General features: G+C 75.5%; 44 protein-coding genes and 1 pseudogene (1 of these 45 running past the window's edge). 21 read left to right on the forward strand and 24 right to left on the reverse strand.

Annotated features, from left to right (window positions below):
* From PP1_RS19500 to PP1_RS19515, 4 genes and pseudogenes are all read left to right on the forward strand, one after another.
* A protein-coding gene (locus PP1_RS19500) for a hypothetical protein (protein WP_029239276.1) crosses the window boundary here: on the forward strand, nucleotides 1-771 show its 3' portion. The gene continues 669 nt to the left of window position 1, outside the view; 771 of the gene's 1,440 nt are visible here — the last part of the coding sequence; the start codon falls outside the window, past its left edge; it ends in the stop codon at nucleotides 769-771.
* A pseudogene (locus PP1_RS19505) lies at nucleotides 768-1,511 on the forward strand (hypothetical protein); the annotation flags it as partial. The gene PP1_RS19500 and the pseudogene PP1_RS19505, both read left to right, overlap by 4 nt.
* Before the next feature lie 337 nt (nucleotides 1,512-1,848).
* A complete protein-coding gene (locus PP1_RS19510; RefSeq protein WP_075314762.1) occupies nucleotides 1,849-6,453 on the forward strand; it encodes a hypothetical protein in 4,605 nt (1,534 codons plus the stop codon).
* Nucleotides 6,450-7,460, forward strand: coding sequence for a DUF2399 domain-containing protein (locus PP1_RS19515; RefSeq protein WP_083697256.1), 1,011 nt, complete (start codon nucleotides 6,450-6,452; stop codon nucleotides 7,458-7,460). Before PP1_RS19510 ends, PP1_RS19515 begins: the two co-directional genes overlap by 4 nt.
* A 127-nt stretch (nucleotides 7,461-7,587) precedes the next feature.
* Here PP1_RS19515 and PP1_RS19520 read toward each other — a convergent pair whose 3' ends face one another.
* The 3 genes from PP1_RS19520 to PP1_RS19530 all read right to left on the reverse strand — a co-directional run bounded on the left by PP1_RS19520 (nucleotide 7,588) and on the right by PP1_RS19530 (nucleotide 10,117).
* Nucleotides 7,588-8,019, reverse strand: a complete 432-nt coding sequence (locus tag PP1_RS19520) for a PepSY domain-containing protein (protein ID WP_075314760.1) — start codon at nucleotides 8,017-8,019, stop codon at nucleotides 7,588-7,590.
* A 131-nt stretch (nucleotides 8,020-8,150) separates the two neighbouring features.
* The gene (locus PP1_RS19525) at nucleotides 8,151-9,428 is read right to left on the reverse strand and encodes a sensor histidine kinase (protein WP_075314758.1); all 1,278 of its coding nucleotides are present in this window, start codon (nucleotides 9,426-9,428) and stop codon (nucleotides 8,151-8,153) included.
* Nucleotides 9,428-10,117, reverse strand: a complete 690-nt coding sequence (locus tag PP1_RS19530; RefSeq protein WP_010229499.1) for a response regulator transcription factor — start codon at nucleotides 10,115-10,117, stop codon at nucleotides 9,428-9,430. The genes PP1_RS19525 and PP1_RS19530 overlap by 1 nt, the downstream gene beginning before the upstream one ends.
* 104 nt (nucleotides 10,118-10,221) lie before the next feature.
* On the opposite strand from PP1_RS19530, the gene PP1_RS19535 reads away from it, so the two are divergent.
* On the forward strand, nucleotides 10,222-10,743 hold the full coding sequence (locus PP1_RS19535; RefSeq protein WP_010229496.1) for a hypothetical protein: 522 nt from the start codon (nucleotides 10,222-10,224) through the stop codon (nucleotides 10,741-10,743).
* A gap of 13 nt (nucleotides 10,744-10,756) precedes the next feature.
* Here the strand turns inward: PP1_RS19535 and sbnB are convergent, their stop codons facing one another.
* Genes sbnB through PP1_RS19555 form a run of 4 tightly spaced genes read right to left on the reverse strand, consistent with a single transcriptional unit; the run spans nucleotide 10,757 to nucleotide 20,292 of the window.
* Nucleotides 10,757-11,824, reverse strand: a complete 1,068-nt coding sequence (sbnB, locus tag PP1_RS19540) for a 2,3-diaminopropionate biosynthesis protein SbnB (RefSeq protein WP_010229493.1) — start codon at nucleotides 11,822-11,824, stop codon at nucleotides 10,757-10,759.
* Nucleotides 11,821-12,798, reverse strand: coding sequence for a TauD/TfdA family dioxygenase (locus PP1_RS19545; RefSeq protein WP_010229490.1), 978 nt, complete (start codon nucleotides 12,796-12,798; stop codon nucleotides 11,821-11,823). Before PP1_RS19545 ends, sbnB begins: the two co-directional genes overlap by 4 nt.
* A 23-nt stretch (nucleotides 12,799-12,821) precedes the next feature.
* Complete coding sequence (locus PP1_RS19550) at nucleotides 12,822-16,106, reverse strand: non-ribosomal peptide synthetase (protein ID WP_083697255.1); 3,285 nt, start codon at nucleotides 16,104-16,106, stop codon at nucleotides 12,822-12,824.
* A 43-nt stretch (nucleotides 16,107-16,149) separates the two neighbouring features.
* A complete protein-coding gene (locus PP1_RS19555) occupies nucleotides 16,150-20,292 on the reverse strand; it encodes a Pls/PosA family non-ribosomal peptide synthetase (RefSeq protein WP_010231513.1) in 4,143 nt (1,380 codons plus the stop codon).
* A gap of 409 nt (nucleotides 20,293-20,701) precedes the next feature.
* On the opposite strand from PP1_RS19555, the gene sbnA reads away from it, so the two are divergent.
* Complete coding sequence (gene sbnA, locus PP1_RS19560) at nucleotides 20,702-21,679, forward strand: 2,3-diaminopropionate biosynthesis protein SbnA (RefSeq protein WP_010231511.1); 978 nt, start codon at nucleotides 20,702-20,704, stop codon at nucleotides 21,677-21,679.
* Between the two features lie 14 nt (nucleotides 21,680-21,693).
* On the opposite strand, the gene PP1_RS19565 is transcribed toward sbnA, so the two are convergent.
* The 4 genes from PP1_RS19565 to PP1_RS19580 all read right to left on the reverse strand — a co-directional run bounded on the left by PP1_RS19565 (nucleotide 21,694) and on the right by PP1_RS19580 (nucleotide 26,278).
* On the reverse strand, nucleotides 21,694-23,604 hold the full coding sequence (locus PP1_RS19565) for a sensor histidine kinase (RefSeq protein ID WP_075314756.1): 1,911 nt from the start codon (nucleotides 23,602-23,604) through the stop codon (nucleotides 21,694-21,696).
* Complete coding sequence (locus tag PP1_RS19570; protein ID WP_139323978.1) at nucleotides 23,601-24,932, reverse strand: HAMP domain-containing histidine kinase; 1,332 nt, start codon at nucleotides 24,930-24,932, stop codon at nucleotides 23,601-23,603. Before PP1_RS19570 ends, PP1_RS19565 begins: the two co-directional genes overlap by 4 nt.
* 75 nt (nucleotides 24,933-25,007) lie before the next feature.
* A complete protein-coding gene (locus PP1_RS19575; protein WP_075297857.1) occupies nucleotides 25,008-25,670 on the reverse strand; it encodes a response regulator transcription factor in 663 nt (220 codons plus the stop codon).
* Nucleotides 25,661-26,278: a histidine kinase gene (locus PP1_RS19580; protein ID WP_010224141.1), complete on the reverse strand. Its 618-nt coding sequence runs from the start codon at nucleotides 26,276-26,278 to the stop codon at nucleotides 25,661-25,663. The genes PP1_RS19575 and PP1_RS19580 overlap by 10 nt, the downstream gene beginning before the upstream one ends.
* Before the next feature lie 138 nt (nucleotides 26,279-26,416).
* On the opposite strand from PP1_RS19580, the gene PP1_RS19585 reads away from it, so the two are divergent.
* Nucleotides 26,417-29,365 carry an Hsp70 family protein gene (locus tag PP1_RS19585; protein ID WP_075314752.1) on the forward strand — a complete coding sequence of 983 codons (2,949 nt, stop codon included), beginning with the start codon at nucleotides 26,417-26,419 and terminating at the stop codon, nucleotides 29,363-29,365.
* Nucleotides 29,366-29,375: 10 nt separating this feature from the next.
* Here the strand turns inward: PP1_RS19585 and PP1_RS19590 are convergent, their stop codons facing one another.
* The 3 genes from PP1_RS19590 to PP1_RS19600 all read right to left on the reverse strand — a co-directional run bounded on the left by PP1_RS19590 (nucleotide 29,376) and on the right by PP1_RS19600 (nucleotide 32,091).
* Entirely contained in the window at nucleotides 29,376-29,660 is a 285-nt protein-coding gene (locus PP1_RS19590) for a MoaD/ThiS family protein (RefSeq protein ID WP_010234420.1), read from the reverse strand.
* A gap of 2 nt (nucleotides 29,661-29,662) precedes the next feature.
* Entirely contained in the window at nucleotides 29,663-30,721 is a 1,059-nt protein-coding gene (gene moaA / locus PP1_RS19595; RefSeq protein WP_010234417.1) for a GTP 3',8-cyclase MoaA, read from the reverse strand.
* A 155-nt stretch (nucleotides 30,722-30,876) separates the two neighbouring features.
* A complete protein-coding gene (locus PP1_RS19600) occupies nucleotides 30,877-32,091 on the reverse strand; it encodes an acyl-CoA dehydrogenase family protein (RefSeq protein ID WP_010234414.1) in 1,215 nt (404 codons plus the stop codon).
* Between the two features lie 108 nt (nucleotides 32,092-32,199).
* Here PP1_RS19600 and PP1_RS19605 point away from each other — a divergent pair, with 108 nt between their 5' ends.
* The 8 genes from PP1_RS19605 to PP1_RS19640 all read left to right on the forward strand — a co-directional run bounded on the left by PP1_RS19605 (nucleotide 32,200) and on the right by PP1_RS19640 (nucleotide 41,412).
* Nucleotides 32,200-32,604, forward strand: coding sequence for a TOBE domain-containing protein (locus tag PP1_RS19605; RefSeq protein WP_010234411.1), 405 nt, complete (start codon nucleotides 32,200-32,202; stop codon nucleotides 32,602-32,604).
* The gene (locus PP1_RS19610) at nucleotides 32,601-33,458 is read left to right on the forward strand and encodes an ABC transporter permease (protein ID WP_010234408.1); all 858 of its coding nucleotides are present in this window, start codon (nucleotides 32,601-32,603) and stop codon (nucleotides 33,456-33,458) included. Before PP1_RS19605 ends, PP1_RS19610 begins: the two co-directional genes overlap by 4 nt.
* Nucleotides 33,455-34,546 (forward strand): sulfate/molybdate ABC transporter ATP-binding protein, encoded by a 1,092-nt coding sequence (locus tag PP1_RS19615; RefSeq protein WP_075314750.1) that lies wholly within the window; start codon nucleotides 33,455-33,457, stop codon nucleotides 34,544-34,546. Before PP1_RS19610 ends, PP1_RS19615 begins: the two co-directional genes overlap by 4 nt.
* A gap of 136 nt (nucleotides 34,547-34,682) precedes the next feature.
* The gene (locus PP1_RS19620) at nucleotides 34,683-35,870 is read left to right on the forward strand and encodes a S8 family peptidase (RefSeq protein WP_010224445.1); all 1,188 of its coding nucleotides are present in this window, start codon (nucleotides 34,683-34,685) and stop codon (nucleotides 35,868-35,870) included.
* Nucleotides 35,871-35,902: 32 nt separating this feature from the next.
* The gene (locus PP1_RS19625; protein WP_010224444.1) at nucleotides 35,903-37,531 is read left to right on the forward strand and encodes a phospholipase D-like domain-containing protein; all 1,629 of its coding nucleotides are present in this window, start codon (nucleotides 35,903-35,905) and stop codon (nucleotides 37,529-37,531) included.
* Between the two features lie 92 nt (nucleotides 37,532-37,623).
* The gene (locus PP1_RS19630) at nucleotides 37,624-39,294 is read left to right on the forward strand and encodes an AMP-binding protein (protein ID WP_050802190.1); all 1,671 of its coding nucleotides are present in this window, start codon (nucleotides 37,624-37,626) and stop codon (nucleotides 39,292-39,294) included.
* Between the two features lie 106 nt (nucleotides 39,295-39,400).
* Nucleotides 39,401-39,787 carry a cold-shock protein gene (locus PP1_RS19635; RefSeq protein ID WP_010224442.1) on the forward strand — a complete coding sequence of 129 codons (387 nt, stop codon included), beginning with the start codon at nucleotides 39,401-39,403 and terminating at the stop codon, nucleotides 39,785-39,787.
* A gap of 647 nt (nucleotides 39,788-40,434) precedes the next feature.
* Nucleotides 40,435-41,412 carry an MsnO8 family LLM class oxidoreductase gene (locus PP1_RS19640; RefSeq protein ID WP_249266054.1) on the forward strand — a complete coding sequence of 326 codons (978 nt, stop codon included), beginning with the start codon at nucleotides 40,435-40,437 and terminating at the stop codon, nucleotides 41,410-41,412.
* A 9-nt stretch (nucleotides 41,413-41,421) separates the two neighbouring features.
* Here PP1_RS19640 and PP1_RS19645 read toward each other — a convergent pair whose 3' ends face one another.
* From PP1_RS19645 to PP1_RS19655, 3 genes are all read right to left on the reverse strand, one after another.
* Complete coding sequence (locus PP1_RS19645) at nucleotides 41,422-41,928, reverse strand: DUF2771 family protein (RefSeq protein WP_157178911.1); 507 nt, start codon at nucleotides 41,926-41,928, stop codon at nucleotides 41,422-41,424.
* Nucleotides 41,929-41,945: 17 nt separating this feature from the next.
* On the reverse strand, nucleotides 41,946-43,511 hold the full coding sequence (locus PP1_RS19650) for a hypothetical protein (protein ID WP_060574755.1): 1,566 nt from the start codon (nucleotides 43,509-43,511) through the stop codon (nucleotides 41,946-41,948).
* Between the two features lie 88 nt (nucleotides 43,512-43,599).
* Nucleotides 43,600-44,496 (reverse strand): glutaminyl-peptide cyclotransferase, encoded by an 897-nt coding sequence (locus tag PP1_RS19655; protein WP_010224995.1) that lies wholly within the window; start codon nucleotides 44,494-44,496, stop codon nucleotides 43,600-43,602.
* 39 nt (nucleotides 44,497-44,535) lie between these two features.
* Between PP1_RS19655 and PP1_RS19660 the strand changes: the two genes are divergently transcribed.
* The 5 genes from PP1_RS19660 (at nucleotide 44,536) to PP1_RS19680 (ending at nucleotide 51,654) form a co-directional block, all read left to right on the forward strand.
* A complete protein-coding gene (locus PP1_RS19660) occupies nucleotides 44,536-45,381 on the forward strand; it encodes a DUF3027 domain-containing protein (RefSeq protein WP_227012764.1) in 846 nt (281 codons plus the stop codon).
* Nucleotides 45,382-45,419: 38 nt separating this feature from the next.
* A complete protein-coding gene (locus PP1_RS19665; protein WP_249266053.1) occupies nucleotides 45,420-48,170 on the forward strand; it encodes a sacsin N-terminal ATP-binding-like domain-containing protein in 2,751 nt (916 codons plus the stop codon).
* Nucleotides 48,167-49,453, forward strand: a complete 1,287-nt coding sequence (gene mshA, locus PP1_RS19670; protein ID WP_010240795.1) for a D-inositol-3-phosphate glycosyltransferase — start codon at nucleotides 48,167-48,169, stop codon at nucleotides 49,451-49,453. The genes PP1_RS19665 and mshA overlap by 4 nt, the downstream gene beginning before the upstream one ends.
* Nucleotides 49,450-49,935: a YbjN domain-containing protein gene (locus PP1_RS19675; protein ID WP_010240797.1), complete on the forward strand. Its 486-nt coding sequence runs from the start codon at nucleotides 49,450-49,452 to the stop codon at nucleotides 49,933-49,935. Before mshA ends, PP1_RS19675 begins: the two co-directional genes overlap by 4 nt.
* Nucleotides 49,936-50,082: 147 nt before the next feature.
* A complete protein-coding gene (locus PP1_RS19680) occupies nucleotides 50,083-51,654 on the forward strand; it encodes an AMP-binding protein (protein WP_010240798.1) in 1,572 nt (523 codons plus the stop codon).
* 72 nt (nucleotides 51,655-51,726) lie between these two features.
* On the opposite strand, the gene PP1_RS19685 is transcribed toward PP1_RS19680, so the two are convergent.
* Nucleotides 51,727-52,362 carry a LysE family translocator gene (locus PP1_RS19685; RefSeq protein ID WP_010240799.1) on the reverse strand — a complete coding sequence of 212 codons (636 nt, stop codon included), beginning with the start codon at nucleotides 52,360-52,362 and terminating at the stop codon, nucleotides 51,727-51,729.
* A 187-nt stretch (nucleotides 52,363-52,549) separates the two neighbouring features.
* Between PP1_RS19685 and PP1_RS19690 the strand changes: the two genes are divergently transcribed.
* Nucleotides 52,550-53,116 (forward strand): hypothetical protein, encoded by a 567-nt coding sequence (locus tag PP1_RS19690; protein ID WP_075314749.1) that lies wholly within the window; start codon nucleotides 52,550-52,552, stop codon nucleotides 53,114-53,116.
* Between the two features lie 28 nt (nucleotides 53,117-53,144).
* Here the strand turns inward: PP1_RS19690 and PP1_RS19695 are convergent, their stop codons facing one another.
* The 6 genes from PP1_RS19695 to PP1_RS19720 all read right to left on the reverse strand — a co-directional run bounded on the left by PP1_RS19695 (nucleotide 53,145) and on the right by PP1_RS19720 (nucleotide 57,590).
* Entirely contained in the window at nucleotides 53,145-54,158 is a 1,014-nt protein-coding gene (locus PP1_RS19695) for an AraC family transcriptional regulator (protein WP_050802402.1), read from the reverse strand.
* Nucleotides 54,159-54,286: 128 nt separating this feature from the next.
* The gene (locus PP1_RS19700) at nucleotides 54,287-54,604 is read right to left on the reverse strand and encodes a transcriptional regulator (RefSeq protein ID WP_010232282.1); all 318 of its coding nucleotides are present in this window, start codon (nucleotides 54,602-54,604) and stop codon (nucleotides 54,287-54,289) included.
* On the reverse strand, nucleotides 54,597-55,064 hold the full coding sequence (locus PP1_RS19705; protein ID WP_060574758.1) for a hypothetical protein: 468 nt from the start codon (nucleotides 55,062-55,064) through the stop codon (nucleotides 54,597-54,599). The genes PP1_RS19700 and PP1_RS19705 overlap by 8 nt, the downstream gene beginning before the upstream one ends.
* 62 nt (nucleotides 55,065-55,126) lie before the next feature.
* Nucleotides 55,127-56,122 (reverse strand): helix-turn-helix domain-containing protein, encoded by a 996-nt coding sequence (locus PP1_RS19710; protein WP_010232279.1) that lies wholly within the window; start codon nucleotides 56,120-56,122, stop codon nucleotides 55,127-55,129.
* A 74-nt stretch (nucleotides 56,123-56,196) separates the two neighbouring features.
* Nucleotides 56,197-56,514, reverse strand: coding sequence for a divalent-cation tolerance protein CutA (gene cutA / locus PP1_RS19715; RefSeq protein ID WP_010232276.1), 318 nt, complete (start codon nucleotides 56,512-56,514; stop codon nucleotides 56,197-56,199).
* Between the two features lie 116 nt (nucleotides 56,515-56,630).
* The gene (locus PP1_RS19720; protein WP_139323976.1) at nucleotides 56,631-57,590 is read right to left on the reverse strand and encodes an FAD-dependent oxidoreductase; all 960 of its coding nucleotides are present in this window, start codon (nucleotides 57,588-57,590) and stop codon (nucleotides 56,631-56,633) included.
* Nucleotides 57,591-57,671: the final 81 nt, after the last annotated feature.

Here is a 57,671-nt window from a genome sequence, read left to right on the forward strand (position 1 = left end):
CCGCAGCTGCTGAACGAGGCACTGACCCACATCGAGGCCCGGTACCGCGCCGAGACGGTGATCAAGGCGAACATCGCCGACGCCCGCGACGAGGCGGCCGAGCCGGAGCGGCGGCGCCAGGCCGCGGAGCTCGTCGCCGTCGTGGACGACTGCATCCAGCGCCACACCCAGCTGCAGGCGAGGCTGCAGGAGGCGGGCGCCGCCTTCCGGGCCGAGCAGGACCGCCAGCAGTTCTCCGGGAAACCGAAGCGGGCCTCGGTCGACGTGTTCGGGCAGCTGCTGCGCCCGTCGCTGGGGCTCACCGTCGGCGCCGCGCACGATCCGGCGACCGCGTGGTTCACCGCGGGCACCGGGGTGCGGAACCCGTCGGTGCCGAGCCTCGGCGGGCTGGTCGAGACGTTGCTGACGCCGCCGACCGACCGCGACCCGTTCGGTTCCGAGGTCCCCGCGCCGGAGCTCGCGCCGCAGCCGCGGGAACGGTTCGGCGTGGACACCTGGGCCGGCACCGACGCCGTCCTGCCGCAGGAGGCCGAGCACCCGGTGCGGCTGTCCGAGGCGCTGGCCAGGGCCCGCGCCGCGGGGCCCGACCTGCCGCAGCTCGTCGCGCTGCGCGCGGTGCACGCGCTGGGCACGGCGATCGGCACCGCCCGCACCCAGGGCGACCCGTCCGTGCTGATCGCGGTCGACGACGGGACCGTGCTGGACGACCCGGAGTTCGGCGGCGCGGACCTGCTGCTGGCCGTGGCCGGCGTCGAGGGGGAGAAGCGATGAGCGACGTCGAGACGGCCGCCCGGCTCGTCGCGTTCGGGATGCGGCCCAAGGCGCTGCCCGGCCGCGACCCCGACTATGCCGACCTGGTCCGCCGCTACCGCGAGGACGACGACTTCCGCACCACCGTGCAGCGGGTCGCGTCCGGGCTGGGGCTGGTCGTGCTGACCGTCGACGCCGCGCCGGGCATCGTCCTCGCCGCGACCGAGGGCTCGGTCTTCGAGATCCGGATGGACGAGTACGCGCGCCGCACCGCGCTGGCGAACCGGCAGGCGGACAAGGTGCTGCACGGCATCGCGCACCTCGCCGTCGCCGCGCTGGCCTTCCCCCGGCCCGACGACCTCGGCGACGACTCCTACGTCGGCCGCGTCTCGGTGGAGCTGGTCGACGGCGCCGTCCGCGAGGCGTGCCGGGCGCTGAACGAGCGGGCCGCGGGCCCGGCCGACCCCGAGTCGGACGCGCCGCAGCTCGAGGAGGTCTGGCGGGTGTGGCTGCGCCGTCCCGAGGCGACGGCGACGAAGGACGGCCGGGCCGGCGAGTCCACCACCCGCGGGATCGTCGGGAAGGCGCTCCGGTTCCTCGCCGACCAGGGCTTCCTGGTGCCGGTCGGTGCCGAGGGCGCCTTCCGGACGACGCCGCGCTACCAGGTGCAGGTCCGTGAGCTGGCCGCGCAGCGCGCGTTCGACGAGCTGCTGTCGCTCGGGGTGCTCCCGGCCGGTGCCGCGGCGGGGACGCTGGTGGCGGAGCCGGCCGGGAACGGTGTGGTCGACGGGCCGGGCGCCGGGGGCACCTCCTCGGAGACCGCTGCCTGGGGAAGCGATTCCGCGGAAGGTGAGGCGGGTAGCGCTGCGGTGTCGGGCCCGTCGGGTGCCGGTTCCGGTGAGATCGCTGCCTGGGGAAGCGTTTCCGCAGAGGGTGAGGCGGGTGGCGCTGCGGTGTCGGGCCCGTCGGGTGCCGGCTCCGGTGAGATCGCTGCCTGGGGAAGCGTTTCCGCAGAAGGTGATGCGGGCGGTGCCCCGGCGTCCGGCCCGCCGGACACGGGTTCCGGGGACGAGCCGGCGGACCGGCCGGAGGAGCGCCATGTATGAGCTGACCCGCGTCCGTCTCTTCTCGGTCGGCCCCACCGCCGCCCGCTACCAGGACGTCTCGCTCGACCTGCGCGGCGTCGGGCGCCCGGTGAAGGTGGCGGTGCAGGAGGACCTGTTCGCGCCGGACGCGCTCGACCGCACGACCCCGCGGCGGCCGTCGCCGGCGTCGGTGCTGTTCCTGGAGAACGGCGGCGGCAAGTCCGTCCTGCTCAAGCTGATCTTCTCGGTGCTGCTGCCGGGGCGCCGCCAGGTCGTGGGCACGACGAGCACGACGGTCCTGGAGAACTTCGTGCTCGCCGAGGACGTCGCGCACGTCGTCTGCGAGTGGATGCACGTCGGGACCGGCGCGCTGCTGGTCACCGGCAAGGCGTCGGAGTGGCGCGGGCACGTGGCGTCGTCGGACCCGGAGAAGCTGGCCGACGCCTGGTACGCGTTCCGTCCCGCGCCCGGGTTCGGTCTCGACGACCTGCCCTTCACCCACGACCGGAAGCGGATCACCCTCGCGTCGTTCCGGGAGCGGCTGCACGCCGCCCACCGCGACCATCCCGGCATCGAGCTGGCGTGGGAGACCGGGCACCGGGACTGGACCCGGCACCTCGTCGAGATCGGGCTGGACCCCGAGCTGTTCCGCTACCAGCGGGCGATGAACGCCGGCGAGGGCGAGGCCGCGGAGGCGTTCTCGTTCTCCAGCGACGAGGCGTTCGTCGACTTCCTGCTCCGTGCGGTGCTGGACCCGGAGGAACCGCAGAACGTCGCCGAGCTCGTCGCCGGCTACGCCGACCGGCTGGCGCAGCGGGAGGAGCTGGAGGCGGAGCGCGAGTTCGTCGACGGCACGCTGTCCCGGCTGGAGCCGATGGTGGAGGCCGAGGACACGGCGGCGGCCGCGCGGTCGGCGGAGGACACGGCCCGCGCTGCGCTGCGCACGACGGCCGAGGGCATCGCCGCCCGGCGGGTCGCGGAGTCGACCCGCGCGGAGACGACCCGGACCACCGTCACGGAGGCCGTCGCGGCCGAGCAGGAGGCCGCGGCCTCGTCGGAACGGTTGCAGGACACCGTCGGCGAGCTGCGCCGGTTGACCGCGGAGCTCGCGGTGCGGGCCGCGGAGGAGACCGCCGCGACGGCGACGCGGGAGCGCGACGAGGCCGCGTCCGTGTCGTCGGCCCGCGACGCGGTCGAGCCGGTGCTCGCCCACCGCGTCGCCGCGGCCGAGGCCGCGCGGCTGCGCAGCCGCGTCGACGAGGAGGAGCAGAAGGCACGCCCGGCCCTGCAGGCCCGCCAGGACGCCGCCCGCGAGCTGTCCGCCGCGCTGCTGCGGACCGCCGGTGAGGCCGACGCCGCAGCGGAGGCCGCGGAGGAGACCCGGTCGGCCGCCGACGACCGGGCCACCGAGGCCCGCTCCGAGCAGGTCGCCCGCGCGGCCGACGCCGCACGCGCCGAGAGCGCGGTCTCGCAGGCCGAGGAGTCCCTCGCCGACCTGGACCGGCGGGTCGCCGCCGCCGTGAAGGCCGGTCACCTGAAGGCCGGGTCCGGGCCCGACGACGTCGAGCAGGAGGCCCCCGCCGCGGAGCGGGACGCCGCGGCGACCGCGACGGCGCTGGCCGACGCCGACACCGCCGCCTCCGGGATCCGCGACGAGCGCCGGGCCGCCGAGGCGCGCCGCACCGCCGCCCAGGACGCCGCGGCCACCGCCCGGGCCGCCGCGGCGTCGGCGGAGACCGCGCGGGCCGGTGCCGCCGCCGAGAGCGACGACCTGGCGGGCGAGCCCCGCCCGGCCGAGCTGCTCGGCGTCGAGACGGTCCGGGCCGCCGCCGACGCCGGCCTCGTCGTCGAGACGATCACCGCCGCCGTCCGGGGCGCGGAGCGCGAGCGGACCTCGCTGCTCGGCGACCAGCGCCGGGACGAGCGCGCACTGCACGCCCTCGGCGACGGTGGGCTGCTGCCGGACCCGCAGGAGATCGAGTCCGTGCTGGAGGTGCTGGAGAAGGCCGGCATCACCGCCTGGTCCGGTCGCCGGTACATCGCGACGCTCCCGGCCGCGGACCGCGCGACCGTGCTGGAGCGGCTGCCGCACCTGGCAGGCGGGATCCTCCTCAACGACGCCGCCGACGCCGCGCGCGCCCGCACCGAGCTCGACGAGGCCCGGCTGCTCCCGGCGTCGCTCGTCGCGGTGGGCTCCACCGCCGCGGTGGACGCCGCGACGGACGCGGCACCGGGGATCGAGCTCGTCGTCCCGCCGAACCCGGCGCTGCACGACGAGGACGCCGCCGAGGAGGTCCGGCTCCGGCTGGTCGCCGAGACCACCGACCGGTCCGCGCGGATCGCCGCGCTCGAGGAGACGCTCGACTCGGACCGCCGGCTGCGGGACCGGTTCGCGGCGCTGCGGGACCGCCGTCCCACCCTCGACGAGCTGACCGACGCGGCGGCAGGCGCCGAGCGGGAGCGCGACGAGGCCGTCCGCGCCTACCAGGAGACCGTCGCCGAGGTGGCCGCGCTGGACGAGCGCGCCGACCGGCTCACCACCGACCGGCCCGGCCTGGAGCGCACCGCCGCCGACGCCCGTCGCCGTGCCGAGGCGCTCGCCGCGCTCCGTGACGAGCTCGCCCGGCGGCCCGGTGTGGAGGAACGCCGCCGGACCGGGACCGCGGACGCGGCCCGGCTGCGCGACGAGGCGGAGACCGCGGGCGAGAGCGCGACCCGGGCCGGACGCGAGGCGGCGGCCGCGCAGCAGACCCGGGACCGGCAGAAGAGCATCGCCGCGAACGCGCGGGACGAGGCCGCCGGCCTGCCGCTGGAGGAGGCCCCCGACCCGGCCGGTGCGCCGGACACCTCGCTGGCCGAGCTGCGGGACGTCTTCCAGCGCGCCCGCGACGCCTACGCCTCGGCCGCCGTCGACACCGACCTGCGTGGGTCGCTGGAGCGGGCCGAGGCCGACGCCGCGTCGAAGCGGGTCACCGTCGACGGGCTGCCGCGCTCGGTGGTGGAGGCCGCGACGGCGTTCCTGCACACCCCCGACGGCGCCGACGCGGCGAGCCGCCGGGCCGCCGCCGAGCAGGCCCGGGAGGCCTACGAGCAGGCCGAGGAGCGCAGGCAGAAGGCCAACACCGAGGTCGAGGTGCTCCGCCGTGAGCTGGCCTCGCAGCCCGCAGGCGAGCGCCCGATCGACCCGTACGAGCCGCCCCGCGACGTCGAGCACGGCCGCGAGCTGGTGGCCCGGGCGTCGGCGGAGCTCGACGCGGCCGGCACCGAGCTGGAGCGGACCCGGCGGGCCCGGCAGGCCGCCGAGGAGACCCACCGCGACGCCGAGGACGCGTCCCGCGGGTTCGCCCGGATCGTCGAGGGCCTGGAGGAGACGCCGGAGGCGGGCGGGCTCCCGTTCGAGGGCGACGTCGACGAGGCCGTCGCCACCCTGAAACGGCACCAGGCCCGGGTGCGCGACGCGGTCGCCGAGCGCGGCCGCGCCGACCGCCGGGTGCGCGAGGGCGTCGACGCCGTCGCCCGCTTCGCCCAGGACCCGCGGTTCGCGACGCTGTCGTCGCCGGTGCACCGCCACATCGGCGGGGTGGACCGCGCCGAGATGCCCGGTCTGGCCCGGGAGTGGATCGACGCGCTGCGCCCGCGGCTGCGCTCGCTCGACGACGATCTCGGCAACATCGAGCGGCACCGCTCCGGCATCGTGACGCGGCTGTCCGGGATGGTCGGCGAGGCGCTGCGGATGGTGCGGCTCGCGCAGAAGGTCTCGCAGCTCCCGGACGGCCTCGGTGACTGGTCCGGCCAGCAGTTCCTGCGGATCCGGTTCGAGGAGCTCCCCGACACCGCGCTGCGGCACGAGCTGGGGATCGTCGTCGACCGGACGGCGGAGGCGGCCGCGGCCAAGTCGGGCCGCCCGGCCCGCGACCGGCGCGACGGCATGTCGATGCTGCTGCGCGGGGTGCGGGCGGCGATGCCGAAGGGCGTCCGGGTGGAGATGCTCAAGCCGGACGCCGTGCTCCGCACCGAGCGGCTGCGGGTCTCCGCGATCAAGGACGTCTTCTCCGGCGGGCAGCAGCTGACGGCCGCGATCGTCCTGTACTGCACGATGGCCGCGCTCCGGGCGCACCAGCGCGGGCACGGGCGTCGTGCGCACGCCGGGGTGCTGTTCCTGGACAACCCGATCGGACGGGCGTCGGCGGGATACCTGCTGGAGCTGCAGTTCGGTGTCGCGCAGGCGCTGGGGGTGCAGCTCGTCTACACCACCGGCCTGTTCGACGCCGGCGCGCTGTCCGGGTTCCCGCTGCTCATCCGGCTCCGCAACGACGCCGACCTGCGCGCGGGCCGGAAGTACCTCTCGGTCGACGAGCGGGTGACGCGGTCGGTGCCGGACGGCGACGAGGGCGGCGGCCGGATCAGCGCGGCCCGCGTCTACCGGCGCGCCGACGCGCCCACCGATCCGGGTACGGAGACGGTCCCGGCCACGGGCCCCGAGCCGGGTGAGGACGCCGGGCCGCGGACCGGCAGCGGAGCCGGCCCGGACGGCGTCGACGCGGCGGGTCCCGCCGGGTCCCCGGGAGCGGGCGACCGGCCCGGCACGGGCGACGTCACCGGCCCGGTTCAGGAGTGACCGGTCCCGAGGCCGGTCCCGTCGCGGTGCGGCTGGTGGAGCTGCTGCGGGCCACCGGACGGACCCGGCTCGCACGGGCCGCGGTCCAGCGCGCCCACCTCGAGGCCGACCCGTCGTCGGTGGGGACCGCGGGGGCGCGTCGTGGCCTGGCGGCGGCACTCGACGAGCTGGCGGCCGCCGGTGTGCTGGTCCCGACCCGGGAGACCGACGACGGCGTCCCGCCGCTGCCGAAGTCGGTGAAACTGCTCCGGCCCGGCGCAGTGGGCCCGGTGGCCGCGGGACCGGGCGGGCGCGGCGTCCCGTGGCACGCCGAGCTCGCCTGGGCCGCGGACCTCCCGCACCCGCCGCCGGTGCTGCGCCGGGTCAGCGACTGGCTCTTCGCCGGCGGGACCCGGGCGGTGGAGGTCCCGTTGCGCGAACGCGCGCTGGAGATCACCGGCGACGAGACGGCGTTCGACGATGGGCTGCCCGGCCGGCTCGACCTGGCGACGCTCCGCGCCCGACGGGTGGTCCCGCCGCTGCACGTCGAGTCGCTGCCCGCCGGGGGCACGGTGCTGCTGGTGGTCGAGAACGCCGACACCGCGGACTCGCTGGTCCGGGCCCTACGTGACGATCCCGGCCCGGTCGCCGGTGTCGCGTGGGGGGCGGGGAACGCGTTCACGGCGTCGGTGCTGCGTCTGCGCGACGACCCGCCGGCGGCGATCCGGTACTTCGGCGACCTCGACGCCGCCGGCCTGCGGATCCCGCGCCGGGCCTCCGAGCTCGCCGTGGCGGAGGGGCTGCCGGAGGTGCGTCCGGCGACCGGGCTGTACCGGGCGCTGCTGGAACACGGGGTGCCCGCACCGTCCGCGCGGATCGACCACTCCGACGTGGACTGGCTCGATCCCGGTCTGCGCGGCCCGGTCCGGGAGCTGTTCGCGTCCGGGATGCGGCTGGCCCAGGAGGCGGTCGGGCACCGTGTCCTGTCCGCAGGCCGGGACTGGCGCACCGGCCTCCCCCCGACCTGACCACCCCGCCCCGCCCCGCCCCGCCCGGACCCGAGTTCGCACGGGTTCGCTCTCTTCACACGGGATCGGACCCCGTGCGAGGAGAGGGATCCCGTGCGAACCGGGGACGGGGAAGGGGACGGACCGATCAGTCGTCGTCGCGGTCGTCGTGGTCGTCGCGGTCGTCGGTGGAGTCGTCGCCGTCGACGTCGTGGTCGAGGATCTCCCCGGTGGCGGCGTCGACGTCGATGTCGTGCTCCGTGCCGCCGTTGCGGACCTCGATCTCCCAGTGGTCGCGATCGTCGCGGTCGTCCCGGTCGTCGGCGTCGTCGCGGTCGTCGTCGGCCCGGTCGAACTCGACCTCGGTCACCTGCCCGCCACCGGCCCGCTCCAGGGCGATGCGCTCGGCGGCGGCGCGGTCGACGGCCGGTGCCGCGGCGCCCGCGGGCGGGGCCCCGGTGACCGAGGACAGGGCGACGGGGGCGATCGCGGCGTCCCCCGGGGCGAGGGCCAGCGCGGTCCCTCCGCCGACGAGGAACAGGCCGGCGGCGAGGGCTGCAACGGTGGTCCTGGTACGCATCTCTGATCGTCCTCCGTGTCGTGTCCGCTGGTCGACCGGTGTGTCCCGGTGACAGGGAGAACGATGCCGCCCCGGAGGACAAGGCCGCGCTGTGCGAGTCCTAAGGCGACCTCAAGACCGTCGGGAAGGGATCACTCCGCCGGTGCCGCGAGCTCCAGCTCGACCTGCAGGCCCCCGCCGGGCGGGGAGTGCAGGGCGAGCCGGCCGCCCCCGGAGTCGGCCGTGCGGCGGGCGATGTCGAGGCCGAGCCCGGTCGAGCCCCCGCCGCTGACCCCCCGCGACGTCGGGTCGGAGCCCGGGGGCAGCCCGGGCCCGTGGTCGGTGACGACGAGCCGGGCCCCGCCGCGGGACCGGCCGGTGAGCTCGATCCCGAACGCCGTCCCGTCCGGGGTGTGGGCGAACACGTTGCCCAGCAGCGCGTCCACGCAGGCCTCGAGGTCGCCGCGGGCGCAGCCGACCGGCAGCGGGCCGTCGGCGAGGTCCAGGGTGACGGCGCGGTCGGTGTCCTCGGCGAGCACCTGCCAGAACTCCACCCGTTCCCGGACGACGGCGGCGGCGTCGGCGGACCGGCTCTCCCCGCCCCGGCGCCGGGCCTGCTCGATCGCCCCGGTGACCGCCCGCTGTACACCGTCCACACCGGACGAGATGCGGGCCGACTCGTCGGGGTCCCGCAGCGCCTCGGCGTCGAGCCGCAGCGCGGTGAGCGGGGTGCGGACCCGGTGGGCGAGGTCGGCGACGTTCTCCCGCTCCTCCTTGAGCAGCTCCGAGATCCGTCCTGCCAGCCCGTTCAGCGCCCCGGCGACGACGCCCAGCTCGGCGGGGGCCTCCGGATCGGCGCGGGCCGACAGGTCGCCGCGGGCGAGCCGCTCCGAGACCTCGGACAGGTCGGTGGTCGCGTCGACGAGGGTGCGGGCCAGCCGGTCGGCGACGAGCAGGCCACCGGCGAGGAGGACGACCGACAGCCCGGCGAGCAGCAGCCAGGACCGGACGACGCCGCGGTACAGCTCGTCGTCGGGCACGAAGACCCGGATCGCGGCGTTCCCGGCGGGCGTGCCCTGCACGGCGAAGACCATCTCCCGGCCGCCGGGCGCGTCGGTCGACGCGCTCTGCCCGAGCAGGCCGAGCTCCACCAGCCGGCTGCGCGGTGCGGGCGCGCCGACGATGTCGCCGCCGGGCAGGAACACCGAGACGTCGGTGACGTCCGCGGCGTCGGCGCCCTGCACGACGGGCTGCATCGCGGCGCGGTCCCCGGTCGCGACGGTCGGGGTCAGCGACCGGGCCTGCGAGATGGCCCCCGACAGCGCGGAGTCCTCCGCGACGGAACGGATGAGCGTGGCCAGCGGGATCGCGAACGCGACCAGCACCAGCAGCACCGTCGCACCGACCAGGACGAGGATCCGGCGGCGCATCAGGCGTCACCGGTGGGTGCGGAGAGCCGGACCCCGACCCCGCGCACCGAGTGGAGGTAGCGCGCGGCCTGCGCGGTCTCCCCGAGCTTGCGCCGCAACCACGACAGGTGGACGTCGACGGTCTTGTCCGCGCCGCCGTAGGGCTGCTGCCACACCTCGGTGACCAGCTCCCGCTTGCTGACGACCTGGTCCGCCCGGGCGGCGAGGTAGTGCAGCAGGTCGAACTCGCGCGGGGTGAGCTCCAGCTCGCCGCCGTCGAGGTGCGCGCGGCGCGACCGCGGGTCCACCGACAACCCCCCGACGACGACCGTCGGGTCCGGCGTCCCGTCGCCGAGCCGCCGCAGGACGGCCCGGATGCGGGCGTCGAGCTGCGCGGCGGCGAACGGCTTGACCAGGTAGTCGTCCGCGCCGGCGTCGAGGACGGCGACGATCTCGGACTCGTCGTCCCTGGCGGTCGCGACGATCACCGGGACCGAGCTGGCGCCGCGCAGCATCCGCAGCATCGTGGTGCCGTCCATGTCGGGCAGCCCGAGGTCGAGCACCACCAGGTCGGGCCGGGTGCCGACGGCGGACTCGAGGCCGGCCATCGCGGTGGGGGCGGAGTCGACGGCGTGCCCGCGCTCGGAGAGGCCCCGGATCAGGGCTCCGCGGATGCCGGGGTCGTCCTCGACGATCAGGATCTGGGCCACGGGGACCGAACCTATCCGCCGCGACGGGCGGGACGGGACGTCCTGGGTGTCGTTTGTGTCCCTATTAGGGATGCGTTAACCCGGGGCCGGGGCATGCTGTCGGCATGGACCGATCGACGAAGCGCACCGCGCGGCCCGGGCTCCAGGTCGGGCTCTGGATCGCGGCGGCCGTCGGCGCGCTGGTGCTCGGGATGACGGCGGTCGGGACGATCGGTTCCGGCCTCGGTGGCGACAGCGGGACGCAGCCGCTCGCGGCCGAGGAGATCGAGGCACGGCTCGCGCGGCAGGTGGCCGCGGAGCCCGGGGCGGGGGCGGCACCGCCCGCACCGCAGCAGCCCGCCGCCCAGCAGCCCGCGGCGCCACAGCCCGCGGCGCAGCAGCCCGCGGGGAAGCCCCCGCCCGCCGTCGTGCCCGCCGGACCGGGCGGGACGATCCTCGCCCGCTGTGCCGGCACCACCCCGGAGGTGGTGTCGGTGAACCCGGCCCAGGGCTTCGAGCGCGACGACGACGATGACGCCGGCCCGGGCCGGGTGGGCCTCGACGGCGACGACGTCGACGTCGTCGTGGCCCTGAGCTGCGCGGACGGTGTCCCCTCCGGTCAGGTGACGGTCCTCGCCGAGGACTGATCCCGCCGCGGCGTCACCCGTGCCTGCTCCGTTCGTGGAAGAAGTCCTCGACCACGGCGAGCTCGCCGGTCCGGGCGATCTCGTCGTGCACGAACCGGCCGACCGCGAGGTCGAGCACGCCCAGCCCGAACGGGGAGAACACCACCGTCCGGTCGGCGGGCACCCGGACCCGGCCGGACATGACGTCGTCGAGCGTCCCGTCGAGGAAGTCCCGGTTCCCGGTCGCCTGCTCCACCAGGTGCGGTGAGGTGTCCGCCTTCAGGCAGTGCTCGACGTCGTCGACGACGTTCGCGGACGCGAGCAGGACCTCCGGCGCGAGATCGCGCAGCGACACGTTGAGCACCAGCGGGGCGTGCGAGAACCAGCCGGGATCGTCGACGTACGGGCGGGCCGCGACGGTGGCGAACACGACCAGGTCGCTGCCGCGGACGAGCGACCCGGCGTCGTCGTGCACCGTGATCCGGCCGCCCGCCCCGGACCGCTCCAGGTAGCCGCGGAACCCGGCCGCGCTGTCGGCGGACAGGTCGTGCACGCCGATCTCGTCGAACTCCCAGCCGGTCCCGGCCAGGAAGGTGTGGATGTAGCGGGCGATCAGCCCGGTCCCGACGAACCCGACCCTCAGCGGCCGGTCCCGGTCACGGGACAGCCGGTCGGCGGCCAGCGCCGCGGACGCCGCGGTGCGGGTGGCGCTGATGATCGAGCTCTCCAGTACCGCGAACGGGTAGCCGGTCGCCGGGTCGTTGAGGATCAGCACGGCGGAGGCCCGCGGGAGTCCGGACGCGACGTTGCCCGGGAAGCTGGAGATCCACTTCAGGCCGTCCACCCGGGACGGGCCCCCGATCGACGCGGGCAGCGCGATGATCCGCGAGGCCGGCCGGTCCGGGAACCGCAGGAAGTACGACGGCGGGTTGACCGAGTCCCCGGCCCCGTGCAGCCGGTAGGTGTCCGCCACGAGGTCGACGATCTCGCGCTCGCGGCCCTGCAGTACCCGGCGGACCTGGCCGCCGGAGATCACCGAGAACGGCGGCGGGTCGAGCGTCTCCCCGGCCCCGGCGGCGGCGTTCTCCTGCACGTCGGTCATCGCAGGTCACCCGCCCGCACCGGGTCGCCGAGGCCGACGAGGATCTCGCGGGGGCCGTCGAACGGGTCGCGGCCGTGCGCGGTCCGGATGTTGTCGACGAGCAGCATGTCGCCCGCCTGCCAGGGTTCGCGCAGGGTGTGCTGCTCGTAGGTGCCGGTGAGCAGCTCGACGACGTCCCGGTCGATCGGGTCGCCGTTGCCGAACCGGGTGGTGAACGGCAGCCCGTCCGGCCCGTAGACGTCGACCAGGTAGTCGCGCACCTCGGGCTCCATCGTCCACTCGTTGAGGAACGCGATCTGGTTGAACCAGCACCGCCGCCCGGTGACCGGGTGCGTCAGTACGGCGCGGCGGTGCTGCCGGGTGCGCAGGCCACCGCCGGGCTGCCAGGCGAACTCGATCCCGGCGGCCCGGCAGTACGCCTCGACGGCGGCCGGGTCGCCGGTGCCGAACGAGTCGGCCACCGAGGCCCCGATCTCGTCGTTGTAGGTGCGGACCAGCTGCCAGCCCTCCCGCTCGAAGCGGCCGACGAGGTCCGGTGGCAACGCCTCCAGCACCGCCGACGAGTCCGCGACCCCGGTCGTGCCGCCGGAGGCCGGGGCGACCAGGCAGGCGAACAGCATCATCGAGGGGAACTCGGCGGCGTAGCTCAGCTCGTGGTGCATGCACATCTGCTGGCCGGCGGGCCACGGCGTGGCCGAGTAGACGCCATCGGCGTACACGGTGCGGGCGGCGAACGCCTCCCGCTCGGGCATGAGGGCGTCGGACAGCCCGCGGAAGACGCCCTCGACGTCGGCGGTGCCGGCCAGCCCGAAACCGCGGACCAGGACCGCGCCGTGCTCGGTCACCAGCCCGCGCAGGGCGGCCCGGAAGTCCTCCCAGGCCATGCCGCGGACGGCGTCGGCAGGCAGCAGCGGTGGCCGGCCCGGGCGCAGTTCGACCTCGAGCCGGGCTGAGGGGACGGAGGAGGTGGACATCGGTTCTCCCTTCGGTCGGTGGGTCAGGACGCCGGGTGGGCGGTGACGGCCCGGGCCGCGTCGGCCGGACGGGTGCGCAGGAAGTGGTGGCCCCCGCCGGGGAGCTCGACCAGCTCGACCGGGCCGGCGAGCGCCGCCCAGCCGTCGTAGAGGTCCGGGTAGCCGGTCGTGCTCGGGTCGTCCGCGGCGACGACGACCGTCACCGGCGCGGCCACCGGCCCGGCGGGCGGGGCCTCCAGCAGCTCGGCGAGCAGCAGGTTGGCCGAGCGGTGGTCGTGCCGGTAGGCGGCGCCGACCCGGGCCGCCCGCGGCGCGTCCAGCCCGCCGAGGCCGGGGTGCCCGCCCTCGGCGACCGGGCCCGCGGCGACCTCGGCGTCGTCCAGCGAGGTCAGCGCCGCGACCGCGGCCCGCCGGGCCGCGGGGGACCCGGGCAGCTGCGCGCCGGCGAACACCCGGTCGACGGCCGTCCCGCGCGTCTCCAGCGCCCGGGCGGTCTCCAGTGCGAACGCGGCACCCGCCGAGTGCCCCCAGAGCAGGACCCGGCCCGGCGCGAGCGCGACGATCTCGTCGGCGACCCGGGCCGCGACGTCGCCGAGCTCGGCGAACGGCCGGGGCTCGGCCGCGTCGAGGTCGTGCCCGGGCAGCTCCACGGCGTGCACTGCGAGACCGCTGCCGCGCAGCTCCGCCGCCATCGGCCGGTAGCTCACCGCGTTGCCGCCGGCGTAGGGGAAGCACACCAGCAGCCCGGTCGCGGACGGGTCGTCCAGCAGCGGGAGCAGCAGCCCGGTGGGTGCCTCCACCCGGCCGTCGACGACCGCGGCCAGGTCGGCGAGCACGGGGTGGCGGGTGATGTCGGCCAGCGACACCACGCGGTCCAGTCCGATCACGACCTTCACCGCGGACAGCGACGTCCCGCCGAGGTCGAAGAAGTGGTCCCGGCGGTCGATCCCGTCGGGCGGCAGGTCCAGCACCCGGGCGACGACGCCGGCGATCCGCTGCTCGGTGGGGCCCTGCGGGGGCTCGTGGCCGTCGCCGGGCCCCGCGGTGTCCCCGGCGTCCGTCTCCGCGGCGATCGCGGCGAGCGCCTTCGTGTCGACCTTGCTGTTGGCGGTCAGCGGCAGCGCGTCGCGGTGGTGGAACACCGACGGGACCATGTAGCCGGGCAGCGACGCCGCCAGCCGTTCGCGGAGCAGGACGTCCTCGATCGGGGCGCCGGACGCGTAGAACGCCACCAGGTGCTTGTTCCCGCCGGCCCGCTCGGCGACGACGACCGCCGCGTCCCGCACGCCGGGGACGCGGGCGAGGGTGTTCTCGATCTCGCCGATCTCGATGCGGAACCCGCGGATCTTCACCTGGGTGTCGCGGCGGCCGAGGAACTCCAGGGTGCCGTCCGGGAGCCACCGGCCGTGGTCGCCGCTGCGGTAGAGCCGCTGCCCGGGCCGGTACGGGTCGGTGGTGAAGACCTGCCGGGTCCGCTCGGGGTCGCCGACGTAGCCCCGGCCGACGCAGACGCCGGAGCAGACGATCTCGCCGGGCGCGCCGAGCGGGACCGGCACCAGGTCGTCGTCGACGACCCGGACGGCGGTGTTGCGCACCGGCAGGCCCAGCGGGACGCGGCCGTGCGCCGGCAGCCGGTCGAGGACGGCGTGGGTGATGTCGTCCGAGGTCTCGGTCAGGCCGTAGGCGTTGGCGATCCGCACGCCCGGCCGGGCCGCGAACCAGCGCGCCGCGAGCTCGGGCTTGAGCGCCTCCCCGGTCGTCGACACGGTGTGCAGGTCCGGCAGGTCGCGCGGGTTCGCGTCCAGGTAGGACAGCACGACCTCCAGGTAGGAGGGCACGACCTGGACGACGTCGACCCGGGCGTCCGCGAGCCGGTCGGTGTACCGGGCGACGTCGAGGATCAGCTCCTGCTCGACGATCACGGTCCGCCCGCCGACGAGCAGCGCCGCCATCAGCTGCCACAGCGAGATGTCGAAGCACTGCGGCGCGGTCTGGGCGACCGCCTGCCCCTCCCCGACCCCCAGGTCCTCGATCTTCGCGAACAGGTGGTTGAGCATCCCGGCGTGCTCGCACATGGCGCCCTTCGGGACGCCGGTCGAGCCGGAGGTGAAGTACAGGTACGCGAGCCGGTCCGGACCGATCTCCAGGCCGGGGTCGGTGCCGGGGAGCGCGTCGAGGGCGGGGTCGTCGATGTCGACGGTGCCGACGGTGCCGCTGCCGGGCAGTGTCGCCAGCGCCCCGTCGAGGTTCGTCGTGCTCCCCCGCTCGGTGAGCACCAGCCGGCAGCCGGCGCGGGACAGCGTCGTCGCGATCCGCTCGGACGGGAAGTGCGGCTCGATCGGGAGGTAGGCGCCACCGGCCTTGAACACCGCGAGGACCGACGCCATCCAGCCGAGGTTCCGTTCGGTCACCACCGCGACCGGGTCCTCCGGCGCGAGCCCGCGGTCCAGCAGGGCCCTGGCCAGCCGGTTCGCCCGGGTGTTGAGTTCGCGGTAGGTCCACCGCACGTCTCCGAGCTCCGCGGCGACGGCGTCCGGGTGGGCCGCGACCCGCCGCTCGACGAGCTCGTGGAACCGGGCGTCCGGCAGCTCGCGGTCGGGACCGTCCCGCTCGGTGAGCTGGTGGTGCAGCTCGTCGTCGGCGAGCAGGGAGCGCCGGGCGGGGGCGGCGTCCGGCTCCGCGGTGAGCGCGGCCAGCGCCGTGAGGTGGTAGCCGGCGATCCGCGCGGCGAACCCGGCGTCGGCGACGTCGGTGCGGAAGCGCAGCCGCAGCAGCGGCCCGTCGGAGCCGGTCACCACGCCGACGGTCAGCACGACGTCGCCGGTGGGGTCGCCCGGGTCGCCGTACGGGTCGAGGACGGTCTCGAACCCGGCGTCCTCCGGGACCGCGGGGTTCTCCCCGGCCGCCTCCACCAGGTCCCGCCAGGACCCTGCGGTGGTGTCGAGCCGCCGGGCCACGGGGGCCGCGCCCGCCGCGCCGCGGACACCGGTCACGATCCCCGTCTCGCCGGACAGCGCCGCGAGGACCCGGGCGTGCGCGGCGAGCAGGGCGGCCGGCCCGACCGGCCCGTCGGTGGGCAGCGCGACGTCGGCGACGCCCGTGCCGGGGACCGGATCGGTCGTCCAGCGGGGGATCCGGGTGGCGGGTGCCCGCGTCCCGGACGGAGGTGACGGGGGCGCGGCCGGGCCGGGCCCGTCCGGCGTGGCGGCCGGCGGGACCGGGAGCGCGGACGCCGGCGGTGCGGTGCCCGGTGTGACGGGAGGCGCGGGCCGGCCCGGCGGGGTCGGCAGAGCGGGCCGGGTGGTCATCGGATCGTCCTCTCGGGAGGTGGGATCGGGTGGGGCCGGCGCATCAGGCGGCCTGCCGGACCGGTGGCGCGGGCGGTACCGCACCGGCGGGGGCGGGGCGCCCGGAACGGATCTCGCCCGCCGGGTTGCCGCCCCAGTACGCCCTGGCGGGCACCTCCTCGCCCTTCATCAGGAAGGAGTCGGCGGCGATCTCCGCGTCCGCGCCGATCCGCACGCCGTAGTGGACGAACGCCGCGACCCCGAGGGTCACACCGGAGTCGAGGACGGTCCGGTCGGACTTGAACGCGCCGTCCTCCTGCGAGTGGCACTGGACGATGCTCCCGGCGTTCAGCGTGCAGCCGTCGCCGATCGCGGTGAAGGAGCGCTCGGTGAGGAAGCAGCCGTCGTCGAACACGCGACGGCCGATCCGGACGCCCAGGAGCCGCCAGAGCACGGCCTTGAACGGGGTGCCGTCGAAGGTCGGGAAGTACGACTCGGACGGGATCTTCCAGGCGCGCTCGTGCCGCCAGAACGTGAGGTCGTAGATCGAGCAGCCGTCCGGGGCGAGGGTCTGCATGTGCTCGGTCGCCCGCTCGACCAGGACGAAGAACGCGACGGTGAACAGCAGCGTCGCCGCCGGCAGCGGCAGGAACGCCCACACCCCGACGGTGCGGGACAGCTCCCACGCCGCGGTGGCCAGCAGGAGCACACCGGTCAGGTGCAGCCAGCGGGTCAGCAGGCGCAACAGGATGCTCACCTCGTTGTGCGCGTCCTTCTCGGCCAGCTGCCGGTGCAGCTCGTCCTCCGGCAGCTCCAGGCCGGTGTCCCGCTCCACCGAGCGGGGGATCTCGAAGCACGGCGAGCCGAGCAGGCCGACACCCTCCCGGACCGGCCCGTCGATCGGGACCATCACCTTCGTCGCGAGCAGGCAGTTGTCGCCGGTGCGGCCCTGCGGCGGGTAGGCGATGTTGTTGCCGAGGAAGTTGTCGGCGCCGATCGACACCCGCGACACCCGGAACGACGACGCCGAGTAGTCGGTGGTGATCATCGACAGCCCGTCCGCGACGACCGTGCCCCGCCCGACCGAGCAGTGGTACGGGGACCCGTGCCGGACCGCCATCCCGAAGTTCGAGCCGGTCTGGACGACCGGGGTGAGCCGGTACCCCAGCCAGCGCAGGTAGCCCACGACGAACGACGAGTCGCCGAACAGCTCGGTGAAGAACTTCCGGTTGGTGCTCCCGGACACCAGCCCGTGCAGCCAGTGGTGGACGCCGTGCAGCCGGTACACCCGGTCCGGGCGCACCAGGAGCGCCGGCAGCCGCGGGACGGTGCCCACCGCCAGCAGCGCGAGGAGGGTGCCCCCGGCGAACATCAGCGTCGAGGCCAGCAGCACCTCGGCGTACCACCCGGGTGCGGTGAACGCCGGGGTGCCGGTGTCGGCGAGCGCGCCGACCGGGGTGAGGGTGAGCAGCAGGGCCGCCCCGCCGAGGACCAGCGGCATGCCCACGAGGAGCGGGACCAGCAGCTGCATCCCGGCGAACAGCGCCCGGCGCAGCGCGGAGCAGGGCAGCGCCGGGACGACGCGGTAGTCGGTGTCCGTCCGGCGGGCCGGCGACCCGTGCCAGCGTTCCCCGGCCGGGACCACCTGCCCGGTGTGCAGCGACGAGGTGTGCCCGAGCTGGCCGCCGTCGCCGATCGCCGTGCCGATGTCGAGCACCGTCTTCTCCCCGACGACCACGTCCCGGCCGAGCGTGACGGGCCCGATCTGGACGACCCCGTCGCGCGCCCGGTAGCCGGACAGGAACGAGTCCTTGCGGACGACGGTGTCCCGCCCGATCGAGAGGAGGTCGGTGCACACCGGCACCTGCCGGGTCAGCACCGTGACGCCGCCGCCGATCCGCGCCCCCAGCGCGCGGAGGTGGAACACGTAGACCGGCGAGCCCACGAAGAGCGCGAGCGGGCTGGACCGGATCAGCGACCGGACGAACCAGAACCGCAGGTAGGCCATGCTCCAGACGCGGATCTGCTGGGGCCGCCACCGGCCCACCAGCAGCCACTTGGCCGCGATCGGCACGGCGCACAGCAGCACGAACGTCGCTCCGGCGAAGGCCACCACCCGCAGGTAGACCTCGACCGGCCCGGTGCCCGCCAGCGCCCACTCGAGGCCCCGGTAGGTCATCAGCATCGGCAGCGCCGGGTAGAGCAGGAACACCAGCGCCTGCAGGGTGCCGCAGAGCGCGTGCCGCGGCGTGCCGACCGGGTCGGGCAGCGCGATCTCGCCGTCCGGGGCCTGCTGCGCCGGCTCACCGCCACCGGACCCGGGACCGGCCAGGCCCAGCCCGGCCGCGAGCTCGCGCACGGTGCCGTACCGGTACACGTCCTTGATCGAGACCGGGGGCAGGTCCACCCGCTTGCGCAGGACCGCGCAGAACCGGGCCATCGTCATGGAGTCGGCGCCGAGGTCGTCGAAGAAGTGCTGGTCGGGCCCCACCGGGGCGCCCAGCACCCCGGCCAGCGCCTCCAGCAGGCTCCGCTGGGCCGGGCTGGACCCGTCGTCGGCGACGGCCGCGGCCAGCGCCCGGGCCGTCGGGTACCGGTAGACGTCCTTCATCGAGACCGGCGGCAGGTCGTCGCGGCCGCGCAGCGTCGCGCAGAACCGGGCCATCGTCATGGAGTCGGCGCCGAGGTCGTCGAAGAAGTGCTGGTCGGGACCCACCGGCGCGCCCAGGACACCGGACAGCACCTCGGTCAGCGTCGTCGTCGGACCGGCGGCCGGCGCGCTCTCCGGGACCGGGGCGGGTGCGGCGGCGGCCACGGTGGCCGGAGCCGGGTCGAGCGCGGTCCGCGGCCCGTAGCGGTCCCGGTCCCGGTCCCGCCCGCCGACCCGGCCGAGGTACTCCAGCTCACCGGCGGCGTTGACCCGGCCCAGGTCCCCGGTCCGGTAGATGCGCCCCGACGGGTTGCCGGGGATCTCCAGGAAGTCCCGGACGAAGACCTGCTCGGTCAGGTCGTCGTGGTTGAGGTAGCCGCAGGCCAGCCCGATCCCGGCGATCCCGATCTCGCCCGCCTGCCCGTGCGGCAGCGCCCGGTGCGGGTCCGCGACGTCGAGGACGACGGTGCTGTAGGTCGGCAGCGGGAGCCCGATCGTCACCGGGCCGACCGGACGCACCTCGGCCCAGGTCGCCGTCACGGTCGCCTCGGTCGGGCCGTAGACGTTCAGCAGCCGCCGGCCCGGCCGGCACCAGCGGCGCAGCTGGTCGGGGCCGGCGTCCTTGCCGCAGACCAGCAGGAAGCGCAGGTCCGGCAGGTCCGCGTCGAGGGTGGCGAGGACCTCCGGGACGGTGCACAGCGCGCTGACCCGGTGCTCGGTGAGGAATGCGGTGAGCGCGGGGCCGAGCAGCGGGGGACCGGGCGGGCGCGGCACCAGTGTCGCCCCGCACGTCCACGGGACCCAGATCTCCTCGACGGCGAAGTCGAACGCGAGGGGCATCCCCTGGTAGACGCGGTCCTCGGTGCGGATGCCGTAGGTCTCCGCGGCGACCTTCACGAAGTTGCCGATGCTCGCGTGGTCGATCGCCACGCCCTCGGGCCTGCCCGACACCGACGCGTAGCTGATGTAGGCGAGCGGGTTGTCGAGGACGCCGCGTTCGGCGTCGATCAGGCGGCGACCGTCGAGCTCGTCGACCAGCGGTGCGACCGCGTCGAGGTGCACGAGCTCCGCACCGCTCGCGGTCAGCAGCTCGATCCGGTCCACCCGCTGCGCCAGGTGCGACAGCGACAGCACGACGGAGGCCCGTGCGTCCTCGACGATGTAGACCAGCCGCCCCGTCGACGCGGTGACGTCCAGGGCGACGTAGGTGGCGCCGATCTTGAGGACGGCGAGCATCGCGACGTGCGCGTGCACCGGCACGTCGATGAGGAGCGCGACCCTGTCCCCGCAGCGCACGCCCCGCATTCGCAGGTAGCGGGCCAGGCGGTTCGCCCGGGCGTCGAGCTCGTCGTAGGTCAGCGACAGCTCGGGGGAGTCCACGGCGAGCCGGTCCGGACGGCCGTAGCTCCGGTTCCAGTCGCACCGCTGCTCGAACAGGTGGTCCAGCCGCTCGTCCCGGCGCACGCGGCGTCCCTGGGGCCGTTCGGTGTCGACCAGCACCAGCTCGGAGATCCGCGGTCCGGGTCCCGGAACCGGTGATCCGGCGTGCTGCGGCACCTGGCCTCCCCCGGGCGACGGGAGGGCACCGGCCGGTTGCCCCCGGTCACTGACGCAGCTCGGAAGGCTGGCACCGGCGTCCGGGCGGGTCAACGGCTGTACGGCGTGCGCGGGGCCCGTATAGCCACTTCTGACGACGGGCGGGCCCGGGACGGTCGGTGCGGACATGGCGCTCCTCGCCGGTGGGGATCGCGGTGACCGGCTGGGGCCGGACATGCCGAGCATCCGCCGCGCGCGGCTCCGGCGGAGCCGGGCGGACCCCCCGTGGGGCGGTGCCCGCACGCGGGTGCTGACCCCACCACGGAACGGGGGGCGCCTCCGGCGGAGCGGGTGTGCACACGATCGAGCGGGAGGCCCCGTGCCGCGACCGTTGACGGCAGTCGCAACGAGCGGAAACGAGGCGAATCCCATGACCGTCATCACCGGCCCCCAGCAGTTCAACCAGGACGACCTGTACGTCGACCTCCGGTCGGTCGTCGGGCACGCCCTGTACCTCAAGTGCGAGGGCTTCAACTTCGCCGGCTCGGTGAAGCTGAAGGCCGCGACCGCGATGATCGAGGCCGCCGAGCGGGACGGGATCCTGCGGCCGGGCTCGTTCCTGGTCGAGTCCTCGTCCGGCAACCTCGGGGTGGCGCTCAGCATGATCGCCGCCAACCGCGGCTACCGGTTCGTGTGCGTGACCGACTCCCGCTGCAACCTGGCGACCCGACGGCTGATGGAGTCGCTGGGCACCGAGGTGCACGTGATCACCGAGCCGGACCCCGAGGGCGGTCTGCTCGGCGCCCGCAAGAACCACGTCCGGGAGCTGTGCGAGTCCGACGAGCGTTTCGTCTGGCTGAACCAGTACGAGAACCCGAACGCCTGGATGGCGCACCACGCCACCACCGGCCCGGCGATCGCCCGCGAGTTCCCGGACGTCGACGTCGTCTTCGTCGGTGCGGGCACCTGCGGCACGCTGATGGGTGTCGCCCGGTTCTTCCGCGAGTGGAACCCGGACGTCCGCATCGTCGCCGTCGACAGCGTCGGCTCGGTGACCTTCGGCGGTCCGGCGTCGCGCCGGATGATCCCGGGCCTGGGCAGCGGTGAGCGTCCGCCACAGCTCGACGAGTCCTACGTCGACGACGTCGTGCTGGTCGAGGAGGCCGACACGGTCCGCACCTGCCACCGCCTGGCCCGTACCGGCTACCTGTTCGGCGGCTCCACCGGCACCGTCGTCAGTGGCGCCGAGGCGTGGCTGGCCGAGCACGGCACGCCGGACACGACCTGCGTCGCGCTGGCGCCGGACCTGGGCGAGCGCTACCTGGACACGATCTACCAGCCGCACTGGGTCGAGGACCTCTACGGCGCCGACGCCCTGGCCGACGAGCCGGCCCTCGCCGCCGCGTGAGACACCGCGCCGGGTCAGCCGGGACGGTCGGCGAGCAGCCGCTCGCAGGTCCGGACCAGCACCGGCGCGGCGTCCCGCACGGTTCCGGTGGCACTCGGGTGCGCCGCCAGCCGCTGCCAGCGGGCCAGTTCGAGTTCGGCCGCGCGGCGGACCTCGTCGGCGCCGGCGTCGGCCGGGAGCCCCAGCCGGGTCCGCGGCGCCACCCCCAGCATCCCCAGCAGCCGCTCGGCGGACGCGCGCAGCTCACCCGGCAGCACCGGGCCGGGCCCGCGCAGGGCCTCGGCCAGCTCCGCCTCCACCAGCTCGTGGGCCTCGGACCGCAGCCGGTCGACGAGGTAGCGCAGCCGGTCGGCACCCCGCGGCACCGGCCGGACGGTGCCCAGCACCTCCTCCAGCGCGGCCAGCGCGGCGCGCGCGCCCCGCATCCGGGCCACGCGGTCGCCCGCCGGGACCCGGCCGAGCGCGTCCGCCGTCGCCCCGAGCGCCGCCGCGTGCGGGGTGCCGGCGTAGACCCCGGCTCCGGTCCGGAGCAGCTCCCCGACCTCGGTCGGGAACCCGTCGGGCGCGCGCCCGGCCCGCCCGTCGGCCCCGTGCTCCGGGAGCTCCGGCTCCTCCGGGTCCACGACGCCCTCGCGGTCCGGGGGCAGCGGCAACGACCACAGGACGGTCGTCCCGGCGCCGGGCGCGGACCGCACCGCGACCGTCCCGCCGACCGCCACCAGCCGCACCGTGAGGTTCCGCAGGCCGCGGCCCTGTCCGCGGGGGGAGCCCGGCCCCGGGTCCGGGACGAAGCCCGGGCCCTCGTCGCGCACCGCCATCCGCAGCGTCGAGTCCCGCTCCGCGATGGTCACGGTCACCGGAGCCCCCGGCGCGTGCTTGCGCGCGTTGTTCACCGCCTCCAGGCAGCAGAAGTACGCGGTGTCGCCGATCCCGTCCGGGTAGCGCCGCCCCGCGGGCACGCCGTCGTGCTCGACGGTCACCGGCGGCTCGGACCCGGCCAGGGTGTCCCGCAGCACGGCGACCAGTCCCTGCCCGGCCAGCACGGCGGAGGAGACCCCGCCGACGGTCTCGGCCAGCACCGCGTCCGCCGCGTCGACCCGCTCCAGCAGCTCGTCCAGACCGGCGCGGGCCTGCTCCGGCCGCCCGGCCGACACCAGGTGCTCGACCAGGCCGAGGCTCAGGCCGAGGCTGACGAGGTGGTGCTGGGCGCCGTCGTGCAGGTCGCGCTCGATCCGGCGCCGCTCGGCGTCCATCGCGGCGACGGCGTCCCGGCGGGCCGCGGCGATCCGCTCGCCGTGCGCCAGCGCCGCCCGCAGCTGGCGCTCCAGCTCGACCGCCGAGCGGTTCGCGTGCACCGCCACCGCGAGTCCGTCGGCGATGTCGGCCAGCAGGGTCGCCCACTCGCCGCGCAGCGCCCGCGCCGCGGCACGGTCCACGGCCAGCTCCCCGAGCTCCTCCTCGCCCAGCCGCACCGGCACCCGGACGAGGGCGTCACCGGTCGCCGCGACGGTGCCCGCCGCCGTCCAGGTGTAGGCGCGGTCCCGCAGCCCGCTCCGGTGGACGGTCAGCCGGCAGGTGGTGGCCCCGACACCGCGGGCGACGGCCTCGGCCGCCCCGGCGAGGTCGGGGGTGTCCGCGGGCGCGGACCGGGACAGCGCGGTCACCCCGGCCAGCACGCCGTAGGGCGTCGGCCGGTCGCCGCGGACCGCACGGTCGACCAGGCGCCGGGCGGCCGTGTACAGCGGCAGGAAACCGGCGGCGACCGGGACGGCGGCGACCACGGCCGCCACCGGGAGCGTCAGGCCGGCGCCGACCAGCACGGCGTGCACCCCCGCGAGGACACCGCCCGCGACGGCCGTCACCAGCACGACCGTCAGCCCGCCGACGAGGACGCGCTCGCCCGGCCGGCCGCGGGGGCCGGTCACGGGAACACCCCGCGGGCCGGTTCGACCAGCGGTTCGAGCCGCTCCGGCAGCCAGGCCCGCACGACGACCGCGCCCGTCCCCGCACCGGTGACGTCGACGGTCCCGCCGAGCGCGTCGAGCCGCTCGGCGTCGATCGCGAGCGCCTCGCCGAGCCCCGCGGTGCCGCCGGTGCCGGGGTCGTCGACCTGGACCGTCAGCCGTCCACCGGCCCGGTCGAACTCCACCGACAGCTCCGGGCCGGGGCGGGCCGCCAGGTGCTGCACCGCCGCCGCGGCCAGGTAGTAGATCCCCGACTCGATCTCCCAGTCTAGCCGCCGGTCGGGCGCCGGTCCCACCCGCACGACCCGCGGGAGGTCGGCGGCCAGCTCCTCCAGCGCCGCCGCCGGGCCCTGGTCGCGCAGCACCGACGGGTAGACGCCGCGGGCGATCGCACGGAAGCGTTCGAGCAGCTCCTCGAGGCCCTCCCGGGTGCGGGCCAGTCCGGCCCGGACGTCGTCGGGCGGGGCACCGGCGGCCAGCTCGCCGCGGGCGCCCTTCAACCCGTCGCGCAGCGCGACGAACCGGCCGGCGGTGGCGTGCGAGAGCTCGCCGACCAGCCGGCGCCGCTCGACGTCGCGGGCCCGGCCGAGACGCTCCCGGGACCGCTGCAGCTCGTCGGCCAGCTCGTCCGCCCGGCGGACCCGCGCCTCCAGCTCGACGCCGTGCTGCACCTCGCGCAGCAGCGCACCGGCGCCGTTCGCGAGGTCGCGCAGCAGCCGCCGGTCGTCCGCGGTGACCGGGGCGTCGGCCTTGCCGATCGCCAGTGCCGCCCGGAGGTGCCCGCCGTCCAGCACCGGCACGACGTGGTCGGTGCCCGGCCGCGCGAGGAGCACGGCGAGCCCCGGCACGGAGACCTCGCCGGTGCCGTCCTCACCGGAGCCGGCCCCGTCCGCGCCGCCCGGCGGGTGCACCGCGGCGGCGACCAGCCGGTCCTCGACGGTCAGCCACACCACGGCCCGCTCGGCGCCGGTGCCCTCGGCGACGGCCCCGGCCAGGCCGGGCAGCGCGGCCGGGAGGCTCCCGGACCGGATCCCGGCGGTGGCGCGGGCGAGGGCCGAGTACGGGGTGGCGGCGCGGCGCGGGTCCAGCCGGCGGGCCCACCGGTCGAGCAGCGGCAGCACCGCGGTGGTGCCGACGGCGGCGAGGGCGGCGGCCACGAACGCGGTGACGACGCCCCGCGGGCCCGGCCCCGCCCACGGCCCCGTGCCGACGACCGGCACGACCACCGCGAGGACACCGGCCCCGACGACGAACGGGGGCACCAGACGTGCTGCCGCGGCCCGTCCCATCCCCACCACCCGCTCCCGGATACGAGCAGCGCAACGCTAGGCCCGGCCGATGCCGCCGGCCAAGGACCGGGCGGCTCAGCCGCCGTCCTGCGAACGGAGGTAGGTGAGCACCGCGAGCACCCGCCGGTGCTGCTCGGCGGTCTCCGCGGTCAGGCCGAGCTTGCCGAAGATGTTCGCGATGTGCTTCTCCACGGCCTTCGGGGTCACGTAGAGCTGCCCGGCGATGCCGGCGTTCGAGCGGCCCTCGGCCATCAGCCGCAGCACGTCGAGCTCCCGCTCGGTCAGCCCGGACAGGGCATCGCGGCGGTCCCCCCGGGGTCGTTCGACCAGGCGTTTCGCCAGCACCGGCTCGATCACGATCTCTCCGTCCCGGATCCGGTCCAGGGTGTCGGTGAGGACCTCGACGCTGCCCACCTTCTCCTTGAGCCGGTAGCCGATCGCGTCGGTGCCGATGTCGAGGATCCGCATCAGGTAGTGCGACTCGGCGTAGTGCGACAGGAACAGCAGGCCCATGTCCGGGTAGAGGGCACGGAGCCGCTCGGCGGTGACCAGCCCGCCGTCGGGCTCCGGGGGCATGCGGATGTCGAGCAGCGCGACGTCGGCCCGTTCCCGGGTGAGGATCGCGACCAGCTCGTCGCCGCCCGCAGCACACCCGACGACCTCGTGCCCGGCCGCCCGCAGCAGCATCAGCAGGCCCTCCCGGAACAACGCCCCGTCCTCGGCCAGCGCTACCCGCACGGGAACCTCGCAGTGATCGTCACGGTGCCGGGGCCGGCTCCCACGGCCGGCCCGGCCGACCCGCCGAGGATCCCGGCGGTGTCCCGGACCCGGGCGGCACCGGCCGGCCGGAGGCCGTCCAGCCGCAGCAGCAGGTCGTGGTGGTCCCGGCGGACGGTCACGACGAGCCGTTCCGCGTGGCACGGGTCCAGCGCCGCGACGACGGCGAAGTAGGCGGCACCCTCGGCGGACGGTCCGAACCGGTCGTCGGGCACCTCGACGGTCACCGGCAGGCCGCGCCGCGCCGACTCCTCGCGCAGCGCCGGGCCGAGCCCGGCCTCGTCGAGCAGCGGCGGGTACAGCTCGGCGGCGATCCCGCGCAGCTCCTGGAGGACCGCGTGCAGCTCGCCCTGGAGGTCGTCGACGGCCCCGTGCAGCTCGACGTCGTCGTCGGGCAGCCGGTGGCGGACCAGCCCGAGCTGCAGCGCGAGCGCCGAGAGCCGCAGCGCGGCGCCGTCGTGGAGCCGGCGTTCCAGCCCACGCCGCTGCGACCACTGGGTCCACCCGGCCGCGGTCCCGCCGTCCGGTGGACCCGCGCCCGTGTCCCGGCACGCGGGATCGACGGTCATGCGCCGAGCGTGCCCCGCCCGGGGTGGTGGCGGAAGCGTGCGGACCCCACCCGGAGGTAGGGACAGCCCCCTTGCGCGTCCCCCGTAACGCCGCGCGCTCTGTGGCGAGTGTCACGGGTCGGAACGGGAGGTGCGACGGTGTCCTACTGCCTGGGGGTCGACCTCGGCACGACGTTCGTCGCCGCGGCTGTCGCGCACGCGTCCCAGGTGGAGATGTTCACCCTCGGGGACCGCAGTGTCGTGTCACCGGCCGCGGTGTACGCGCGCGAGGACGGCGTGCTGGTCAGCGGCGAGGCCGCGGTCCGGCGCGCCGTGAGCAGGCCGGACCGGGTCTCGCGGGAGTTCAAGCGGCGCCTCGGCGACCCGACCCCGGTGTTCCTGGGCGGGTCCGAGTTCCCGGTGTCGATGCTGCTCGGCGCGGTGCTGCGCGACGTCGTCGATCGGGTGGGCGGCACCGAGGGCGTTCCGCCCGAGCGCCTGGTGCTCACCCACCCGGCGAACTGGGGGCCGTACCGGCGGGAGCTCTTCGACGAGGTCCCGGAGTCGGCCGGGCTGCACGGCGGCCCGACGACGGTGCTGCGGGCGGTCACCGAGCCGGAGGCCGCCGCCGCGCACTACGCGGCCGCGCGCCGCCTGGCCGAGGACGACACCGTGGCCGTCTACGACCTGGGCGGCGGGACGTTCGACGCGACGGTGCTGCGCAAGAAGGGCGACGGCATCGAGATCCTCGGCACCCCGGAGGGGATCGAGCGGCTCGGCGGCGTCGACTTCGACGAGGCGATCCTGTCCTACGTCAACTACCAGTCCGGCAACGCGCTGACCGAGCTCGACCTGGGCGACCTGCAGACGTCGGTGGCGATGGCCCGGCTCCGCCAGGACTGCGTGCTGGCGAAGGAGGCGCTGTCGGTCGACACCGAGACGACGATCCCGGTGTTCCTGCCGCAGCGGCACTTCGACGTGCGGCTCACCCTGGGCGACTTCGAGGGCATGATCCGGGCCCAGGTGGAGTCGACGATCGGGGCGCTGACCCGCACCCTCCACTCGGCCGGGGTCGCGCCCGCCGAGCTCGGCTCGGTGCTCCTGGTCGGTGGTTCCTCCCGGATCCCGCTGGTCGCGCGGATGCTGTCCGAGGAGCTCGGACGGCCGATCGTGGTCGACGCACACCCCAAGTACGCCGTCGCCCTAGGCGCGGCGGAGCTCGCGCGCGGGGACCTCTCGGCGTCCGGTGCCGGTGGTGCCGCAGCCCGGGTGGAGACGGTCCCGCCGCCGGAGCGGCGGTCGGCGGCGCCGGGCGCCGTGGGTGCGGCGGGAGCCGCCGGGGCGGTGGCCGCCGCGGGAGCCGCCGGTGCCACCGTCGGCAGGAGTGCCTCGGGTGACGCGCAGGAACCCGGGGCGCAGCGTGCCGACCGCGCCGCTGCCGGGACGCAGACCTCCGCCGGGCCGGCCGGGATGCCCCGGCCCGCCGAGGGCGGTGTGCCCCGGCCCGCCGAGCACGCGGCGGGGATCCCGCGTCCCGCGGAACCCTCCGGGACGCCGGGCCTCGCGGAGTCCGCCGGATTGCCGCGTCCGGGGGAGGCGGCGGGGACACCGCGCCCGGGGGAGACCGCCGGGATGCCGCGCCCCGGGGGGACCGCGGGGATGCCGCGCCCGGGGGAGTCCGCGGGGATGCCGCGCGCGGGGGAGTCCGCGGGGATGCCGCGCCCCGCGGAGTCCGCGGGGATGCCGCGCGCCGCGGAGTCCGCGGCGGGTATGCCGCGGCCCGGCACCTGGCCGCCGCCGGCATCGGCCGCCGCGGCCCCGGCGTCGTCCACCCCGGCCGGATCCGGGCTGCCGTCCGCCGCCCCACCACCCGCGAACGGCTACGCGTACGGGACGTCCACCAACGGCTCCGGCGGACCACCCGGTACCGGTGGTCCCGTCACCGCTCCGCAGCCGGACCCGCGGGCCCCGGGTGGCGGGACGGCACCCCCACCGGGCCCGCCGACGACCGTCGGCGACCCGGCCCCGCTCCCGGAGGAGCGTCCCCGCCGCCGGAGCAGGCTCCTCGCCGTCGCGGTCGTGGCGGTGCTCGTCCTCGCCGCCGGGGCGGTCTACCTCGGCACCGGCGGGTTCGGGCTCCTGCTCGGTGACAGCACCGCGACCGAACCGGCGGCACCCGACGGCGTCGCCGTCGCGGTCCCCATCCCGACCCTCGGCGGAACCGTCCCGGCCGGGCCGACGTCGGGCTTCGTCGTGGTGTCCCCGAACGGACGGCTGGCCTACGTCGCCAACCGGGCGGCGGGCGTCGTCACGGTGATCGACACGTCGGTGAACCGGGAGATCGCCACCATCGAGGTGCCCGAGGGCCCGCCGCAGTACCTCGCGTTCGCACCGGACGGGCGGCACGTCTACGTGAGCGTGTTCGACGAGGCACGCACGATCGCCACGGTCGCCGTGCTCGACACGACCACGAACTCGGTCGTCGCGACGGTCCCGGTGCAGACCCGGCCGTTCGCGCTCGCCGTCACCCCCGACGGCAGCAAGGTCTACGTGCCCAACCACGACTCCGGGACGGTCTCGGTGATCGACACCGCGACGAACCGGGTCGCGAGCGAGATCAAGGTCGCCCCGAACCCGCACTGGGTCGCGATCACCCCGGACGGCACGCGCTTCTGGACCGCCAACCACGAGTCGAACCTGATCAGCGCGCTCGACACGTCGGACGACGCCGTCGTCGCCGAGGTGCCGGTGGAACGGAGCCCGCACAGCGTCGCCGTCAACCCGGCCCGGCCGATGGTCGCCAACGTCAACTACGACTCGGCGTCGGTGTCCTTCACCGACACCGGGAGCAACACCGTGCTCGCCACCGTGCCGGTGCGGACGAACCCGCAGGCCATCGCCTGGTCGCGGGACGGCCGGTTCGCCTACACCGCGAACGTCACCGACAACACGGTGTCGGTGATCAGCGCCGACACCTTCACGGTCACCGCGACGCTGCCCGTCGGCAACGGCCCGACCAGCATCGCGGTGCTGCCGAACGGGAAGAAGGCCTACGTCAGCAACCTCAAGGACGGGACGCTGACGATCCTGGACCTGGCGGCGGGCTGAGCCCGGCGGGTCAGCCCCCGGCGAACGGCGGCAGCACGTCGAGTGCGGCCGCCCCGCCGAGCGCCACCGACCGGTCCCGGACGGCGACCTCGTCGAGCAGGAAGCTGCACCGCTGCAGGACGTGGGCCAGTTCCGGGCCGTGCGCGGCCCGCAGCGTGGCGACGGCGTCGGCGACGGTCGCGCCGGCGGGCAGCTCGACGGTCTCCTCGGGCGTGCCGGCGGCGGCCTTGGCGGCCGCGAAGTAGCGGACCGTGAGGGTCCGGGTCGCGAGGTCCGGGGTGACGCTCGTGGTCATGCTCATCCTCCGATAGCGCTCATCGGGCGCGCGGGCTGCAGGAACCCGGGGTCGTCGATGCCGTGGCCGGCCTTCTTGCCCCACATGGCGTCGCGCCAGGTGGCGGCGATGTCGGCGTCGGACGCGCCGCCGCGCAGCATCGCCCGCAGGTCGGTCTCGCCGGTGGCGAACAGGCAGGTGCGGACCTGGCCGTCGGCGGTGAGCCGGGTCCGGTCGCAGGCGCCGCAGAACGGCCGCGTCACCGAGGCGATCACCCCGACGGTGGCGGGGCCCCCGTTGACGACGAACTTCTCGGCCGGCGCGCCCCCACGGTCCTCGTCCGACTCCGTCAGGACGAACCGCTGCTCCAGGCGCTCCAGGATCTCCTCGGCCGTGATCATCTCCGAGCGGCGCCACCCGTGCTGGGCGTCGAGCGGCATCTGCTCGATGAACCGCAGCTGGTAGCCGTGGGCCAGCGCGAACTCCAGGAGATCGGCCGCCTCGTCGTCGTTCACGCCGCGGAGCAGCACCGTGTTGATCTTGACGGGCGACAGCCCTGCGGCCTGCGCGGCGGCCATGCCGTCGAGGACGTCCTGCAGCCGGTCCCGCCGGGTGATCTCGGCGAACCGCTCCGGGCGCAGGGTGTCCAGCGAGACGTTGAGCCGGTTCACCCCGGCCGCCGCGAGCGACTCCGCGCGCCGGGCCAGCCCGATCCCGTTCGTGGTCAGCGACATGTCGGGCCGCGGCCGCAGCGACGACGCCGCGGACAACACGTTCTCCAGGCCCTTGCGCAGGAGCGGCTCGCCGCCGGTGAAGCGGAGCTCCTCGACGCCGAGCTCGTGCACGGCGACGGCGATGAGCCGGTTGAGCTCGTCGTCGGTCAGCTGCTCGTCGCGCGGCATCCAGTCGAGGCCCTCGGCGGGCATGCAGTAGGTGCAGCGCAGGTTGCAGCGGTCCGTGAGCGAGATCCGGAGATCGGTCGCCACCCGTCCGAACCCGTCGATCAGCCGCGGATCGTCGGGCCGGGCGGGGTCCCGCGACGGGCCGCCCCGCAGCGCCGGAAGTCCGAGCTCGGTGGTCATGTCCCCGAGGCTAACCGTGTCCCCCGGCGGTCGCCCAGGGCGGGTTTCCGCAGCTCAACCACATGATCCGCAGCCGCGGGAGTGGCTCTGGCCACACGCACGCAGATGCGGAACTAGTCACCGTGTACCTAGTCGAACGGGCAGGGCCGGTGCGACTACTCGGGCCGCGGGTGGGCCTTGAGTTCCTGGCGGGCCACCGAGCGGATGTGCACCTCGTCCGGGCCGTCGGCGAAGCGCAGCGCGCGGGCCCAGGCGTAGAAGTAGGCCAGCGGGGTGTCGTCGCTCATCGCCGCACCGCCGTGCACCTGCATCGCCCGGTCGATCACGGCGCAGGCCGTCCGCGGCACCACGACCTTGATCGCGGCGATCTCGGTGGCCGCGCCCTTGGCGCCGTGCTCGTCGATCAGCCACGCCGTCTTCAGCGTCAGGAGCCGGGCCTGCTCGATCTCCATCCGGGACAGCGCGATCTGCTCCCGGACGACGCCCTGGTCGGCCAGCGGCCGCCCGAACGCGACCCGGGACTGCGCCCGCTCGGTCATCAGCGACAGCGCCCGCTCGGCCATCCCGATCAGCCGCATGCAGTGGTGGATGCGCCCCGGGCCGAGCCGGGCCTGGGCGATCGCGAAGCCGCCACCCTCCTCGCCGAGCAGGTTCGACGCCGGCACCCGAACGCCGTCGAACCGCAGCTCGGAGTGGCCGTGCTGGTCCTGGTAGCCGAAGGTCGGCAGGTGCCGGACGATCTCCAGCCCGGGGGCGTCGCGCGGGACCAGGATCATCGACTGCTGGCGGTGGGTCGAGGCCTCGGGATCGGTCTTGCCCATCACGATGAAGACCCGGCAGCGCTCGTCGGCGGCGCCGGAGATCCACCACTTCCGCCCGTCGATGACGTAGTCGTCGCCGTCGCGGCGGATGCGGGTCTCGATGTTGGTGGCGTCGGAGGACGCCACGTCCGGCTCGGTCATCGCGAACGCGGACCGGATCTCGCCCGCGAGCAGCGGCTCCAGCCACTGCTCCTTCTGCTCGTCGGTGCCGAACAGGTGCAGCGTCTCCATGTTCCCGGTGTCCGGGGCCTGGCAGTTGATCGCCTCCGGGGCGATCACCGGCGACCAGCCGGAGACCTCGGCGACCGGCGCGTACTCCAGGTTCGACAGGCCGGACAGGGCGGGCAGGAACAGGTTCCACAGACCGCGCCCGCGGGCGTCGGCCTTCAGGTCCTCCACGACCGGCGGGAGGTCCCACTCCGCCGCCGTGCCGCGCCGCTCGGCGCGGAAGGCGTCGTACTCCGCCTCGGCGGGCAGGACCTTCTCGTCGAGGAAGGCGCGCATGCGCGCGGTGTAGTCGGTCGCCACGGCACTGGGTGCGAAGTCCACGCCGCGATCACATCACACGCCCCCGCGGACCGGCACGCGACGAGGGTCGGGAGTTGCGTACTCTCCCGCCGTGGCACCGCCGCAGCGGCGGACCCTAGTATCCGGTCCGTGCCGCACTTCAGGATCTCCGAGGCCGCCCGCCTGCTCGGCGTCAGCGACGACACCGTCCGCCGGTGGGTGGAAGCGGGGACGCTGCCGGTGCAGAACGACGCGTCGAACCGCAAGGTGATCGACGGCGCCGCGCTGGCCGAGTTCGCGCGTGACCACGCGTCGGCGCCGCCGGACCCGTCGGTGGTCCAGCGCTCGGCCCGCAACCGCATGGTCGGGCTCGTCACCTCGGTCATCGCCGACACCGTGATGGCCCAGGTGGAGATGCAGTGCGGGCCGCACCGCGTCGTGTCGCTGATGAGCAGCGAGGCCGTCCGTGACCTCGGGCTCGAGCCGGGCGCGCTGGCGGTGGCGGTGATCAAGTCGACGAACGTCGTGGTGGAGACACCCGGCGGGCACCTGTGACGGTGGCGGCCCCGGAGCGTCCACGCCGCCGGGAGGGCGCGGCCGACCGGCACGGCACCGGCGTCGGGCTGCCGGCGTGGATGTGGGTCCCGGCCGGCATCGGCTTCCTGCTCATCGCGCTGCCCGTCGCCGGGCTGCTGTGGGAGGCCGACTGGGCGGAGATGCCCAGCCTGCTGACCAGCACCGCCGCCCTGTCGGCGCTGCGGCTGTCGCTGGTCACGGCCGCGGTGTCGACGACGCTGTGCCTGCTGCTGGGCGGGCCGCTCGCCGTCGTCCTCGCCCGGGGCCGCATCAACCGGCTGCCCCGGCTGATGCGGGGGATCCGCTCGGTCGTGCTGCTGCCCCTGGTGCTGCCGCCGGTCGTCGGCGGTCTCTCGCTGCTGTTCCTGCTCGGGGCGAACGGCCTGGTCGGCGACGGCCTGGACGCCGCCTTCGGGATCTTCATCCCCTTCACCACGGTCGCGGTGGTGCTGGCCCAGACGTTCGTCGCGATGCCGTTCCTGATCGTCTCCCTGGAGGGAGCGCTGCGGACCGCGGGCGAGCGGTACGAGGCGACCGCCGCGACCCTCGGCGCGTCCCCGGGGCTGGCGTTCCGCCGGGTGACGGTGCCGCTGGTGCTGCCCGGGCTGGCCTCCGGGCTGGTGCTCGCCTTCGCACGGTGCATGGGCGAGTTCGGCGCGACGATCGCGTTCGCCGGCAGCCTGGAGGGCACCACCCGGACCCTGCCGCTGCTGGTCTACCTGCAGGGCGAGACCGACGTCGCCGGCGCGGTCGCGCTGTCGCTGCTGCTCGTGGTGGTGTCGCTCGTCGTGATCGTGGTCGGCCGGCCGCGCGGGATGGACGGCCGCGGATGAGCGGCGTCGAGCTCGCCGCCCGTCTGGAGCGGGACGGCTTCGCCCTCGACCTGGAGCTGAGCGTCGCCGAGGGGGAGGTCCTCGCCGTCCTCGGGCCGAACGGGGCCGGGAAGTCGACGATGCTCGGTGTCCTGTCCGGGCTCCTCCGGCCGGACAGCGGGCACCTGCGGGTCGGCGGGCGCACCCTGCTCGACACCGCGACCGGCGCGTTCGTCCCGGCGCACCGGCGGGGCGTGGGGCTGCTCGCCCAGGAGGCGCTGCTGTTCCCGCACCTGTCCGCGCTGGCCAACGTGGCCTTCGGGCCGCGGGCGCAGGGCACCCCGCGGGCCGAGGCCGACGAGCGTGCCCGTGGCCTGCTGGGCGACGTCGGCGTCGGCGAGCTCGCCGCCCGTCGCCCGGCCCAGCTCTCCGGCGGGCAGCAGCAGCGCGTCGCGCTCGCCCGCGCGCTCGCCCCGCGGCCCGGGCTGCTCCTGCTCGACGAGCCGCTCGCCGCGCTCGACGTCGACGCCACGCCCGCCATGCGGACCCTCCTCCGGCGGGTGATCGCCGACGCCAAGCAGACCGCGCTGCTGGTCACCCACGACGCGCTGGACGCCCTCGTGCTCGCCGACCAGGTGGTCGTCCTGGACCGCGGGCGGATCGTCGAGCAGGGACCGGCACGCGACGTGCTGGCCCGCCCGCGCAGCCCGTTCTCGGCCCGGATCGCCGGCCTCGACCTGGTCCCCGGCACCGCGGACGGCGACGGGATCCGCACCGCCGACGGCGTCGAGCTGTACGGCCGGGCGGTCGAGGTCGCCCACGGCGAGCCCGCCGTGGCGGTGTTCCCGCCGTCGGCGGTGTCGGTGCACGTCGACCGGCCCGACGGGAGCCCGCGCAACGTGTTCCGGGTGCGGGTGGCGGCGCTCGAACCGCGGGGCGACGCCGTGCGGCTCCGGGCCGCGGCGCCGGCCGGCGGCCCCGCCTGGACGGACGGCCTCGCCGCGGACGTCACGCCGGCCGCCGTCGCCGATCTGGGTGTCGAACCCGGTCACGACGTGTGGTTCGCCGTGAAGGCGACCGAGGTGGCGGTGCACGGCCGCCTCTCGTGACCGGTCGCAGGCCGGAGCGGGGTACCTGCGCCCCGTCCGCACCCGAAACCTCGTTCACCCCACCGGTACCGCCGTTCACCCGAGACACCATCGTGTCTCTCGCACCATCCGTCACAGGCGAATAGCGTCGCTGTCCGTGAGCCTCCTGCGTTCCAGTGCCGCCCGCTCGGTCACTGCCGGTGTCCTGGCGGTGGCTCTCGGTGTTCCCCTCGCGACCCAGGCGTCCGCCGCCGAGACCGCGCCGGGGGCGCCGACCGGCTACCTGGTGCAGACCGCCTCGGCCGGCCAGACCCGGGCCGCCGCCGAGTCGGTCGGCGCCCGGCCGAGCGTCACCTTCGACACCGTCGTGCACGGCTTCGCCGCGCAGCTCGACGCGACGCAGGCCGCCGAGCTGCGCGGACGGCCGGGCGTGGTCGGCGTCGAGGAGGACCGGACGATCAGTGCGGTCGACCCGCAGGGCACCCACCAGGACGCACCGGCCGACCCGGCGCAGGACGAGCAGGCCCCCGGCAACTGGGGTCTCGACCGGATCGACCAGCCGGACCTCCCGCTCGACGGGCGGTACCGGCACACCGCGGACGGCTCCGGTGTGGACGTGTTCGTGCTCGACACCGGTGTGGACGCGAGCCACCCGCAGTTCGGCGGCCGGGCGAAGCTGGAGACCAACACGATCGACCAGCGCAACGAGGACTGCGACGGGCACGGCACCGTCGTCGGCGGGATCGCCGCCGCGAAGGACTACGGCGTCGCGCCCGGCGCGAACGTCCGCGCCGTGAAGGTCCTGGACTGCAACGGCACCGGCACGCTGTCGTCGCTCCTGGCCGGGATCGACTGGGTCGTGCAGAACAAGCGCGGCCCGTCGGTGGCGGTCATGTCCTGGAGCTACGGCAACTCGCCGATGCTGGAGCAGGCCGTGAAGCGGATGATCGGTGCCGGGGTGTTCTCGGCGTCGTCGGCGGGCAACACCGGCGGCGACGACTGCACCGCGCTGCCCCGGGCCGTCGACGGCGTGCTCGTCGTCGCGAACTCCACCATCGAGGACCGCCGGGCCTCCAACTCCTCCACCGGGCGCTGCGTGTCGCTCTACGCGCCGGGCTCCCGGATCGTCGCCCCGGTGCCGGGCGGGGGCACCGCCTCCTACACCGGGACGTCGATGGCGGCCCCGTTCGCCGCCGGTGTCGCGGCCCTCTACAAGCAGGCCCGCGGCGACCAGCCCGCGGCGACGGTGCGGTCGTGGATGCTCGACAACGCCGTCGGAGGGAAGATCAGCGGCGGCGAGACCGGGGGCACGCCGAACCGGCTGCTGCAGACCGGCGGGCTGTGACCCACGGAGAGACCGGCGGATAGCGTCGGCCCATGCCCGGCCCGTCGCTCGACGATCTCGTCTCCCGCTACCTCGTTCCCGGGACCCCGGAGTCCCCGACGTTCCGCGAGGACACCGAGTGGCACCCGATCGTCGACGGTGTCACCTACTTCTCCGACCTGCGTGGGCTCCTGGACCGGGCAGGCGCCGGGGACTCCGTGCTGATCACCGGGCTCAACCTGGAACCGGAGATGGACCTGACCGGGCGGGAACCCGGCGACGACGGCTACGAGCCCCTCGCCGACCGGCTGGCCCGGCTCGTCGCCGCCGGTGTGGACGTCCGCGTGCTGCTGACCGGGGCCCTGTTCTCCGGCTCGGTGCCGGGGGTGGCGATCGGGCCGTTCCGGGCGAACGCGTTCGCCGCGCTGGAGCTGCGGCGCCGCCCGGAGCTGCGCGGCCGTGTGCTGCTGGACTGGTCCGGTTCCGGGATCGGCTGCCACCACCAGAAGATCGTGCTGGCACACGTGGGCGGGGAGCTGACCGCCTTCGTCGGCGGGCTCGACCTGTCGGCGAACCGGTTCGACGCCGAGCCGCACGACCGGCTCTCGATCGGTGCGGAGCGGTGGGGCTGGCACGACGGCGCCGTCCGGCTCCGCGGTCCGGCCGCGGCCCGGGTCTGGGAGGTCTACCGGGCCCGCTGGACCGAGGCGGTGACGCTCCCGCCGCGCAGGTTCATGGTGAACCCGGTCGACTGGGAGCCGATCAACCCCGAGCCGGTCGCGCCGCTCCTCCCGCCGTCGCCGCCGGCGCCGCCGCGCGACGAGCCGGGTACCGCGGTGCAGGTGCTCCGCTCGTTCCGGCCGTGGAAGATCGACCACTTCGGGATGCTCCACCGGCGGCACTGGACGGTGCTGCCGCGCGACGGCGTCCAGGAGGTCTTCCACGCGCTGAGCGCCGCGATCCGCGCCGCCCGGCACTACGTCTACCTGGAGGACCAGTACTTCTTCGAGGTCCCCGGCGGCCGGCGCGCGTTCCGGCTCTACGGCCTGCTCCGCGACGCCGCCGCCCGCGGGGTGAAGATCGTGCTCGTCTGCTCCGGCCGGCGGGACCCGGTGGACGCCGGCGTGAACAAGTTCCGTCGCCGGGTCACCGGCGACGTGCAGCGTGGCGTCGTCGACCAGCTGGACCCCGCCGACCGCGGCAACGTGATGATGCACCGCATCGAGGACCTCACGGTCCACACCAAACTGATGCTCGTCGACGACGTGTTCGCCGCCGTCGGGTCGGCCAACTTCTTCTCGCGGTCGATGCGCGGCACCGACACCGAGCTGAGCACCGCACTCGTCACGACCGGCGACCAGGTCCGTGACCTGCGGGTACGGCTGTGGGCCGAGCACCTGCGCACGGACCTCACCGAGGAACTGCGACCGTCGCTGGAGGACCTGGCACTGGCCCTGGGGATGTGGCGCCCGGAGTGGCTGCCGCCGGACGCACCGGCCGGCACCTGGCGGGTCCCCGGCTACCCGGCCGGGTTCGCCCCGGCCGAACGGGTGCTCGTCCCGGTCGGTCCGTGGCCCGAGCCGTCGCCGAAGCCGCTGCAGCGGGCCGCCCGCGGAGCCCGGCGCGGGGCGACGCGGGTCGCCGAGTCGGGCAGGCGGGCCGGGCGCAGGCTGTCGTCGTAGCCCTCTCCCGAGGGGGTGTTGGCACCGGCCTGCTCAAGGACGAGGATGTGTCGCAGATCGCTCTGCCGCGCACCGTCGAGGAGAACAACGTCGTGACCTCCCCCGCCGCCGGACACCCCGTCGTCCCGTCGTACGCATCCGGGATCTCGGACACACCGTTGCTCGGTGACACCATCGGCGACAACTTCGACCGCACCGCCGCCGCGTTCGGTGACAACGACGCGCTGGTCGAGGTGGCCACCGGGCGTCGCTGGACCTACACGCAGCTGCGCGAGGACGTCGACCGGCTCGCCTACGGCCTGCTCGCCGCCGGCGTCGCGACCGGGGACCGGCTGGGCATCTGGGCCCCGAACATGGCGGAGTGGACGCTGACCCAGTACGCCACGGCGAAGCTCGGCGTCGTCCTGGTCAACATCAATCCGTCGTACCGGACGCACGAGCTGGAGTTCGTGCTGAAGCAGGCCGGGATCTCCACCCTGGTCGCGGCGCGCGAGTTCAAGACCTCGAACTACGAGAAGATGATCGCCGAGGTCCGCGGCAACTGCCCGGACCTGCTGCGCGTCGTCATCGCCGGGTCGGACGAGTGGGCGGCCCTGGCCGCCGGCGGCGCCGCCGCGGACCGGGTCCGGCTCGCCGAGATCCAGGCGTCGCTGGCCGCCGACGACCCGATCAACATCCAGTACACGTCCGGGACAACGGGGTTCCCGAAGGGCGCGACCCTGTCGCACCACAACATCCTCAACAACGGCTACTACGTCGGGAAGCTCTGCGGCTACACCGAGGCGGACCGGGTCTGCATCCCGGTGCCCTTCTACCACTGCTTCGGCATGGTCATGGGCAACCTCGGGTGCACCACCAACGGCGCGACGATGGTCATCCCGGCCCAGGGCTTCGACCCGAAGGCGACGCTGAAGGCCGTCGAGCAGGAGCGCTGCACCTCGCTCTACGGCGTCCCGACGATGTTCATCGCCGAGCTCAACGACCCGGACTTCGCGTCGTACGACCTGTCCAGCCTGCGCACCGGGATCATGGCCGGCTCGCCGTGCCCGGTCGAGGTGATGAAGCAGGTCGTCGAGCGGATGGGCATGACCGAGGTGACGATCTGCTACGGCATGACCGAGACCAGCCCGGTGTCCACCCAGACCCGCGCCGACGACTCGCTGGACCTGAGGGTCTCCACCGTGGGCCGGGTGCACCCGCACCTGGAGGTCAAGGTCGTCGACCCGGAGACCGGGAAGACCCTGCCCCGGGGCGAGGCCGGTGAGCTCTGCACCCGCGGCTACTCGGTCATGCTCGGGTACTGGGACCAGCCGGAGAAGACCGCGGAGGTGATCGACCGGGCTCGCTGGATGCACACCGGGGACATCGCCGTCATGGACGACGAGGGCTACGTCAACATCACCGGCCGGATCAAGGACATGGTCATCCGGGGTGGGGAGAACGTGTACCCGCGCGAGATCGAGGAGTTCCTCTACACCCACCCCGACGTGCTCGACGCGCAGGTCATCGGGGTCCCCGACGCCCGCTACGGCGAGGAGCTCTGCGCCTGGGTGGTCCTCCGCGAGGGTGCGGCGGCGATGACCCCGGAGTCCCTGAAGGAGTTCGCGACCGGACGGCTGGCGCACTACAAGATCCCGCGCTACGTCCTGGTCGTCGACGAGTTCCCGATGACGGTCACCGGCAAGGTCCGCAAGGTCGAGATGCGCGAGAAGTCGGTCGGCCTGCTCGATCTCGGTGAGGCGGCGGGCCCCCGAAACGCCTGACCCCGGCACTTACCACGCGGTACGATGAGGCGACGCGTCCGGAAGCCACCGGCTTCCCCGGGCGCGTTCGTCGTGCAGGCAGGAACGCAGGGAATCGAGGAGCACGGTGCCCACCGGCAGGGTGAAGTGGTACGACGCGGAGAAGGGCTTCGGCTTCCTCTCCCAGGACGGCGGCGAGGACGTCTACGTCCGCAAGGCGGCACTGCCGTCCGGGACCGAGGCGCTCAAGTCCGGTCAGCGGGTCGAGTTCGGCATGGCCGAGGGACGGCGGGGCCCGCAGGCGCTGTCGGTCCGCGTGGTCGAGAAGCAGGCGTCGGCCGTGGAGAACACGCGCCGCCCGGCCGAGGAGCTGCACGGCCTGATCGAGGACATGATGGGCCTGCTGGAGAACAAGATCCAGCCGGCGCTGCGGCACGGCCGGTACCCCGACCGGAAGACGTGCAAGCTGGCCGCCGAGGTCGTCCGCGCGGTCGCCCGGGACCTCGACGGCTGAGCGCCGCGGACCGAGCGCGGTACGCCGGGGACCCTCGAGCCCGGGCGCGGCGGTGTGGGCGGCCCTGGCGGGCCCGAGAGGCGGGCGTCGCAGCGCCCTCGGTGGCGGGGCCTGGCCCCGGAGCGCTGTGCCCGGCGTGCCTCTTTCTGTGAAATCGCTTCCCCAGGCAGCGATCTCCGCCCGGTGAGACGGCGGCCGGTCCGGGTGTGACGGCGGCCCGTGCCGGCCTGTGCCCGTGCCTGCGCCCGCGCTTGCGCTTGCGCTTGCGCCCGGATGGTGGGTCGCCTTGTGCAGGGTCGCTTCCTGAGGCAGCGATCTCGGTGGGGAGGCCCCCTGATCGGGTCGCGTGTCGTGCTGTCCCGGCGGCACGTTGCCCTGGCGCGGAGCCGTTGTGCAGCTCACCGCCGCCGAGCGCGCCGGCGGGCCACCGTGCCGGATCGGCCGGCGCCCCGAGGCCCTGCGCCCGTGAGCCGCACGGATCCGCCCACCCCGCCCACCCATTCGCACGGGTTCCCGTCGTTCGCACGGGGTCGGATCCCGTGCGAGGCGAGCGATCCCGTGCGAAACCGGATCGGCGGTGGCGGTGGCGCGAGGGGGCCCGTGTGGGTGGGGGCGGGCCCGGCACGGGCAGGCGAAATGTCCGGGCCGTGGCTCGCGTTGCACCGGGCGTGCGCCTGTCGTTGCTGGACCGATCCCGGACCCGGGCGGGGGAACCCGACTCGGCGGCGTTGCGGCACACCGTCGACCGGGCCCGGCGGGCGGAGCGGTCGGGCTACCACCGGTTCTGGGTCGCGGAGCACCACGCGGTGCCGGGGATCGCGTCCGGGAGCCCACCGGTCCTGATGGCGGCCGTGGCCGCGGCGACGGAGCGGATCCGGGTCGGTTCCGGCGGGATCATGCTGCCCAACCACCAGCCGCTCGTCGTCGCCGAGCAGGTCGCGACGCTCGCGGCGCTGTACCCGGGCCGGATCGACGTGGGGCTCGGGCGCTCGCCGGGGTTCACCGAGCCGGTCCGCCGGGCGCTGCGTGCGGCGGACGCCGGCGACGAGGCGTTCCGCGCCGGCGTCACCGAGCTCCTGGCCTACCTCGACGGCACCGGGCCCGTCACCGCGCGGCCACGGCTGGAGCGGTCGGTGCCGGTGTTCCTGCTGGCCACCGGGGCGGGATTGCGGCTGGCGGGTGACCTGGGGCTGCCGGTCGTCGTCGGCGGGCCGGTGCTCGACGACCGCGCCGCGCTCGACGGATACCGCGAGCGGGCCGGGGCGGCCGCCCATCTCGTGGTCTCGGCGGACGTCCTGGTGGGGCCGCCGGAGCTGGCGTGGCCGGAGGCGTGGGCGCTCGCCGCCGCCCGGACGACGGGGGAGTTCCCGCCGCTGGAGCCGCCCGCGCGGGACCGCCGGTCGACCGGCAGGCAGCGGGAGCTCGTCGCGTCGGCGCTGAGCCGCACCGTCGCCGGCGACGAGGACACCGTCGCCGAGCACCTCGACGATCTCGTGGAGCGCACCGGTGCCGACGAGCTGCTGGTCAGCTCGTCGACCTGGGACCGGGACGCGCTCGCGGAGTCCGACGCGGCCCTGGCCAGGCTGCTGGGTGCGACCCGCGCCGCGCCCGGCGCCCGTCGGTGACCCCGGCGCTCAGGACGCCGGCTGCTGCTCGCCCACCAGCACCCAGGTGGCACGCACCGGGAACTGCATCTGCAGGGTCTCCTGGTCGATCGCCGGAGCGGGTCCGAACAGCTGCACCTGCGCGGTGAGGAGCCGGTCGGTCGGCTGCGGGAGCTCCAGGGTGAACTCGGTGCGGCTCCCGGCCGGCGCGATGTCGCTGCGCTGCTGGATCGGCTGCGGCGAGCCGTCGCGGGTGAAGGCGTAGGCGACCTGCCACGGCCCGGAGGACACCTCGTCCGGCACGGTGATGCGGATCGCGGTGGCGGGCGGGACGTCCGCGGTGACCCGGGCGTTCGGGTCGTCGGTGCAGTCCTCCATGCGGTTGTCGCAGAACTGCGTGGGCGCGGCGGTCAGCGCGTTCCCGGCGACGTCGAAGGTCACGGTCGGGGACGAGCCGCCGCATCCGGCGAGCAGGACCGCGACGACGGCGAGGAGCCCGGCGAGCGTGCGCGCGGACCGTCGGGGACGGGTGATCACACCGACCACCCTACGGATCAGCGGAGCCCGCCCTGGGCGACCGGGGCGGCCCGGACGCCCAGCCCCGGCACCAGCGTGCCGCCGCGCCGGATCAGCGCGGTCTGCAGCCCGAACACCGCCACCACACCGGCGACGATCAGGAACCCGGTCCGGAACGTGTCGTGCGGGGCCAGCACCCCGATCGCGCCGCCCAGCACCCACGCCGTCTGCAGCACCGTCTCCGACCGTCCGAACGCCGACGCCCTGGCGTGCTCGGGCAGGTCCCGCTGGATCACCGCGTCGAGGCAGACCTTCGCCAGCGCGCTCGCCGACGACGCCACCAGCGCCGCGACCACCGCCGCCGGGACACCGGGGAGCAGCGCGACCCCGACGGCGGCGAGCAGCGCCGCGGCCGCCGCCGCCAGGACGACCGGCTCCACCCGGCCGAACCGGCTGCGCGCACCGACGGCGTTGCCGAGGAACAGCCCGGCACCGGCGGCCGCGCCGACCATGCCGATCACGAACAGCTGTCCCGCCGGGTCCCCGGCGGGGGCCTGCTCGGCACCGGCCTTCACCACGAACGCGACGAACAGCGTGAGGAACCCGGTCAGCACCCGGACGGCACTGGTGCCCCACAGCGCGACGAGCACCGCGCGCGTCGCCGGCACCCTGGCCCGTGCCGGACCCGGCCTCCCGGCGGGGACCGCGGCGGAGACCTCGCCCGCCGTCGACTCGACCCAGCGGGGGATGCGCAGGCACAGGACGGCCCCGGCGACGCCGAGCGCCGCCGTCCACCACAGCGCACCGGGGGATCCCAGCAGCGCCGCCGCGCCCGCGGCGACCGCACCGGCCACCCCGCCCGCGGCCATGCCGAACGTCGTCAGCCGCGAGTTCGTCGTCGCCAGCGTGATCGAGGACGGCAGCACCCGTGGCGTCACGGCGGCCTTGAGCACCAGGAACGACTTGCTCAGCACCATGATCCCGAGGGCCGCCGGGTACAGCAGCCAGGTGTCGAGCTGGAACACCAGCACCACGGCGAGCACGGCCCGCCCGGCGCAGGACACCGCCATCGCGATCCGCCTGCCCCGCTGCAGCCGGTCCAGCGCCGGCCCGATCACCGGTGCGACCAGCGCGAACGGGGCGACGGTGATCGCCAGGTAGAGCGCGACGTTCGCCTTCGACTCGGCCGTCGCGGCCGCGAAGAACAGCGTGTTCGCCAGGGCGACGGCCACCGCGGCGTCGAGCGCGTAGGTCAGCATCGTGGCGTAGGTGAGCGCCGTGAGCCCGGACCGGTCCGCGCCGTCGGCGGTCGCGGCCCGGCGGAACAGGCCGACCGCGCGCCCGGACAGCTCCCGGGTGCGGTGCACCGCCACCCGGGTGACGGTCAGCTTCCGCGGTCCGGACGCACCGGCCCGGGGTGGTTCCGCCGTCGCGGTCGAGGACCGGGTCGTGTCGGACCGCGCGGAGCCGTCCGCCTCCGTGCCCGGGTACCGGAGCGTCGAGTCCGAGCTGATCGGCGTCGTCCGGGGGTCGGTGCGCGGCGCACGGGACGGCGGGCCCGCCGCCGTGCGTGCACGACGGCGCCGGAACGGGTTCCCTGCCACGCCCCCATTGTGCCGAGAGGGACCGACGGTTTCGCCGCGTCCCGGGGGACCGGGCGCGCCGTCACCCGTGCGGCGCAGCGGCCGGCGGTCAGGCGTCCGGCACCGGCAGCCGCACCCGGAACGTCGACGGCCAGAGCTTCCCGGTCAGCAGGTACTCGTCGCCGGAGACGTGCGCGATGCCGTTCAGCACGTCGGCACCGGCCCGCCGCCCGGGAGGCAGGAGGCCCGCGGCGTCGACGACGGCGTCGACCACACCGGTCGCCGGGTCGATCCGGACGAGCCGGTCGGTCTGCCAGACGTTCGCCCACACCCGGTCGCCGACGCACTCCAGCTCGTTCAGCTCGGACACCGGCGCACCGTCCAGGGTGACGGCGACCGACCCGGTCTCCGCCAGGTCGGCAGGATCGTGGAAGCGCAGCCGGTCGGTGCCGTCGGACCGGACGACCCGGGCCCCGCCACCGTCCGTCCCGCCGGACAGGCACAGTCCCCAGCCCTCGCCGTCGACCGGCACCTCGCGGCGCGGTCGCAGGGTCGCGCGGTCCCACTCGATCGCGACGCCGTCGGTCCAGGTCAGCTGCCAGATCCGGTCCCCGGCGACGGTGATCCCCTCGCCGAAGTAGGAACCGGGCAGCGGGCTCGACGCCCGGACCGCACCGGTGCCCGGGTCGAGGGCCCGGATCTCGGACTTGCCCACCCGGCCGGTCCCCTCGTAGAGGGTCCCGTCGCGCAGCTCCAGGCCCTGGGTGAACGCGTCCGTGTCGTGCGGGATCTCCGCCAGCACCTCCGGCCGGACGACCGGGACGTCGCCGGTGCGGGACACGACGGCGGGCGTCGCGGACCCGGCGGCGCCGCAGGCGGACAGCACCAGGGAGCCGCAGAGGGTCAGGAGGAGAGCCGACCGGCGGATCCGGGGGAGCGGTGGGGCGGTGCGCCGGCGCGGCGCCGTGCGGTCGTGCGCGGGCCGGTCGGCGGGACGGGTGGGCACCGCACCAGCATGCCCGGGACCGGGTGGCACACTGGTGAGGTGACTGCAGGTGAGGACCAGGCCACTGTCGAGGTGCCGGGCACGCCCGTGCCCGAGGTGACCCCCGCGCCCGCCGGGCCACGGCCCGCGCCGCCCCAGCTGTTCGACGCCGTCGAGGCCGCCCGGTCGGCCGCCGTCGACGAGGCCGCCGACGAGCTCGGCGCCGCCGGTGCCGCCGCCGCCGTGGGGACGCACCTGGGGACGGACGTGGAGGACGACGGCGCCGTGACCCACTCCTTCGTCGCCGATCTCCCCGGCTACCGCGGCTGGCGGTGGGCGGTCACGATCGCGAGCGCGGGGGAGGGCGAGCCCGTCACCGTCTCCGAGACGGTGCTGCTGCCCGGCGACACGGCGCTCGTCGCCCCCGACTGGGTCCCGTGGGACCAGCGGATCCGCCCGGACGACCTGAAGCCGGGCGACCTCCTGCCGGTCTCGCCGGACGACCCGCGCCTGGTCCCCGGCTACCTCGACTCCGGCGACCCCGCCGTCGACGACCTGGCCCGCGAGGCCGGGCTCGGCCGCGAGCGCGTGCTGTCCCCGCTGGGGCGCTCCGACGCCGCCGAGCGCTGGACCGACGGCGAGCACGGCCCGTCCGCCGATCTCGCCCGTTCCGCCCCGGCGTCCTGCGGGACCTGCGGGTTCCTGGTGCCGCTGGCCGGCGCGCTGCACGGCTCGTTCGGGGCGTGCGCCAACGCGTCGTCCCCGGCCGACGGGCAGGTCGTCGCGGTCGGGTTCGGCTGCGGCGCGCACTCGTCGGTCGCGGAGACCTCCGGCTCGCCGGTGTACGTCTCCGCGCTGGTCTACGACGACGGCGTGGACCTCGAACCGGTCGGTCCGGGGTCCTGAGCACCGACCCGTTCGGCACCGCCGCGCTCCGGGAGGGCGTGCTCGCGGCGTGGGCGTCGTCGCCGACCCGGTTCCGCGAGGACGTCAACGCCGAGGACGACCTGCGCCGTGGCGGCTACGCCGACACCTGGGTCGCCGAGCTCCTGCAGAACGCGGCCGACGCCGCCGTCGCGGCCGGGGTGCCCGGGCACGTCCGCGCGACGGTCGCCGGGGACGAGCTGCGGATCGCGAACACCGGCGCGCCGCTCGACGCCGCCGGGGTCGCCGCCCTGGCCGCGCTCCGGGCGTCGGCGAAGCGGGACGCCGCGGGCGCGACCGGCCGCTTCGGCGTCGGGTTCGCCGCGGTGCTCGCCGTCTGCTCGCGGCCCCGCCTGGTGACGGCCGGCGGCGGGGTCGCGTTCTCCGCGTCCCGGACCGCGGACGAGGTCCGCGCGCTCGGTGGTGCGGCGGAGGCGGAGCTGGCACGCGACCCGCGGGTACCCGCGCTGCGGCTGGTCTGGCCGTCGGACGAGGACCCGCCGCCCGAGGGGTACGCCACCGAGGTCCGGCTGCGTCCCGACCACGGTGACCCGGCGGCGCTGCTCGACGAGCTCGCCCGGTCCTGCCCCGACCTGCTGCTCGCGCTGCCCGCTCTCGAGCGGATGGAGGCGGGCACCGAGGTGCTCACCCGCACCCCGTCCGGCGACGGCGCCGTGCGGGTCGGCGACCGGGAGTTCCTCCTCGCGGGTGATGGCGCGGTGCGCTGGGCACTGCCCTGCGAGGACGGCCGGCCGAGGCCGCTGCCCGTCGACGCCGGGGAGGTGCTGCACGCGCCCACCCCGAGCCTGGAGCAGCTGTCCCTCCCCGCCCGGCTGCTCGCCCCGTTCCCGCTCGACCCGGACCGGCGACGGATCCGGGCCGACGACCCGGCCACGGCCGAGCTGGTCGACGCGGCCGCGACGGCCTACGTCGCGCTCGTCCGGTCGGTGCCCGCCGCGGGCCGGGCGGCGCTGGTGCCCGAGCCGGCCTTCCCCCGGTCCCCGCTCGACGGCCGGCTGCGCGAGGCGATCGGGTCGGCGCTGGCCCGTGCCCCGTGGCTGCCCGCCGCCGGCGAGCACGGCACCTCCGGGCTCCTCGCCCCCGACCGTGCCGAATGGCTCGACCTGGGCGGGCCGGCCGAGGGCCTGCCGGAGCTGCTCGCCGCCGCCGACCCGGCGTTCGAGCGGCTCGTCGCGTCCGGTGTCGTCCCGCCCGCGGGTCTGGACACCGACCGGGTCGGCGCGGCGGCGCTGGCCGAGCGGCTCACCGGCGTCGAGGCGGGACCGGCGTGGTGGCGGTCGCTCTACGCGCTGCTCGCCCCGGCCGTCGACACGGTCCCCGGTCTCGCCGCCGAGCTGGGTGCGTTGCCCGTCCCGCTCGCCGACGGGCGCCTGGTCCCCGGCCCGGCCTCCGTGCTGATCGCCGAGACCGGCACCCCGGCCGTCCCGGAGCTGCGGATCGCGCACCCGGACGCCGTCCACCCGCTCCTGCACCGCCTCGGCGCCGCGGACGCCGACCGCGCGGCCCTGCTCGCCGCCCCGGCCCTGCACGCGGCCGTCGAACGCTCCCTCGACGACGCCGAGGCCGGTCTCGACACCGCACCGCTCGCCCGCGCGGTGCTGGCGCTGCTCGACACCCCGTCGGCGGAGCGGGACGGCCGGTTCGGGGCCCTCGCCCTCACCGACGACCGGGGCCGCCCGGCGCGTGCCGACGAGCTCGTCCTGCCCGGTGCCGCGGTGCGCGACCTCCTCGACCCGGACGCCCCCGTCGGCACCGTCGGTGCCGGGTGGCTCGACGCCGGGACCGACGCGCTGGTCGCGGCCGGGGTGCTGGACGGCTTCGTGGTCGCCGCGTTCGACCCGGACGTGCTGCACGACGCGGACGCCTACGACGCGGACGACCACGACGGCGAGCACGAGCCACCGGCCGTCCGCGACCTGGACCTCGTCGCCGACGACGCCTGGCCGGAGGCGCTCGCCCTGCTCGCCGGGGGCCGCGAGACCCGCGCCGCGATGCTCACCGGGTACACCGCCTGGTGGCTGGGCAGGCACGTGCGGATCGGCGGGCGGCTGCCGTCGACCTGGCGGCTGCGGTCGGCGTCGTCGGTGGCCGGGCTCTACGACCCGGTGCCGGAGCTCCCCGGCGTCGACGACGCCGTCCTCGCGGCGGTCGGCGTCCGCGACGGGGTCACGATCGGCGCGGCGGACGAGGCCGTCGAGCTCCTCGACCGGCTGGCCGACCCGGACCGGCAGGTCGCCGGGGACGTCGCGGGCGCCGTGCACTCCGCGCTGACCGCCGCGTACGCCGCGGGCGTCGTCGAGCTCGACGACCTCGACCCGCCCGGGCACGTCCGCACGGTGACGGGCGCGGTGGCGGGATCGGACCGCGCCGTCGTCCTCGACGCGCCGTGGGTGCTGCCCGCACTCGGTGACGAGCCTGCCGTCCCGGGCGGTGACGACCCGGTCGCCCTCGCCGAGCTGCTCGATCTCCCGCTGGCGTCGGACCGGGTCACCGGCACCGTCCGCGGGGCCGGACGGCCGGTGGCGTGGACCACGCTCCCGGAGATCGTCCCGGCCTGTCTCGCGGTCGGCGCCGAGCCGCCCGACGGCGAGCTGCGGGTGCACGACGAGCTGGTCGTCGACCTCGACGACGGCCGCGCGGTGACCGTCCCGGCCTGGCCGGGCACGGCCGGTGAGTGGCACGCGTCGGACCCGCTGCGGGCGCTGGTGGCCGCGCTGGCCCTGCGACGCCGTGTCAGGATGACCCCGTGACGATCGACGACTCGAGGGCGCTGCCGCGCCGGGTCGCGGTGCTCTCCGTGCACACCTCCCCGACCGAACAGCCCGGTACCGGCGACGCCGGCGGGATGAACGTCTACGTGGCGCAGACCGCGATCCGGATGGCCCGTCGTGGCGTCGAGGTGGAGATCTTCACCCGCGCCACGTCGTCCGAGCAGCCGCCGACGGTGGAGCTCGCGCCGGGTGCGACGGTCCGGTTCGTCGCGGCCGGTCCGTTCGAGGGGCTCGGCAAGGACGACCTGCCCAGCCAGCTGTGCGCCTTCACCGCGGGGGTGCTGCGCGCCGAGGCCCGGCACGAACCCGGCTGGTACGACGTCGTCCACTCGCACTACTGGCTCTCCGGCCAGGTCGGGTGGCTGGCCCGGGACCGCTGGGGTGTGCCGCTGGTGCACTCCGCGCACACCCTCGCCAAGGTCAAGAACGCCGCGCTGGCGGCCGGGGACACCCCGGAACCGCGGGCCCGGGTGATCGGCGAGGACCAGGTCGTCGCCGAGGCGGACCGGCTCGTCGCGAACACCGAGATCGAGTCCAAACAGCTGCTCGACCTCTACGACGCCGACCCGCGCCGCACCGTCACCATCCCGCCCGGCGTCGACACCGACCGGTTCCGGCCCGGCGACCGGGCTGCGGCCCGCGCGGAGCTGGACCTCCCGGCCGACGCCGTCGTGCTCGCCTTCGTCGGCCGCATCCAGCGACTCAAGGCCCCGGACGTGCTGCTGCGCGCCGCCGCCGAGCTGCTCGCCCGGACGCCGTCGCTGCGCGAGCGGCTGGTCGTGCTGATCGCGGGCGGGCCGTCCGGGTCGGGGCTGGCCGAGCCGACCTCGCTGCACGAGCTGGCCGCCGAGCTGGGTATCACCGACGTCGTGCGGTTCCTCCCGCCCCGCGGCGGCGACGACCTGGTGACCGTCTACCGGGCGGCCGACGTGGTCGCCGTCCCCAGCCACAACGAGTCGTTCGGTCTGGTCGCGCTGGAGGCCCAGGCCTGCGGCACCCCGGTCGTCGCGACCCGGGTGGGCGGGCTGCCGGTGGCCGTCGCCGAGGGCCGGTCCGGGCTGCTCGTGACCGGGCACGACATCTCCGACTGGGCGGACGCGCTGGGCGAGCTGGCGCTGGATCCGGCCCGCCGGGAGCGGATGGCCGGTGTCGCGGCCGGGCACGCGCGCCGGTTCTCCTGGGACCGCACGACCGACGCCCTGCTGGGCGCCTACGACGAGGCCCGCGCCGAGTTCCGCGCGCGGGTGCTGGGACGGGTATGAGCGACGACGATCTCGACACGGTGATCGGCGACGCGCTCGCCGACATGGAGGTCGACCACGTCCACCGGGGTGCGGGCCAGTGGCTCGTCACGCTGCCGGGGGAGGCCCGCCTGCAGACCCAGACCTGGCTGCTGGTCCGCGAGCAGACCCTCGCGGTGCAGGCGTTCGTGTGCCGCAGGCCGGACGAGAACTTCGAGGGTGTCTACCGGTTCATGCTGCTGCGCAACGCCAAGCTCTACGGCGTGCACTACTGCCTGGACCGGGTCGGTGACATCCACCTGGTGGGCCGGGTCCCCCGGCACGCGGTGACCGCCGACGAGGTCGACCGGCTCCTCGGCTCGGTGCTGGAGACCGCGGACGGCGACTTCAACACCTTCCTGGAGCTCGGTTTCGCCTCGTCGATCCGGCGCGAGTACGCGTGGCGGACCGCGCACGGCGAGTCGACGGCGAACCTGAAGGCGTTCGAGCACCTCGTCGAGTGAGCCGGCCCGCCGGTGACCCGCGGGTAACTTTTCACGGCGCACCCGGCGCGGGGGATCACCGTGCCCTTAGCATGTCCCGCGACCCCGGGCGGCCGAGCCGGCGCCCGGCCCCCGAGATGGACCTCGCGAAGGAGCGAAGCCTTGTCGATGCGCAGCCCGTACCCGGATGTCGACATCCCCGACGTCTCGCTGACCGAGTTCCTGTTCGCCGACGGGTTCGGTGATCGGGCGGACGCGCCCGCGATCCTGGACGGCACGAACGGCAGCCAGCTGACCTACACCGAGTTCCACGACCTCGTCGAGAAGATCGCGGGCGGGCTCGCCGCCCGCGGCGTCGTGCAGGGCGACGTCGTCGCCCTGTTCGCGCCGAACCTCCCGCAGTGGGCGGCGCTGTTCCACGGCATCCTGCGTGCGAACGGCATCGTGACCAGCGCGAACTCGATGTACACCGCCGGGGAGCTGGCGCACCAGCTGCGCGACTCCGGCGCGAAGATGGTCATCACCGTCTCGCCGTTCCTGGACCGGGCCGTGCCCGGCGCCAAGGAGGCGGGGCTCTCCGAGGACGTCGTGCTGACGATCGACGCGACCGAGGGCCACGACTCGCTGGCCGATCTCGTCTCGTCCGGCGCGCCGGCCCCCGAGCTCGCGACGAGCTCGACCGACACCGCGGTGCTGCCCTACTCGTCGGGCACCACCGGCCTCGCCAAGGGCGTGATCCTCACCCACCGCAACCTGGTCGCGAACCTGCTCCAGGTGCAGGCGATGGGGGACGTCACCGACCAGACGAAGATCATGGCGTTCCTGCCGTTCTTCCACATCTACGGCATGACCGTGATGATGAACCAGGGCCTGCACGCCCGGGCCACGGTCGTCACGATGCCGAAGTTCGATCTCGAGCAGTTCCTCGGGATCGTGCACGAGTACCGCGTCGACCGGCTCTACATCGCCCCGCCGGTCGCCGTCGCGCTGGCCAAGCACCCGGTCGTCGACTCCTACGACCTGTCCTGCGTGAAGACGATCTTCTCCGGCGCCGCGCCGCTGGACGGCGAGCTCGGCCGGGCCGTCGCCAGGCGGCTCGACTGCACCGTGCTCCAGGGCTACGGCATGACCGAGCTGTCCCCGGTCAGCCACTGCATGCCCGACGACCGCGGCGACCTCGACCTGAACTCGTCCGGCTTCGCGCTGCCGAACATCGAGTGCAAGCTGGTCGATCCCGAGTCCGGCCAGGAGGTCGGCGTCGGCGAGCGCGGCGAGCTGTGGGTGAAGGGCCCGAACGTGATGGTCGGGTACCTCAACAACACCGACGCCACCGACGCCACCAAGGACGCCGAGGGCTTCCTGCACACCGGTGACATCGCCGTCGTCGACGACGAGGGCGTCTACTCGATCGTCGACCGGGTCAAGGAGCTCATCAAGTACAAGGGCTACCAGGTGCCGCCCGCCGAGCTGGAGGCCCTGCTCCTGACCCACGAGAAGATCGCCGACACCGCGGTGATCGGGGTCAAGGACGCCGAGGGCGAGGAGGTCCCGAAGGCGTTCGTGGTGAAGCAGGCCTCGGGTGCGGACCTGACCGAGGACGAGGTCATGTCGTTCGTCGCCGGGAAGGTCGCCCCGCACAAGAAGGTGCGGGTGGTCGAGTTCATCGACCAGATCCCGAAGTCGGCGTCGGGCAAGATCCTGCGCAAGGACCTGCGGGCCCGGGAGACGTCGAACGCCTGATCCCTCCGTACGACCCACGGGACGGTGTCGTGACCTGCGGAACCGCAGTTCACGACACCGTCCCGGCTTCGGTCAGGGCTGACGACCTGTGGCAGCCACGCCGACCCCCATCCCGATCATGATCAGACCTCCCGCACCCCCCATCGTGCGCAGACGTCGTGGGGAGCGGGCGAACCAGGCGCGGGCGGTGCCGGCCCCGAACGCCCACGCCGCATCCATCCCCGAGGCCAGAGCGCAGAACAGCAGGCCGAGCGCCAGCATCTGAGTTGTCGGACCGGCCTGACCGGGGTCGACGAACTGCGGCAGGACGGCGGCGAAGAACACGAGCGCCTTCGGATTGGTGAGTCCGACGATCACGCCCTCCCGGAAGGCGTGGTGATCGACGGGCTCCACCGCCCCCTCCGTCAGGCCGGGCGTCCGACCCCGATGACGCCATGCCCGGACTCCGAGCCAGACCAGGTATGCGGCGCCCGCGAACTTCAGTACGACGAGTGCGATGGCCAACCGCTCGACGAGGGCCCCGATGCCGAGCGACACCGCAACGACGATCACCAGCACCCCGACCAGGTTGCCCGCTGCGGTGGCCAGTGCCGCACGCCTGCCGAGCGCGATGGCTCGACCGATGATGAAGAAGACACTGGGACCGGGAACGACGACGAAGACCGCGGTGGCGAGCAGGAACGCGATCGTCGCTGAAGCGGTGGGCACTTCCCGACTGTAGGGCCGGGGTGCGTCGCGGGGTGGGTCTTCCGGCGAGAGGGGCGGCGATCCGGTGGCGGGGCGGTGTGTCTTCGGGAGTAGCGACGATCCACTGCACGGTGCCGGGCCATTGCTCCGGAGCGACGACCGGGCCACGCTGGCAGGCACCGGAACCGCGTATCGAGGTGCGACAGCGATGGACGAGGTCAGACGGTCCGAGACCGACCACGACGATCCTCGTGAGGAGGCGCGTAACCGCCGGGCGGCACAGGCCGACCACGACGCGGACGCGCGCGACCGCGGCGCCGAGCGTCTGGCACGTGCCGCGAAGGAGCGCGACGACCACGCGGCGGAGCGGGACCGGGCGGCAGCGGCCCGCCAGGCCGCACTCCTCGCCGGCGCGCTCCCGGCCGACCACGAGGGTCACGTCATCGGCGCCCCGGACGCCGACGGCCCGGCCTCGGGTGGACGGGAGCAGGCCGAGGTCGACCGCGAGGTCGACCGGAGCATGCTCGACGCCGCGAGGCCGGAGTTCGCCCACCTGATCCGCCAGGTGGGGGAGCACTACGTCCGGCGGACGGAGCTCCTCCACGAGCTACGGCTGCTGGCGGCCGACCGCGCCGCCGCCGCCGAGGACCGGCGCAGAGCCGCCGCGGACCGCGAAGCCGCCGGCCGGGACCGGGTGACCGGTGCGGCGGACCGTGCCCGCGGCGCCGCCGACCGCGACCAGCGCGAGATCGAGCAGGCGCAACGCGACCCGTGATCCGGACGGCGACGGGGCGTCCGGACCGTCAGCCCGGCCGGTTCCGCTGCGCCGTACGCGGCCGGTCGCGCAGGGTCTCGGAGGGCGCGCGACCGTGGACCTTCCGGTACTCCACGGAGAACCTGCCCGCGTGCCCGAAGCCCCAGCGTGCGGCGATCGCGCCGACCGTGTCCCCGTAGGTGGGGTCGGCCGCCAGGAGGTCGGCGTGTGCGCGGGCGAGCCGCACCCGGCGGAGCTCCTCCAGCGGCGTGCGGCCACGGTGCCTGCGGAACAGGTGTTGCAGTCCGCGCACCCCGATCCGGGCCGCGCGGGCGATGTCGGCGACACCGATGTCCTCGCCCGCGTGCTCGTCGACGTAGTCCAGCGCCCGCCGCAGGACCGCCGGGCCCGACCAGCCGTCGCGGGCACGGTCGTCGAACCGCGTGCGCGCCGAGTTCGGGAAGGCCACCAGCGCGGCCGTCGCCAGCGACCGGGCGGCCTCGGCCAGGACCAGCGGGCTCGACGCCACCTCGTCGTCGGCAAGGATCGCGTCCCGGACGTGGGCGACGACGCCGTTCCAGTACCGGGCCGACTCCGGTGAGGCCGCGGTCCGCGACGGGAACACCGGCCCGGGCCCGTCGACCTCGAACAGCGACTCGGCGGCACGTTCCACGGTGGTGCGGTCCAGCACGACCGCGTCCACCTGGACGGCGGCCATCTCGAAGTCCCAGCCCGCCCCGTCGGTGGGCATCAGTACGGGCTCGCCCGGGGAGACCCGCAGCACGTCCGGCCCGTCGCTCAGTGCCAGCCGCCCGGTCGCCACGGTGTCGATCACCAGGTCCTGCGGGGACGCCCCCGACCGGAGCCGGGCAGCCATGGCGTACTCGAAGCGGACCGTCATGAACTGCGGCGCCACCACGCCGGTGTGGGCGAACTCGAAGTCCTCGGTGGACCCGAGGAACCGGACCTCGTGGTCGAAGTACGCCTCGCGGATCACCTCGTGGGCGAACTCGGGATCGCGCGACCGCACGTCGAACCGGTCCAGGGGCGCCTCCCCCGTCACCGACCTCACCCCCTGTCACCGACGCCTTCTGGCGACTGCATATCGCATAGTGGCCAGGAAGTCGGTCGCTGTCCACTGCCGGAGCGTGAGCAGGCGTTCCGGCCAGGGGGCGGGGGTACGCCGACGGGTCAGGCGGGTCCGGGGTCGCCCCCGGAGGAGATCTCCCGCAGCGCGAGGATGTGCGTCCCGACCTGCTCGCGGCCCTCCGTCGTGAGCCGGAGCCAGGTGCGCCGCGCGGCGCCCGACGGCTCACGGCGGGAGGTGACGATGCCGGCCCCGGTGAGGGCCTTCACCTGTTTCGACAGCGCCGAGTCGGACAGGCCGACACGGTCGCGGACGAAGCCGAACTCGACCTCGCCCGCCGCGACGAGGGTGGCGGCGATCCGCAGGCGGGTCGGGTCGAGCAGCAGCGGGACCAGGCGGGAGTCGGCGGCGGGCTCAGGCACGGCCGTCCGCCCGCGGCAGCATGCGCAGTGTGACCAGCGTCCCGGCGGGCCTGGTGACGGCGAGCAGCAGGCCCGCGACCGTGTTCGGCCTGGTCAGGCTGCTGCGCCGGAGCAGGTGCACGGCCAGCCGCTCGGCGGCGTACCAGCCCAGGCCGACCGCGGCGAGCCGCGCGCCCCGTGCGGGCTCCGGCCCGGTCGCGACGGCGTACGGGTTCACCTGGCCGGCCCGGGCGTCGAGCAGGCCGATCCCGGCGATCGCGGTCTGGATCAGCACGGTCGCTGCGGCGCGCCGGCGGGGGCCGGCGATCTCGTCCTTCACGGCGAAGTCGAGGAAGGTCAGCACGGACGTCGCGGCGAGGACGACCGGCAGGCTCCGGTGCGTGGCGGCGCCGACCGCGCCCCGGGCGGCGTCGACCTCGGCGACTGCGACCGCGGCGTCGTCGGGGGTGGGGGTGGTCATGGGGGACCCTCCTTGCTCGGCAGGTGCGCCGTCCATCCTACTTTCCTGCTGAGCAAGTAGTGTCAGCGCCGCGCCGTCCGTTCGGGGGTCTCCCCGTACTCGCGGGTGTAGGTGATCCGGAAGCGGTCCGGGCGGGCGAAGCCCCAGCGCGCCGCGACCCGGTCGACGAGGTCCGGGATCAGGACGGGGTCACCGGCCACGAGGTCACGCCGGGCGCCGTCGAGCCGGCTCCGCCAGAGCACCGCGGCCGGATCGGCGCCCGCCCGGCGCAGCCCGGCCGCCGCGTCGCGCGCCGGAACGCCGGTCATGCGGACGAGATCGAGCGGACCGACGGGGGAACCGGCGTGGGTGCGCAGGTACTCGACGGTCTCCCGGGTGACGCGGGCCGGGGGTGCGGCGACCGAGGTCCGGTTGCGGCGGGCGGCGTCGGTGAGCACCGTGCTCGGGAACGTCACCAGGAACGCGCCGACCAGCATCCGGAGCGCGGCGTCGAGCAGGATCGGGCTCTCGACCAGCATCGGGTTGCCGAGCAGCCGGTCACGGACGTGCACCACGGTCCGGTCCCAGTCGCGGGCGTGGCCGGGGGAGACGGGCAGCAGACCGGTCAGCCGGAACCGTTCGGCGGGGACACCGTGGACCTGCTCGGCGAGTTCGGCGACGATCCGGGCGTCGAGCGCCGCGACGTCGAGGTCCGCCTCCTCGACGCGGTCGTGGAACCGGCCCGACGGCGGCATCACCGCGATGTCCCCGGGGCCCAGCCGCAGCGTGCCGAACGCCTCGGTCTCCCACAGCATCCGGCCGGCACGCACGTGGTCGACGACGTAGTGCTCGTCGACCGGGTCCACCAGTGCGTCGAGCCCGAGGGAGAGCCACATCTCGCTGAGCGAGAACCCGGGAGCGGCGAGGGTCTCGTGCCCGAGCTCGAACCCGCGTCCGCCCGGGACGTCCCGGACCGAGGTCGCCGCGTAGTGCTCGGCGGCGAACCGCTCGACCTCGGCGGCCGTGCCGGACCGGAAGCTGATCCGGGCGACGGCGCTCCGGGGCAGGTGCTCGGTCACGTTCGCCTCCAGGCACGTCGACCGGTCGTACGTGGCGCGAACGTACCCGCGTCGGCGCGATCCGTGCGAGCGGTTCAGCGGGTCTCTCCCACCACCCAGGACAGGTACCCGGTGCTGCCCCCGGTGACCGGCATCGCGATGATCTCCGGCTCGTCATAGGTGTGACGCTCCACCAGGTGCGCGGTCAGCGCGTCGACGCGGTCCCCGGCTGTCTTGATCTCGACCCGCCACTCCGCCTCCGTCTGCACCGCACCGTCCCAGCGGAAGACGCTGGTCACCGGCCCGAGAACCTGGGCGCAGGCCCCGAGCCGTGCTTCCACGGCACCGGCGGCCAGCTCTCGCGCGGCGGCCTCGCTGTCGGTCGTGGTGAGGACGACGACGTGTTCGCTCATGCCCGGGATTGTCGTCCCACACACCGTGTGCGGGGGTGACGGCCGATCGTGGACGGAACCATCCACATGTGGATCGCCTGTGGACGGAGGGTCACGACACCCGGGCGCCGGACGGCTCAGGCCGGCTCGGCGAGGGCGGCGACGTCGTCGGCGCAGCCCCAGGACAGCGTGATCCCGGAGCCCCCGTGGCCGTAGTCGTGGATCACCCGCGGGGTGTCCCCGGTCGCGTCCTCGGCCTCCAGCCGCACCTCCGGGCGGGCCGGACGCAGGCCGGCGACGTGCTCGAGGACCTCGGCGCCGCGCAGCGCCGGGGCGATGTCCGCGCAGCGTCCGACGATCGCCGCGCCGACCGCGGGGTCCGGGGTGGCGTCCCAGACACCCTCGTCGAGGGTGCCGCCGAGGATGCAGTCGTGCTCGCGCGGGTGGACGTACGCCCGGCCGCCGGGATGCTGCTCGTCGCGCACCGAGAGGGCGAGACCGGGATTGGCGACCCGCACGATCTGCCCGCGCACCGGGGTCACCGAGGTGTCGCCGACCAGCGTGCGCGCCCCCAGCCCGGAACAGTTCACGACGAGGTCCGCCCCGCCGCCCGCCTCCGCGAGCGACGCGACGCGACGGCGTTCGAGGACGATCCCGCGACGCTGCGCCTCGCCGGCCAGCCACGGCAGGTGCACCGGCATCTCCACCAGCGGCACCGCGAACCGCAGCCCGTGCCGATAGCCGGGCGGGAGCTCGTCGGGCCGCGCGGGGCGGACCCCGTCGACGGCCGCGGCCCACCACTGCGGCTCCGGCTCCGCGCGGTACAGCGTCAGCGACTCCCGCATGACGACGCCCGGCACGCCGGCACGGGCCTGTGCGGCGAGCGCGTCGAACGTCCGCCGGCCCCAGTCGAGCACCTTGTCGCGGGGCCCGGCGCGGGTCGGGAACCAGACCGCCGCCGCGAGGTGCGAGGTGGACCCCTCCACCGGGACGTCGGCCAGCACCCGTACCGACCAGTCCCGCTCACGCAGCCGGATCGCGCAGCTCAGCCCCGCGATCCCGGCACCCACCACCACGGCCCGCCGACAGTCCCCCACACCCCCGACCCTGCCACCGACCCCCGCCGTGCCGCGCGGGGGCGGACCCGGACGCTCACCGGTTCCGTCCGCGCTCACCCG

The organism is Pseudonocardia sp. P1 (assembly GCF_000178675.2).
GTDB lineage: Bacteria > Actinomycetota > Actinomycetes > Mycobacteriales > Pseudonocardiaceae > Pseudonocardia.

Bases quoted from the DNA above. Each gene is read 5' to 3' on its own strand.
- PP1_RS19510 (WP_075314762.1), top strand. From the start codon at position 1,849: ATGTATGAGCTGACCCGCGTCCGTCTCTTCTCGGTCGGCCCCACCGCC.
- PP1_RS19520 (WP_075314760.1), bottom strand. From the start codon at position 8,019: ATGCGTACCAGGACCACCGTTGCAGCCCTCGCCGCCGGCCTGTTCCTC.
- PP1_RS19525 (WP_075314758.1), bottom strand. From the start codon at position 9,428: ATGCGCCGCCGGATCCTCGTCCTGGTCGGTGCGACGGTGCTGCTGGTG.
- PP1_RS19535 (WP_010229496.1), top strand. From the start codon at position 10,222: ATGGACCGATCGACGAAGCGCACCGCGCGGCCCGGGCTCCAGGTCGGG.
- sbnB (WP_010229493.1), bottom strand. From the start codon at position 11,824: ATGACCGACGTGCAGGAGAACGCCGCCGCCGGGGCCGGGGAGACGCTC.
- PP1_RS19545 (WP_010229490.1), bottom strand. From the start codon at position 12,798: ATGTCCACCTCCTCCGTCCCCTCAGCCCGGCTCGAGGTCGAACTGCGC.
- PP1_RS19550 (WP_083697255.1), bottom strand. From the start codon at position 16,106: ATGACCACCCGGCCCGCTCTGCCGACCCCGCCGGGCCGGCCCGCGCCT.
- sbnA (WP_010231511.1), top strand. From the start codon at position 20,702: ATGACCGTCATCACCGGCCCCCAGCAGTTCAACCAGGACGACCTGTAC.
- PP1_RS19570 (WP_139323978.1), bottom strand. From the start codon at position 24,932: ATGGGACGGGCCGCGGCAGCACGTCTGGTGCCCCCGTTCGTCGTCGGG.
- PP1_RS19580 (WP_010224141.1), bottom strand. From the start codon at position 26,278: ATGACCGTCGATCCCGCGTGCCGGGACACGGGCGCGGGTCCACCGGAC.
- PP1_RS19590 (WP_010234420.1), bottom strand. From the start codon at position 29,660: ATGACCACGAGCGTCACCCCGGACCTCGCGACCCGGACCCTCACGGTC.
- moaA (WP_010234417.1), bottom strand. From the start codon at position 30,721: ATGACCACCGAGCTCGGACTTCCGGCGCTGCGGGGCGGCCCGTCGCGG.
- PP1_RS19615 (WP_075314750.1), top strand. From the start codon at position 33,455: ATGAGCGGCGTCGAGCTCGCCGCCCGTCTGGAGCGGGACGGCTTCGCC.
- PP1_RS19625 (WP_010224444.1), top strand. From the start codon at position 35,903: ATGCCCGGCCCGTCGCTCGACGATCTCGTCTCCCGCTACCTCGTTCCC.
- PP1_RS19675 (WP_010240797.1), top strand. From the start codon at position 49,450: ATGAGCGACGACGATCTCGACACGGTGATCGGCGACGCGCTCGCCGAC.
- PP1_RS19680 (WP_010240798.1), top strand. From the start codon at position 50,083: ATGCGCAGCCCGTACCCGGATGTCGACATCCCCGACGTCTCGCTGACC.
- PP1_RS19690 (WP_075314749.1), top strand. From the start codon at position 52,550: ATGGACGAGGTCAGACGGTCCGAGACCGACCACGACGATCCTCGTGAG.
- PP1_RS19705 (WP_060574758.1), bottom strand. From the start codon at position 55,064: ATGACCACCCCCACCCCCGACGACGCCGCGGTCGCAGTCGCCGAGGTC.
- cutA (WP_010232276.1), bottom strand. From the start codon at position 56,514: ATGAGCGAACACGTCGTCGTCCTCACCACGACCGACAGCGAGGCCGCC.